Raw genomic sequence first — 57,671 nt, forward strand, 5'->3', positions numbered from 1 at the left:
AGCCAGGTGAAGAGCTCCTCGTAGGTCATCGACCGGGCGGGGTCGATGCGCCGGACCACGTGCTGCGGGCCGAGGTCGGAGAAGGACTTCAGACCCATCGAGGCCAGCAGCCGCATCGCCGACTTGACCGTGGCCTCCTGGTAGCGCTGCACCCGCGGGCCCTTGTCCGACACCACGACGGCGCGCGCCCGCCGGGGGTCCTGCGTCGCGACCCCGACCGGGCAGGTGTTGGTGTTGCACGTCTGCGCCTGGATGCAGCCGGTCGCCATCATCATCGCCCGCGCCGAGTTGCAGAAGTCCGCGCCCAGGGCGATCCGGCGGACGATGTCGTTGCCGCCGCTGATCTTGCCCGCGCAGCCGATGCGCACCTTGTCCCGCAGTCCGGTGCCGACCAGGGCGTTGTGCACGACGACCAGACCCTCGGTCAGCGGCGTCCCGACGTGGTCCACGAACTCCAGCGGGGCGGCGCCGGTGCCGCCCTCGGCGCCGTCGACGGTGATCCAGTCGGGGGTGATGCCGGTCTGGATCATGGCCTTGCACATCGCCAGCACCTCCACCCGGTCGCCGACGCACATCTTGAACCCGATGGGCTTGCCGTCGGAGAGCTCGCGCAGCCGCCGGACGAACTGCATGAGCTCGATCGGCGTGGAGAAGGCGGAGTGCGCCGCGGGGCTGACGCAGTCCTCCCTCTCCGGCACGTCGCGGGCGCTGGCGATCTCCGCCGTGACCTTGGACCCCGGCAGCACGCCGCCGATGCCCGGCTTGGCACCCTGGCTCAGCTTGATGAGGATTCCCTTGACCTCGGGCTTGGCGGCCTTCTCGGCGAAGGTGTCGGCGTCGAAGCCGCCGTCCTCGGTGCGGCAGCCGAAGTAGCCGGACCCGAACTCCCAGATGATGTCGGCGCCGTGCGCCAGGTGGTACTTGCTCAGGCCGCCCTCACCGGTCTCCTGCGCGAAGCCGCCGTGCCGCGCGCCGTAGTTCATCGCCATGATGGCGTTGCCGGACAGGGCGCCGAAGCTCATCGAGGAGACGTTGAGAAGAGCGATGTCGTAGGGCCGCGTGCAGTCCGGCCCGCCCAGGCGCACCCGCGGAGGGTCCGACATCGGCTCCAGCGGGTTGGCCGTGTGCAGCAGGTGGTCGTAGCCCGCCTGCATGATGTCCCGCTCGGTGCCGAAGGCCTCCTCGCTGGTCAGGCCCTTGGCCCGCTGGTAGATCATCGTCCGGGTGTCCCGGTCGAAGGGGCGCCCGTCGTAGTTCCGCTCGATGAAGTACTGCTGGATCTCCGGACGGATCGCCTCCAGGGCGTAGCGGGCGTGCCCGATGACCGGGTAGTTGCGCAGGATGGAGTGCTTGCGCTGCAGCAGGTCGCGCGCGGCGAGCGCCGCGACGGCCGCCCCGGTGGCGGCCAGCGCCGTGCCCGCCCGACCCAGGGCTCGTCCCTCGCTCATTCCTCACCACGTCCTTCCGGGTCGTCGGTGGCGCCGGGCCACCAGACGAACGTAGGACCTCGGGGGTCGGGCCGCGCGTCGAACCACCGGCATGCGTCGGCGGGGCCGCCGTCCGCTCACGACGAGGTCGGCACCCGCAGCGTCCACCCCTGGTCCAGCAGCCGCCAGGAGCGCCGCGTCACCCGCTCCTGCTCGACCTCGCCGTCGGTGTTGACCCGGAAGGCGTCCTCGTCGGCGACCGCCTCCACGACGATCTCCCGTCCGGAGGTGAGCGTGACGTCCTCCCGCCGGGTATGCCTGCCCTTGCGCAGGTCCAGCGCGAAGCCCACCCGTGCGCGGGGCGAGACGCCGTGGGCCACGAGCACCTCCACCTGGCCGTCGTTCGGCCGAGCGTGTGGGGCGACAGGGGTCCCGCCGCCGACCGAGGTCCCGAGCGCGAGCGTGACCATGAACTCGGGACGGTCGTCGTCCGCGGTGCCCTCCCCGTCGACCGTGACGTGCAGGTGCCACCCCTTGCTGGTGAGGCCCGCCCGCAGCGCACCCCAGGCGTAGGCCGCCTTGCCGAGCACGCCCTTGACGTCACCGGCGTGGGCGGTCGCCTCCGCGGCGACCCCGGCGTGCACGACGTTGACGACCACCGCACCGGTGTCGTCGACCACGAGGCCGCGCTCGAGCGTGCTGCCCGTGAGCGCCACCCGCGCCGCCTCGCGCGCGTCCAGCGGTATGCCCGCACCCCGCGCCAGGTCGTTGCCGGTGCCGAGCGGCACCACCCCCACCGGGCCGATGCGTCCCAGGAGGTCCTGGTCGTGCACTGACTTCAGGAAGCGGTGGATCGACCCGTCGCCGCCAAGGACCACGACGTCGCGGCCCACCGCCGAGGCGACGGCGGCGGCATACTCCTCCTCCGACCCCGGCGTCCGGTGGTCGAGCCGGCGCGAGGAGCAGGACTCCAGCTCGCGGCAGACCTGCGCGACGACGTCCCCCTCGGCGCTGCCCGCGCCGGAGTTGGACAGCACGAGGACGTCGCCGGTCGCGTCGCCCGCCTCGTCGGTCATGCGCGGGGCGCGAGACGTGCGGTGAGCACGGCGTGGGCCGCGGTCACGCCCACGCCCAGCGTCGGCTCGAGCTGCGGCCCGAAGTGGGGCGAGTGGTTGGTGACCGTCGGACCCTCGCCCTCGACCTCCTCGCGGGTCAGGCCACCGAAGAACCAGTAGACGCCGGGGACCTCGATCGCGTCCGGGAGGGCACCGAAGTCCTCGCTGCCCATGACGGCAGGGATCTCGTGGACCTCCTCCTCGCCGAGGGCCCCGCGCAGCACCTCGAGCACCGTGGCCGTCTCGTCCTCGTCGTTGACGAGGAGCGGGAAGGTGTAGATCTCCTCGATCTCCGGCTCCGGCGCGTCCGAGGCCATCGCCTCGGCGAGGATGACCCGGCGCAGCCCGGCGAGCAGGTGGTCGCGGACGTCGGCGTCGAGGTTGCGCATGTTGATCGTGAACTCCGCCGTCGCCGGGATGATGTTCTCCTTGAGCCCGGCATGGATGGTGGCGACGGTGATGACGGCGGCCTTCTGCGCCGCGACCTCACGGCTCTTGAGGCTCTGGATCCGTACGATCATGTGCGCGGCGAGCACCACCGGGTCGATGGTCGACTCGGGCTGCGAGCCGTGCCCGCCCCGGCCCCTGACCGTCACCCTCCAGGCGTCGGAGTAGGTCATCGCCGGGCCGGGTGTGAGGTCGATCGTGCCGGTGACCCCGGGCCACACGTGCTGGCCGTAGATCACCTCGGGTCGCTCCGCGCGGTCCCACAGCCCGTCCGCCAGCATGGCCGCGGCGCCCTGCGCCGTCTCCTCCCCGGGCTGGAAGAGGAAGACCACGGTGCCTGACCACGCGTCCCGGTCCCCCGCCAGGAGGGTCGCCGCGCCGATCGCGGCGGTGACGTGCATGTCGTGACCGCACGCGTGCATCACCGGGACGTCGCTGCCGTCCGGGAGGGTGCCGCGGGCCGTCGAGGCGTAGTCCAGGCCGGTGTCCTCCTCCACCGGGAGGGCGTCGGTGTCGGCCCGGAAGCCGACGACCGGGCCCTCGCCGTTGCGCAGGGTCGCGACCACACCGGTCCCGCCGCAGCGGAAGACCTCGTAGCCCAGGTCGCTCATCCGCTCCTCGATGAGCGAGGCGGTCGCCTCCTCCTGCATCGACAGCTCGGGGTGGCTGTGCAGATGCCGGTAGAGGTCGTGCAGCGACGCGCGCAGGTCGGGGTGCTCGTCCAGGATCGTCGTGGTCTCGGGCATACGGTGAGGGTATGCCGACCACCCACGCGGCCGCCGTCCGGGACCTCGTCACCGCCCGCCTCGACGAGGTGCTCGACGACCTCGCCCTCCTCGTGGCGCTGGAGACGCCGAGCCACCGCCGCGACCTGCTGCAGGCCGCGCTGCCGCGGATCGAGGCCTACCTCGTGCAGCGGCTGGGCGAGCCGGAGCGGCGCGTGCAGCACGACGGAGGGGAGCACGGCGACGTGCTCGACCTGGTCTGGGCGGGCTCGGGGATCGAGGGCGAGGTGGTGTCGCTGGCGCACTACGACACGGTGTGGCCCGAGGGGACCCTCGCCGACTGGCCGCTGCGCCGGGACGGCGACGTGCTCACCGGGCCGGGCGTGCTGGACATGAAGGTGGGCATCGTCCAGACGGTGTGGGCGCTGCTGGCGCTGCGCGAGCTCGGCGCGCCGCACCCGGACCTGCGGCTCGTGCTCACCGCGGACGAGGAGATCGGCTCCCGCGCCGGGCGCCCGCACCTGGAGGCGGCGGCGCGGGACGCGCTCGCCACCCTCATCACCGAGCCGAGCGCCGAGGGGGCGGTGAAGACGCGGCGCAAGGGGATGGTCTTCGCCGACCTCACCGTGCACGGCGTGGAGTCGCACGCGGGCCTGGACCCGGACGCCGGCGCCAGCGCGGTGCACGAGCTCGCCCGGCTGGTGCCCGCGGTCGTCGCGCTCGCCGACCGGGAGAGGCAGACCACGGTCAACGTCGGCACCATCTCAGGCGGGACCGGGCGCAACGTCGTCGCCGGACGGGCCACCTGCGCGGTCGACATCCGCATCCAGGACCCGGCCGAGGAGGACCGGGTCGTCGCCGCGCTGGAGGCGCTGCGGCCCACCGACGAGCGCTGCCGGCTCGAGGTGGCGATCGACCGCAACCGTCCCCCGATGAACCCCGGCGAGCACACCGACCGGCTGCTCGGGCTGGCTCGTGCGGCCGGCGCGGACCTGGGGGTCGAGGTGGACGACGTCGCGGTCGGGGGCGCCAGCGACGGAAACTTCGTCGCGGGCCTGGGGCTGCCGGTGCTCGACGGCCTCGGCGGGATCGGCGCCGGCCCGCACGCCCGGCACGAGCACGTGCTCGTGAGCGGCATACCCCGTCAGACCGCGCTCCTGGCCGGCCTCGTCGAGCAGCTGGGCCGCTGACGCGGGCGGGTACGGCCCCGCCCACGGCCGCCGCCGTCCCCTCGCTGCCCCGCTGCTCTTGCCGCGCACCAGGGGAACCTGTGCACGCCACACCAGCCCCACCCATACCTGTGCACCGTTGCTGGAGCAGGGCTGCAGAAATATCCTCAGCTCCGCCCCAACAAGCGTGCCCAGACTGGGATGCCCCGTACGGACGGGGTCCCTGGTCGGGTCTCGCGGGCCACCCGTCCCACCCCGGTATGCCGATCGGTGACACAGTGGGGACCATGCCTCGCTCCATGGCCACGAACACCGACGTCGACCTGCAGGGCCTGCTGGACTTCGTCCGGGACCGCCACAACCTGGTGCTCATCACCAGCCGCAAGGACGGACGTCCGCAGGCCTCGCCCGTCAGCGGCGGCGTCGACGAGGAGGGCCGGATCGTCATCTCGACCTACCCCGAGCGCGCCAAGACGCACAACGCGCGGCGCGACGCCGACGTGAGCGTGCTCGTGACCTCCGACGAGTTCGACGACGCCTGGGTCCAGGTCGACGGGACCTGCGAGGTGCTGGACGGCGAGGAGGCGATCGAGCCCCTGGTCGACTACTTCCGGAGCATCTCCGGCGAGCACCCGGACTGGGAGGAGTACCGCCAGGCGATGCGGGACCAGGGCAAGTCCCTGCTGCGCATCACCCCGAGCCGGTGGTCCCCGATCGCGACCGGCGGCTTCCCCCCTCGCCTCGCCGACGACTGAGCGGCACGACCGACCTGTCCGGTCGGCACACCTAGCGGCCCAGCCAGGGCGCGGCGGCGTCCCGGTGCGACTGCTGCTTGTCCTGCGCCATCCCGTCCCAGGTGCGCACGGCGAAGTTCGAGCGGCTGTTGGCCTCGAAGACCGAGCGGTGGTCCTCGACGAAGGTCCAGTAGAGCCCGTCCCAGGCCTCCCGCCAGTCCCCCGGCCCGAGGTCCGACATCTTCTTCAGGTAGTTGCTGCCCGAGACGTAGGGCTTGGTGGTGATGGCCTCGCCGGCCGCGAACTGGCTCATGGCATACACGTTGGGCACCATCACCCAGTCGTAGGCGTCCACGAAGAGCGACATGAACCAGCGGTAGACCTCGTCCGGGTGCACCCGCAGCAGGCACAGGGCGTTGCCGAGCACCATGAGCCGCTCGATGTGGTGTGCCCAGCCGCGCTCCAGCACCCGCCGGATGACGAGGTCCACCGGCTCCAGACCGGTCTCGCCGGTCCACCACGACTCGTCCAGCCCCCGCCCGTGCTCCAGCACGTTGCTCGTGCGCATCCGCCGCCCCCACAGCCGGTAGGTCGCCCGCATGTACTCCCGCCACCCGATGAGCTGGCGCACGAAGCCCTCCAGGCTCGGCAGGTCGACGTCGTGCTCGTCCGCCGCGGCGAGCGCACGCTCGAGCACCTGGTCGGGGTCGACGAGGCCGCAGTTGAGCGCCGGGGTGAGCGCCGCGTGGAAGATCACCGGGTGCTCGGCGCTGATCGCGTCCTCGTAGGGACCGAACTGGGTGAACCGCTCGTCGAGGAACCGGCGCAGCGCCGCGTCCGCCTCGCCCGGTGACGTGGCCCAGCAGAACGTCTCCGGGTCGCCCGGGGCGTCGGGGAAGTGCTCCCCCACCCAGTCGATCGCCTCGGTGACCCGGGTATGCCGTCGCGCCGGTCCGAGCGCAGGGTCCGGCACGGGGTGCCCGGCGGGCAGCTTCTTGCGGTTCTCCGGGTCGAAGGACCAGCGGCCGCCCACCGGCTGGTCGCCGTCCATGAGCACGTCCAGCCGCCGGCGCTGCCAGGAGTAGAAGTGCTGCATGCGGGCCCCGCCGGAGGCGAAGTGCTCGCGGATCTGCTCCCGGGTCGTGAGGAAGGCCGGGGTGTCGAGCACGTCCTCCGCGCGCAGCTCGTAGCCGCCCTCACGCAGCTGGTCGCGGCAGTGCCGCCCGAGCCAGTCGTCCGCCACGTCCAGCACGCTCACCCGGCCGGGCGAGAACTTCTCCACGAGCTCCACCAGGCCCCGGCCGCTGGACCGGTCCGGCGAGCTCTCGACGACCTCGACGTCCAGCCCCTGCTCCCGGGCGCGGTCGACGAAGCGGCGGGTCGCCGCCCGGTGCAGCACGAGCTTGTGCGCGTGGAACGGGTACTGCCGGTAGAGCAGGTCGTCCTCGACGACGACGAGCACCGTCCCGTCGGGCACGCGCAGCTGCTCCGCGTGCAGCTGGTGCGGGTAGACCAGCCGCACGTGGGTCCGGCCGCCGCTCACGCCGCCGCCCCCGCCACGCGCGCGACCACCTCGTGCTCGGGGTCCCACCAGCGCAGGCCGCGGACCGTCAGGGTGTCCGGTCGCCGCGCGTCCTCCTCCCGTTCCGCGGCCGCGGCGAGCACCTCCAGCGCCTCCCCGGCCTGCGCGACGGTCAGGAGCGTCGCGAGGGTGACGTGCGGGATCCAGGGCCGCTCGTCCGCGTCGTCCCAGGCGTCGGTGACGCGGGCCTGGGCGACCCGCGCCGCCAGCGGCGCGGCGACGAGGTCCGCGACGCTCAACCTGCGGCCGCCGAGCAGCACCAGGCCGTCGACCGGCAGGGACAGCGGCAGCAGCGGCGCCCAGACCTCGTGCGCGACCCGCAGCACGTCCTTGCCCGGGGCGACGTGCGAGCTCGCGACGGTCAGGTGCGGCCGGTGGGTGCGTCCGTGGTGCCGCGCGAGGGAGGCGATCCCGCCCTGCTCCAGCGCCTGCCAGCGGGCACGCACCCGCACGTCGTCCTCCGCGGTCAGCACCAGCTCCAGGGCGTGCGCCCGGCTCACGCGGCCCGCTCCGGGTCGCGCCCCGCACCGGCCATGGCCCAGCGCACGGTGGAGGTGCTCGCCCGGCCCAGCGGCCGCAGCACCCCGCGCGACAGGGTGGGCGAGGCCGGCAGCCCGAGCTCGGCGCGGGCCCAGTCCGGCAGGAGCGCGACACCACCTGCGGCGATGGCCCAGTAGCCGGGGCGCGAGACGACCGGCAGCGGGGGCTCGACCAGCAGGAAGCGGGCGGCCTCCCGGGCCTGCGTGGTCGCCTCCAGCTCGGGCCGGTATGCCCGCAGCTCCTCCTCCAACGCCCGCGCCGAGCGGGGCGGGTCGAGCACTCCGAGGTGGGCGGCGGACACGCCCGCCTGGGCGACGTAGGTGTCGGCCTCGGCGGGCGTCAGGGGACGCTGCGCGAAGGTCTGGTAGGCGCCGAGGAAGGACCACGCCTCCGCCACGTGGACCCACCGCAGCAGGTGCGGGTCGGAGGCGCGGTAGGGCCGGCCGAAGGCATCCTTGCCGCGGACCCGCTCGTGGATCGACCGCACGTGCCCGATGGTCTCCAGGGCGTGCTCGACGGTCCCGAAGGTCGTGGCCGCCAGGTAGGTGCTGGTGCGCTGCAGCCGGCCCCAGGGGTCGCCCTTGTAGCCCGAGTGCCCGGCGACGCCCGCCATGGCCATGGGGTGCAGCATCTGCAGCAGGAGCGCAGCCACCCCACCGGGGAACATCGCGGCGTCGGCGTGCACCCGCCATACCGGGTCCTCGTCGGTGAACCAGCGTTCCCCCGGCGAGTCCCAGATGCGCGCGGCCCGGTCGGCGGCGTCCTCGCCCGCGACCCGGGCGCGCAGCGCCGACCCCAGGGCGCTCTGCAGCCGGCCGAGAGCCACGGGCACCTCACCCACCTACGACAGACGCTGGACAAACTTGTGACACCCTCACTGTCCCACGGGCCACCGGCCCCGTCCACGCCAGGCTGCCCGACGTCCGGGGCGCGGGTACGGTCGAGTCATGTCTACCCCCACCTTCCCCGGCACCGACCGCACCTTCGCCCCGATCAACCTCGGGGGCAACCCGTTCGGCTGGACCGCCGACGCGGACGCCAGCTTCGCCGTCCTCGACGCCTTCCTCGCGGCGGGCGGCTCCTTCGTCGACACCGCCGACGCCTACTCCGCGTGGGCCGAGGGGCACGAGGGCGGGGAGTCCGAGGACATCATCGGGCGCTGGATGGAGGACCGCGGCAACCGCAACCAGGTGCTCGTCGCCACCAAGGTGGGCAAGAAGCCCGGGCGGGAGGGCCTGGGGCGGGACTCGGTGCTCGCCGCGCTGGACGAGTCGCTGGCCCGGCTGCGGACCGACCACCTCGACCTCTACTACGCGCACGCCGACGACGAGGACGTCGACATCGCCGACCAGGTGGCCACCTTCGACGAGGTCGTCCGCAGCGGCAAGGTGCGGGCGGTCGGCCTGTCGAACTACTCCCCCGACCGGCTGCGCGCCTTCCTCGAGACGGCGAAGGACCAGGGCGCCACCGTGCCGACCGCGATCCAGCCCCGCTACAGCCTCGTCTCGCGCGCCGACTACGAGCGCGACCTCGCCCCGCTCGTCGCGGACTTCGACCTCGCGGTCTTCTGCTACCCCGCCCTCGCCTCCGGCTTCCTCACCGGGAAGTACCGCACCGAGGAGGACTTCGCGGGGAACGCACGGGGTGGCGCCGCCCGCCGGTATGCCGAGGCCGGCGGCCTCGCGGTGGTCGACGTGCTGGTCGACGTGGCAGGGCGGCACGACGTGCAGCCCGCGAGCGTGGCCCTGGCCTGGCTGCTGGCCAAGGGGGTCACCGCACCGATCGCGTCCGCCTCCCGCCCCGAGCAGCTGGAGCCGCTCATGGCCGCGGTCACGCTGCGGCTGACCGAGGACGAGGTGGCCGAGCTGGACGAGGCGTCCTCCGGCTTCTGACCCGGGCGACGCCCACCCGTCCGCGTCGCACCATGGCCCTCCCGGGGGCCGGTCGCTATGCTGATCGGCGTCCGGGTCGGCATACGGGGAGGGACGGTCGCAGGTGGTCGGAGGAGAGCCAGCCGAGCTGAGGCGGTGCGGTCGCGACCTCGCGGCCGTCTCCGGGACCCTCGGGGCCGGGCGGAGCCGTCTGCTCGCCGGTGGAGGTATGCCCGCTCCCGGGCTCGGCCTCGCCTCGCAGGACACCCAGGTGGCCGCGGCCTACGACAGGGTGCTGCGCGCGGTCGAGCTCGCCGCCGGCCACCTGCAGCGGACGCTGCTGCACGACGCCGGCCACCTGGAGCAGGCGGCGGGCGACCTCGAGGCCTCGCCGTCGCCGCGGGAGATCCGACCGGAGCCGGGAGAGGATCGCGGCCCCGTGCTCGGCCGCGCCGAGCCGTACGGGCCGGGGCGCCGGCTGCCCGTCGACCGGGACGAGCTCCGCGACCTGCCCCGCGCCGCGCCCTACCGCACCGGCCCGGCGCTGGTCACCGACGAGCCGGACCGTCCCGACCTGCGCGATCTTCCCCGCGCGGAGCCCTACCGGCGCGGCCCCGCCCTGGACACCGAGGACCCGGGGACCGTCTCGTGATCACCCTCACGAGACCGGACGTGTGGCACCTGCGGGCGCAGACCTCGTGCCTGCAGGAGGCCATCGACGCCTGGCGCGGCCTGCGGGACGCCGGCGGCCACGCCGGCGCCGACAGCGCGGACGTCACGGCGCGGCTGGCCCGGGCCTGGGAGGGCAACCGGGCGGACTCCTACCTCGACTACGCCCCGAGGCTGACCCAGGGGCTGGAGCTCGTGCACGGCATGGCGCAGGCGGTCCTCACCCAGCTGCACGCCCTGCACGACCTCACCGCGTCCACGCAGCGCGACCTCGACGCCTCCTTCTCCCGGGCCAGTGCCGTGGCGGCCTCGGTGCGCCGGCTCGAGGACGTCGAGCAGGTGCGCTTCGAGCTGGACGACGAGGACGACGTCGAGGAGGTCGAGCGGGAGCACGACCGGGCGCGGGACCTCCTCGAGGCGGCCCGCCTCGAGATCGCCGAACGCTCGCGGGCGCTCGAGGCGACGGCGGCCGACGCCGACACCCTCGCCGCCGCCTGGGCCGGCCCGGCGGACGGCATACCGCTCTGGGACACCCCGCTGCGGGGAGCCCTGGGGCCCGGCGTGCGTCCCCTGCCGGAGCGGCCCGGGCCGCGCGGTGTCGAGCACCCGCCGGTCGAGGGCGCCGACGGCGGCCCGACCTACGACCCGCAGGCGCGCTGAGCCGCGACCGGCGGGTCAGACCTCGACGTCGTCGACGGTGGCGAGGTCTGGCAGGTCCTCGAAGATCGCGGGCGGCTCGCGCCACGGCTCGTGCTCGCCCCGCGCCGCCTCCTGGATCGCGGTCAGCACCCGCTCCGGCGTGCACGGGAGGTCGACGTGCCGCACCCCTAGGTGGGCGACCGCGTCGACGACGGCGTTCTGCACCGCCGGCGTCGACCCCACCGTCGCCGCCTCCCCGATCCCCTTGGCGCCCAACGGGTTCCGGTCGGTCGGGGTCGTCGTGAGGCTGGTCTCCAGCTGCACCAGGTCGCCGGCCGTGGGCAGCGTGTAGTCCGCCAGGCTGGCCGTGACCGGGTTTCCCTGCTCGTCGTAGCAGAACTCCTCCCACAGCGCCTGCGAGATCCCCTGCGCGCACCCCCCGTGCTGCTGGCCGCGCACGAGCAGCGGGTTGACCACGGTGCCGCAGTCGTCGACCGCGACGTGCCGCAGCAGCCGGACCGCCCCGGTCTCGACGTCGACCTCCACGACGCTGACGTGCGTGCCGAAGGGGAAGGTAGAGCCGTCCTGGGAGAAGTCGTGGTCCACGCGCAGGCCCTCCCCCTCCTCGTGCGCCCGGCGCGCCACCTCCTCCCAGGTCACCGAGGCACCCGGGACCCCCTTGACCTCGAACCGGCCGTCGGCCAGCTCCACGTCCGCCTCGGCCGTCTCCAGCAGGTCGGCCGCCAGCCGGAGCGCCTGCTCCCGCAGCTCCTGCGCCGCCTCCAGCACCGCGCTGCCGCCCAGCTGCAACGACCTCGCCCCGCCGGTGCCCCCGCCCGTCCGCACCCGGACCGTGTCGGACTGGACGTACTCCACCCGCTCCAGCGGCAGTCCGAGCGCGTCGGCCACGAGCATGGAGAAGGCGGTCGCGTGGCCCTGCCCGTGGGCGGACGTGCCCGCCATGACGAGGACCGAGCCGTCCTCGGCGACCCGGATCCCGGCATACTCCGAGCCGCCGAAACCGGTGATCTCGACGTAGCTGGCGATGCCGATCCCGAGCTGCCAGGACGCGCCCCGCTCCCGCCGGGCCCGCTGCTCGGCCCGCAGGTCCTCGACCCCGGCCGCGTCCAGCGCGGCCTGCAGGGTGGCGGCGTAGTCGCCGGTGTCGTAGCTCGCCCCGAACTTCGTCCCGTGCGGGAAGTCCTGCCCGGCGAGGAAGTTGCGCCGCCGGAACTCCTCGGGCTCCAGGCCCGCGGTCCGCGCCGCGTGGTCCATCACCCGTTCCAGCATGGCCGCGGCCTCCGGCCGGCCGGCGCCGCGGAAGGCACCGGTCGGCGCCGTGTTGGTCAGGACCGAGACCGCGTCGTAGCGCAGGCGAGGGATCCGGTACGCCCCCTCGGACATCGTGCGCGTCGACCCGCTCGCGAAGGAGCCGCCGAAGCCGGCGTACGCCCCGCAGTCGCCGACCATCCGTGCCCGCATCCCGGTGATGAGGCCCTCCTCGTCGAGCCCGACCTCGACGTACTGCACCTGGCCCCGGCTGCTCATCGAGAGCATGGTCTCGCTGCGCGTCTCCACCCACCGGACCGGTCGGCGCAGGAGGCACGCCGCCCGGACGACCGCCGCGTGCTCGGGGATGATCCCCGCCTTGCCGCCGAAGGCCCCGCCCACGTGCGGCGCCCGCACCCGGACCGCGTCGGCGGGCAGCCCGCTCCAGCGCACGAGGAGGCGCTGGGCCAGGTGCGGGTGCTGGGTGGCCAGGGTCACGTCCAGCCCGGTGACGGTCCCGTCGTCGTCGACCACTGGGCGGACGAGGATCCCGTGCCCCTCGATCGGGCTCGTCGCCATCCGGTTGTTCTCCATGCGCAGCCGCGCCACCCGGTGCGCACCGGCGAGCACGTCCGGCTCCCCCTCGGGGTCCTTGACCGCGAGCACGACGTTGGTGCCGAGGCCGGGGAACTGCCTGGGGGCGTCGTCGGCGAGCGCCTGCTCCATGTCGACCACCGCGGGCAGCTCCTCCTCGTCGACGTCGACGAGGTCGCCGGCGTCGACGGCGGCGGCCCGCCCGGTGGCGACGACCAGCGCGACCGGGTCGCCGACGTAGCGCACCCGGTCGGTCGCCAGGGCGGTGCGGGCGACGTCGTCGTGGATCTGCGCGAAGGGCGGCACCGGGTCGTCGCCGAGCTCGGCCGCCGTGAAGACCCCCACGACCCCGGGCGCCTGCGCCGCCGCAGCGGTGTCGATGCCGTGGACCAGCGCGTGCGGCGTCGGGCTGCGCACGAAGTCGGCGTGGAGTACCTCGGGGTCGTCGAGGTCGGCGTCCCCGACGAAGGTGCCCCGGCCGCGCAGCAGGTCGGGGTCCTCGACGCGGCGCACCTCGGTGCCCAGGATGGAGGTCCCTCGGGTGGGTGTCGGCATACCCCCATCCTGCCTCGCGACCGCTGCGGCGGCGACCGGCATGATGGGGGTATGCCTCCCACCTCGCCCGACCTGCTGGACCTGGACTCGCTGCTCACCGAGGACGAGCGCGCGGTGCGCGCCTCCGTGCGCCGGGCCTGCGAGGAGCACGTGCTCCCGCACGTCGCGGGGTGGTACGAGCGCGGCGAGGTGCCGCACGACCAGGTCCGTGAGCTGGCCCGCGAGTTCGGCTCGCTCGGGCTGCTCGGGATGCACCTGGAGGGCTACGGCTGCGCCGGGATGAGCGCGGTCGACTACGGCGTCGCGAGCACCGAGCTGGAGGCCGCCGACTCCGGCGTACGGTCGCTGGTCTCGGTGCAGGGGTCGCTGGCCATGCAGGCGCTGCACGCCTTCGGCAGCGAGGAGCAGAAGCAGGAGTGGCTGCCCCCGATGGCGGCCGGCGAGGCGATCGGCTGCTTCGGGCTCACCGAGCCCGACCACGGCTCGGACCCCGGCTCGATGACCACCCGGGCGGAGCGCGACGGGCAGGACTGGGTGCTCCGTGGCACCAAGACGTGGATCACCAGCGCCCCGCTCGCGGACGTCGCGGTGGTCTGGGCGCGCACCGGGGACGGGGTGCGCGGCTTCGTCGTGCCGACCGCGACCCCGGGCGTCAGCACCCCCACGATCCGGCACAAGATGTCGCTGCGCGCCTCCGTCACCGGGCAGGTCGTGCTCGAGGACGTGCGGCTGCCGGCGGACGCGGTGCTGCCCGGGGTGCGCGGGCTCAAGGGGCCATTGTCCTGCCTGTCGGAGGCGCGCTACGGGATCGTCTGGGGCTCGATGGGTGCCGCCCGCACGGCGCTGGAGACGGCGCTGTCGTATGCCGCGGAGCGCGAGCAGTTCGGGCGCCCGATCAGCGCCTTCCAGCTCACCCAGGCCAAGCTCGCCCGGATGCACCAGGCGTGGGCGACCGGCACCCTGCTCGCGCTGCACCTGGGCCGGCTCAAGGACAGCACCGGCCTGCGGCCCGAGCAGGTGAGCGTGGGCAAGCTCAACAACGTCACCGCCGCGCTGGAGATCTGCAGGACGGCGCGCACCATCCTCGGCGCCAACGGCGTCTCCGGCGAGTACCCGATCATGCGGCACGCCAACAACCTGGAGTCGGTGCTCACCTACGAGGGGACCGAGGAGATGCACACCCTGGTCGTCGGGCAGGCGCTCACCGGCCAGCAGGCCTACCGCTGACCGCCGGCCCCGCGCGGGGCGCCCACGCCCAGGTCCTCGAAGGCCGCCAGCAGCCGGGCCTCCAGCACCGGGGCGAGCGAACGGGCATACGTGTCGGTGATGTGGCTGCCCTGGCGGTAGACGAGCACGCCGCCGACCACCGGCGGGCACCGGTCCTGGCCGGGGCACACCCAGTCGTTCATCGTGACGAAGGTCGAGGTCGGCACCTGCGCCACCGCCCGCAGCAGCGGGCCGGTCCCGCTGCCCTCGTTGTAGTCGATGCGGCACCGGTCCAGGCCGTCGCGGTGGTCGGCGACGCAGGCGTAGACCTGGGTGTCCCCGGGCTGCACGGTGTCGGCCAGCGCGACGACCGGCACCCCCTCCTCGCCGAGCGTCCGCCACCGCTGCGCCATCCCCGCGGCGAGCGCCTCGCCGGACAGCTCGCCATCCTCCCCGACCCCCTGCGACTTCACCGATGAGGTGAGCACGACGTCCGGGGGGTCCTCGCGCAGCTCCTCGCCGACCTGGTCCCCCCACTCCCGGCAGGCCTGCGCTCGGGTCGGGTCGTCGAAGTGCACGAGGGTCGTGCTCCACGGGCAGGCGGAGCGGTAGTAGAGGTCCAGGCGCCAGCCCTGCTCCCGGCCCACCAGGTCGAGGGCACCGACCCACTGGGCGATCTTGGAGTCCCCGACGACGGCCACGTGCAGCCCCCCGTCGGCCTCCCCGTAGGTGCACCGCACCACTTCCTCCCCCGTGCTGTCGCACCCGTCGTCGTAGAGCGGCGGCACGTCCTGGATCGCCTCCAGGGGGTCGGGGGTGATGGAGGCGGCGTCGAGCACGAGGTCGTCGAGCTGCGGCGGCGGCGCCCCCTCGGTGCCTGTGGCGACCGGGGTATGCCGTTGCCCCTCTTCGGCCGCCTCGGACCCGGGCCCGTCGTCGGCGGCACCGAGCTCGGCCCCGGCGCGCCTCCCGACGGAGGCGTCGGCCGTCCCGGACGGCGGCGCACCGGTGCTCGCGGCGTCCCCCCGCAGCGCGCCCGCCCCCTGCGCCGAGGACCCTGCCACCTGGTTGGCGCGGACCTGCCGGTCCACCTCCCGGACCAGCAGGCCCCCCGCGGTGGCGGCCACGACGGTGCAGGCCAGGCCGAGCGCGAGGGCGGCGCGCGGCGCGGAGAGCCGGCCGCGGGCATACCGGACCGGCTGCTCGACGAGGAGGTAGCCGAGCACGGCGGGCACGACGGCGAGCGCGACCACGCCCAGCCCCGCCCACACGCCCAGCTCCCCGAAGCGCGCCTCCACCAGCACGAGCACGGGCCAGTGCCAGAGGTAGAGCGAGTAGGACAGGGCGCCGGTCCACTGCACCACGGGCCACGCGTAGAGGCGTGCGGGGCCGAACCTCGCCGAGGCGCGCACACCGCCGACCAGCATGGCGGCCACCCCGAGCGTCGGCACGAGGGTGGCCCAGCCGGGCCAGGCCGTGCCCGCCCCCAGCAGCACCCCACCGGCGAGCACGGCCACCGGCCCGACCCAGGCCAGCCCGGTGGCGAGCCGCACGGGGACCCGGTGCCACCAGACGGCTCCGAGCGCCACCAGCGCCCCCGCACCCAGCTGCCACAGCCGGGTGGTCGTGACGAAGTAGGCCTGCGGCGGGCTCGTGGCGCTGAGGTGTACGGCCCAGACGAAGGAGGGCAGCACGACCAGCACGGTCAGGAGCACCGCCACGGTGCGGACGACGCGCCACCCCCGGCGCCGGGCGACCCAGAGGGCGAGCAGGACGAGCAGCGGCCAGAGGACGTAGAACTGCTCCTCCACCGCGAGCGACCAGTAGTGCTGGACCGGTGAGGCGACCGAGTCCTCGGCCAGGTAGTCCACCGACCGGTCCGCCAGCCGCCAGTTGACGACGTAGAGCCCGGAGGCGACGACGTCCCAGCCGATCTCGCGCCACCGGACCTGTGGCACCCAGGCGAGCGTCAGCGCCGCGGTGGTGAGCAGCACCAGCGCGGAGGCCGGCAGCAGCCGGCGCGCCCGGCGGGCCCAGAACCGCGCCAGGTCCACCCGACCGGTGCGCGTCGCCTCGCGCAGGAGCAGGCCGGTGATGAGGTAGCCGGAGATGACGAAGAAGACGTCCACCCCGGAGAAGCCGCCCGGCAGCCACGGCACGCCCGCGTGGTAGAGCAGGACGAGCAGCACCGCGACCGCCCGCATCCCCTCGACGTCGGGTCGGTGGCCGGGGGTCGGATGACCACCGCCGGACCTGCTCATCCGGCAGATTATAGGTGGCGGGCGCGGTCGGTCACGCGTGCCAGGAGGCGGCTCACGGCATACCCGAGGCAGAAGAGCACGACCGTGGCCGCGACCGACGCCAGGAGGTACCACGGCTGCTCGAGCCACGGCAGCAGCGGCCGCTCCCGCTGGTAGAAGTAGTTGCCGCCGAAGGCCGCGTTGGCACCCACCGCCACCACGAGATAGACGCCGAACCACAGCAGCGCCCGCCGCATCCCGGGCAGGCTCGGCCGCCAGTCGGTCGTGACCCAGGCCAGGACCGGCATGAGCAGGGTGACGGCGTGGTTGACGAAGAAGCTCAGCCCCAGGATGTTGGTCGGCGGCTGGATGTTCTGCGGGTAGGCGAAGCTGGCCCAGGCCCACAGGCCGAAGAAGAACAGCACGTCCATGACCCGCCGGCTGCCCGTCACCAGGTAGACCAGCCCGAGCAGCGCCGACACCCGCGAGATGTGCAGCGGGAGCGTCTCGGCGGGGTCCCACCCGGTGGTGGCGTAGAACCCGTAGAGCGTGAGCTGCTGGAGCACCACGACGACGGCGAGGGTGCGGTACACCCCGGTCCGGTGCTCCCGCACCCACCCGCGGGCGGCGAGCAGCACGGCGGCGACGAGGAGCAGGGCGAGGACGTAGAGCAGGTGCTCAGGTCCCCCGATGGCGATCCAGGGCGGGTGCGGATCGAGGAAGTCCTCCACGCGGGTCGCGCTCAGACGACGACGACCCGGCTGCCCATGCTCATGAGGCCCTGGGCCCAGATCATCTCCATGGCGGCCACGGAGACCCGGGCGCAGCCGTGCGAGGCCGGGTAGGGCGGGATCGACGTCGAGCCGTGGACGGCGTAGTTGCCGGAGTAGAACATCGGGCGGTACATCTCACCCAGCTCGCCGTCCCGCCAGCCCTTGCTGTGGGTCAGCCACACGGCGAAGTCGCCCATCGGGGTGATGGCGTCGTAGGTGCCGTCGTTGAACTCGTAGGGCTCGCCGTTGCCGGTCGAGGTGTTGAGGGTCATGCTGGTGCCGCCGCCGCGCACCACGAGCAGCAGCTGGCTGGCCAGGTGCACCTCGACGTGGTCACCCCCGTAGACCGGGGCCGGCCGGTAGCCGGTGTCGAGGGCGCCGCGGGTGCCCGGGCCCACGATGCCGTCGCGCACGAGGCCGTGCGCCTTCTGCACGGCCCACACCGCCTGCTGGGTGAGGTGCCCGAAGCCCCCGTCGGGGGCCCCGCACCAGTAGCCCGTCGCGTTGAGCTGCTCCTGCAGCGCCCAGACCGCCTCCCCGCCGCTGCCGCGCTGCAGGATCGCCGGCGGTGCCGGCTCGGGCTCGGGCTCAGGTTCCGGTTCGGGCTCCGGCTCCGGTTCGGGCTCGGGCTCCGGCTCGGGCATCGCGAAGATGCCGCGGTCGTCCTGCAGGCCGCCGACCATGGCCCCCGCCATGAGACCGGCGCCCCCCTTGACCAGAGCACGCCGCGGCAGCGGCTCGGTGAGCACGCGACCGGCGTGCACGAGAAGTCGTCGCGTCCGCATCCTCGATCCCCTTCGTCGATGTCCGTCGACCAGTAGACGTGATCGACCCCTCCCCACGGTGCCAGCACACACCCGATGATGCGCAATCGTGACCTCAGACGTCACTCCCGCCACACACGCGACGGCGGAATATGCTGTCCTGAGTCGTCTCCCCCCACCGCCGTCCAGGAGGTCCATGATGGCCCGTCCCGCACGCTCCAGCATGAGCCTGTCCCGTCGCCGCATGCTCGCCCTCACCGGGGCCGGCGCCCTCGGCGCCTCGCTCGCCGCGTGCGGCGACAACACCGGACGCGGCACCGGCACCGGTGGCGAGGCCGCACCGTCCAGCGGGGGCGGCAGGGCCACCCTCGCGCAGTGGTACCACCAGTACGGCGAGGCCGGCACGCAGGACGCGGTCGAGCGGTATGCCGCGGACTACCCGGACGCGGACGTCACCGTGTCGTGGAAGCCGGGCGACTACGACCAGTCGACCGCCGCGTCGCTGCTCACCGATGCCGGCCCGGACGTCTTCGAGTACGGCAACGGGCCGACGATCGACATGATCAAGGGCGACCAGGTCGCCGACCTCACCGACCTCTTCGGCGACACCCTGGACGACTTCACCCCCTCGCTCGTGGAGCGCATGACCTACGACGGCAAGGTCTGGGCGGTGCCCCAGGTCCTTGACATGCAGGTGCTCGTCTACCGCCGCAGCATGCTCGAGGAGGCCGGCATCGAGCCGCCGCAGCAGATGGCCGACCTCGTGGCCGCGGCCAAGGAGCTGAGCCGGGGCGACGTCAAGGGGCTGTTCCTCGGCAACGACGGCGGTGCCGGCCTGCTCGGCGGGCCCATGCTCTGGGCGGCGGGCCTGGACTACCTCGACGGCGAGCAGGTGGGCTTCCAGGACGCCGGGGCCGCGGAGGCGCTCTCGGTCCTGCGCACGCTGTGGACCGATGAGTCCCTGCTGCTCGGGCAGGCCAAGGACTGGTTCGACCCGGAGGCCCTCACCGCCGGCCGGGCCGCGATGCAGTGGACCGGGCTGTGGACCTTCCCGGCCATCAGCGAGGCCCTCGGCGACGACTTCGGCGCGATCCCCTGGCCCGCGCTCGAGGGGGGCTCCCCCTCGGTGCCCGTCGGCGCCTACGGCTCCTGCGTGTCCACCCGCGCCACCGACGTCGAGGCGGCCCGGGCCTTCGTGCAGTGGCTGTGGATCGACCAGACCGACAAGCAGCTCGACTTCGCCACCGCCTACGGCTTCCACGTCCCCTCCCGCACCAGCCTCATCCCGGAGGCGGAGGTCCTGAGCAGCGGCCCCGCGGCCGACGCGGCGGGCTACGTCACGGAGTACGGCCACGCCCAGACCCCGCTGCTGTGGACGCCGCGCAGCGCCACCGCCTGGAGCGACATGATGAGCCGGATCGTGCGCGACGGCGCCGACCCGCAGGAGGAGCTGGACGCGCTCGTGCCGATCGTGGAGGACGAGCTGGAGCGGGTCACCGCCTGATGCCCACCCGGCGTCGCGGTCGACCCCGCGCCGGCACCGCCCTCTGGTTCTGGGTCTTCGTCGGTCCGTTCTTCGCCGGGCTCGTGCTGTTCATCTACGTCCCGATCGGCTGGAGCGTCTACCTCTCCTTCTTCGAGGCGTACAACACGGTGACGCCCACCGAGTTCGTCGGCCTGGCCAACTACCGCGACATGCTCGGCGACCGCGCGTTCCGCGAGTCGCTGCTGACGTTCGTGGTCTTCGCCGCCTTCATCGTGCCGACGACTTTCGCGCTGTCGCTGCTCACGGCGGTGCTGGTGGCGCGCACCCGGGTGATGCAGGCCTTCTTCCGCTCGGTCTTCTTCCTTCCGGTCGCCTGCTCCTACGTCGTCGCCGCGCTCATCTGGAAGATGTCGATCTTCTCCGGTATGCGCTCGGGCGTCGCCAACGCGGCGCTCGGGCTGGTGGGCGTCGACCCGATCCCGTGGCTGTCGCTGACCGACCCGCCGTGGTACTGGCTGGTCATCGTCTCGGCCCGGCTGTGGCTGCAGGTCGGGTTCTACATGATCCTCTTCCTCGCCGCCCTGCAGCGGATCCCGACGGTGCTCTACGAGGCGGCCGCGATCGACGGCGCCGAGGGGTGGCAGGTCTTCCGCCACATCACCTGGCCGCAGCTGCTGCCCGCCTCCACCGCGGTGCTGCTGCTCCTGCTCATCAACGCCTTCCAGGCCTTCGACGAGTTCTACAACATCCTGTCCAGCTTCGGCAGCTACCCGCCCTACGCCCGACCGCCGCTGGTCTACCTCTACTACACCGCGCTCGGCTCGGGGCAGAACTTCGGCGACGGCAGCGCCGGCGCGGTCATCCTCACCCTCATGATCGCGGTGGTGGCGCTGCTGCAGACCAGGGTGCTGCGCCTGGGCGGGAGGGACTGAGCATGCTCCACGAACGACGCCGGTATGCCGTCTTCCGGTGGGTGCTGCTGCTCGCCGGGACGCTGCTGTTCCTCCTGCCCTTCGCCCTGCTGCTGCGCGGCGCGCTGAGCACCGAGGCGGACCTGTCCTCCGCCCGGTGGCACTGGCTGCCGCCGACCTGGGAGTGGGGCAACCTCGCCGAGGTCTTCGACAACCGGACGGTGCCGATGGGACGGGCGCTGCTCAACAGCACCCTCATCGCCGTGAGCCAGACCGTCGGCGTGCTCGTGCTGTCCGGGATGGCCGGCTACGGGCTGGCCCGGATCCCCTACCGGTGGTCCAACGTCGTCTTCTGGCTCATCACCGTGACCCTGCTCATCCCCGCTGCCGTGACCTTCGTGCCGAGCTTCGTGCTCGTCTCCTCCCTGGGCTGGATCTCGACGCTGCGCGGGCTCATCGTCCCCGGCCTGTTCCAGGCGCTGGCGACCTTCCTCTTCCGGCAGTTCTTCCTCTCCTTCCCGAAGGAGATCGAGGAGGCGGCGGCGCTGGACGGCCTGTCCTGGTGGGGCACCTTCTGGCGGGTCGTCGTGCCCAACTCGACCGGCTTCGCCGCCGCCATCGGCACCATCACCTTCATCGGCAGCTGGAACGCCTTCCTCTGGCCGCTCGTCATCGGACGCACCCCCGACTCGTGGACGGTGCAGGTCGCGCTGTCGACCTACCTCACGGCGCAGACCTCGCAGATCAGCCTGCTCTTCGCGGCCGCCCTCGTGGCGATCCTCCCGCTGCTGCTGATGTTCCTCGTGCTCCAGCGCTGGATCGTCCAGGGCGTGGAGCGCACCGGCATCAGCGACTGACGCGTCCCGACCTCACAGGACGAGACGGCCGTCCGGACCGGCCACGACGGCCCGCAGCGCGGGCTCGGGGCCGGCCTCGACCGGGTGGTCCGCGCCGAGGAGGGCGAGCACCTCGCGGGCCCGTGCGGGCTCGGGGTGGTGCAGGGTGAGATCGAGGAGGTCGAGCTCGGGCAGGTCGTCGTCGGTCGGGTGGGCCTCGCCCCAGTCGATGAGGAAGGGCTGCACGCCGCCCAGGCCGAGCGGCCGCGGGACCGCCAGCCGCCAGGACAGCTCGGTCCCGCCCTGCGTCCGGCGCGAGGCGGGAGCCGGCGCACCGACCTCCAGCCCGGCGTCCCGGCCCAGGGCCAGGGTCCGGTCGAGGTCGTCGGGGCGGACCGCCCAGGCGTGCAGCCGCGGCGCGAAGGTGCCGCCCTCGAGCAGGTGGCCCAGGCCGAGCATCGTCGCCTCCGGGGGCACGGGCTCCTGCTCCGGGTCGGGGGCGAGCAGCTCAAGGTAGGCGCGGCCGACCCCTCCACCACGCAGGACGACCAGCGCGTTGCGCGTGCCCATCCCGGGGTGCGACCCGCCGCGGGCCGCGGTGACACCGGTGGACCCGCGCAGCCGGGAGATCGCCTCGTCCAGGTCGGGCACGGCGTGGACCAGGTGGTCCAGCCGCTGCCGCCCCGCCGGGTCAGCCCCGGGCACAGCGCGCCTCCAGCTCGGCCAGGCCGGGACCGCGGAGCCGGTCGGCGGCGACGGCCCGGCCGGAGGCGACCAGGAGCAGCGCCAGCGCCGGGCCCTCCACCACCGGGCCCGACCCGGACGAGGTCCCGGCGTCGGTGGCGCGCAGGGTGAGGCCGGCCACCCGCTCCCTGCCCCCGCCGAGGCCCACGGCGGTGCGCAGCTGGTGGGCGAGGGCGCGTCCGACCGCCTCCTGGGCATAGGTGTGCTCGATGCCCAGCGGCCGGCGGATGTCCTCGCCGTGGACCACCTCCTCGACCAGGCGGCTCGCCCGTGGGGCGGGCGGGCCCGAGGTCCGCGCGGCGACCTCGCGCAGCCGGGCCAGGGTCTCCTGCGGGGTCCGCCCGCGCTCCCGGGCGACGCCCTCGGCGTTCTGCCGGTCGAAGTCGAAGCGGGCGCGGGCCATGGCCAGGACCAGCCGCGGTGTCGTCGTGCGGGCGTTGTCGACGAGGTGCGCCGCGACGTCGTGGACGGTCCACCCCGGGCACAGGGAGGCCTCGTCCCACCGCTCGTCCTCGAGGGTGGCCAGGTCGTCCACGAGGGCGCGCCGCTCGGTGTGCACGAGGGCCCAGGTGTCGCTCATGGGCCCCAGCCTCTCACCCCTCGAGCAGGCCGCGGATGTCCTGGGCCGTGACGGTGCCGGAGGCGAACTCCCCGGAGTCGACCACGGTGCTGAACAGGCGTCGCTTGCGCTCCTGGAGGGCCACGACCTTCTCCTCGATGGTGCCGCGGGAGACCATCCGGTAGACGTGGACCGTGCGGTGCTGCCCGATGCGGTGGGTGCGGTCCACGGCCTGCGCCTCGGCGGCGGGGTTCCACCAGGGGTCGAGGACGTAGACGTAGTCGGCCTCGGTCAGCGTGAGGCCCACGCCGCCGGCCTTGAGGCTGATGAGGAAGACCGGCGCCTCGCCCTCCCGGAAGGCGGCGATGCGGGACGCACGGTCACGGGTGCGCCCGTCGAGGTAGGCATACGCGATGCCCGCCTCCTCCAGTGCGGTCCGGACCAGCGCGAGGTAGCCGGTGAAGCTGGAGAAGACCAGGGCGCGGTGCCCCTCCGCGGCGATCTCGGTCAGCTGCTCCAGCAGCGCGGAGACCTTGGCCGAGCGGGCGAGCCCGGCGTGCTCGTCGTCGACGAGGGACGGGTCGAGCGCGAGCTGGCGCAGCAGGGTGAGCGCCCGGAAGATCTTGATGCGGTTCTTGTCGAGGTCGGCGAGCAGGCCGAGCACGCGTTGCCGCTCCCGCTGTAGGTGCTGGTCGTAGACCCGTCGGTGCGCCGGGTGAAGGTCGATCGAGAGCGTCTGCTCGACCTTGTCCGGCAGGTCGGCGGCGACCTCGGCCTTGGTCCGGCGCAGCATGAACGGACGGATCCGCTGGCGCAGGCGGTCCAGCTCGACCGGCGCGGCCCCGGACTCGATCGGCTTGCGGTAGCGCTCGGTGAACGTCTCGGGCCGGGAGAACAGCCCGGGGGCGGCCAACGAGGTCATCGACCACAGGTCCATGAGGGTGTTCTCCAGCGGGGTGCCCGTCATCGCGAGGGTCCGCTCAGCGCCGAGCCGCCGCACCGCCTGGTAGGTGGCCGAACGCCGGTTCTTCACCACCTGCGCCTCGTCGAGGACCGCGGCGCTCCACGGCAGGGAGCGGTACTCCTCCGCCTCCAGCCGCAGCAGGGTGTAGGAGGTGATGACGAGGTCGGCCGCGCCGATCGCCGTCGCGAGGTCGGTGCCCCGACGCCGGCGGGTCGCGGTGATCGCCGTGGTGCGCAGGTGCGGGGCGAAGCGCTCGGCCTGCTCGGCCCAGGCACCGACCACGCTGGTCGGTGCCACCACCAGCACCGGACCGCCGGCGAGGTCGCCTCGGTCCTCGGCGCGGACCACCATCGCCAGCGCCTGGAGGGTCTTGCCGAGGCCCATGTCGTCGGCGAGGATCCCGCCGAGCCCCGCGTCCCAGAGGCCGGCCAGCCACCGGTAGCCCTCGAGCTGGTAGGGCCGCAGGGTCGCCTGCAGCGCGGCGGGGGCCTGCACCACGCCGCGGTCACCGGCACCGAGGGCCAGCAGGGCGTCGACGCGCTCGCGCCACCGGCCCTCCTGGTCGTGCACGACCCCGAGCTCGACCAGCTCCTCCCACCAGCCCGCCTGGTAGGGCGAGAGCCGCAGCCGTGACGGGTCCCCCTGGTCGCTGTCGTCCAGCTCCCGGGCCTCCTCGATGAGCCGGCGCAGGGAGCCCAGCTCGGGCTGGTCCAGCCGCATCCACAGACCGGAGTCCAGCAGCAGCTCCTCCTGCCCCCGGGCGAGCGCCTCGAAGAGCTGGTCGAAGGGGATCTCCGTCTCCCCCACCAGGACCTGGACGTGCAGGTCGAACCAGTCGCCCTCGGCCGCCTCGGTGGTGCTCAGGTGCACGACGGGGGCCTCCTCGGCCTCCTCGTAGGTCGCGAGGTCGCCGTGCAGGACGAGGTCGACCTGCTCGGCGTCCTCGAGCCGAGGCAGGACCTCGCCGGCGAAGCGCGCGGTGCCGATGCCGGTGAGCACGGCCCGTGGCCGCAGGGCCGGCTCCCCCGACCGTCCGCGCTCCACCAGACCCGTGGTGCCCTCGAGGAGCGGGAGCACCTCCTCGACCGCGTGCCGCTCCGCCTCCGCGTCCCGGACGGTGTCCTCCGCGCCCGGACCGAGGCCCACGACCGCGACCTCCTCGCTCCCGCCCACCGTGGGCACGGCATACGCGAAGGTCCAGCGCAGGTGCAGGACGTGACCGGCCTCCGGCGTGACCTCCAGCCGCAGCCGGGGCGGGCGGTCGGCCGGGGTCACGACGCTGCCGTCGCTGGAGGTCAGCCGCACCTGGCGGGCCAGCGCCGGGTAGTAGCCGCTGAGGAAGCGGGGGACGTCTTCGGCGGGGACCTCCATCGCGCGCCCGGACTCGACGAGGGCGACGACGACGTCGGGCACCGCCTCGGCCAGCGGCAGCAACGTGAGCGTCCCGGAGCCGTCGACCCGCCCCAGGCCGTGGGCCGGACGGCCGACGAGGAAGAGCTCCTCGCGCCGGTCGACGGAGCCCGAGGACCCCGCCTCGTCCAGGCCCTCGACCCGGGCCCGCACGAGCAGCCCGCCGTCCTCCCGGCGGGTGACGTCCAGCCCGGCGCGCGCGCTCCCCTCCCCGAGCACGACGTCGGTGACGCCCGGGCCCCCCACGAGCGGTATGCCTGCGTCCACGACCTGGCGCAGCACGGGCCAGGCGACCGCACCGACGTCGCCGAGCGGCAGCTCCTTGGCGGAGGAGTAGAAGTAGCCGAAGCCCGAGCTCTTCCCCAGCGCGGCGAGCTGGCCCAGCAGCGCGCGGTGCCGGGGGTCCACCTCCACCCGGGACCAGCGGTTGGTGAGGTCGTCCCACCCGACCCCCTGGCCCACCCAGGGCTTGCTGCGGCCGGGGCGCACCGGCTGCAGCCCCAGCCGGGTGCGCTCGTCCCGCCCGCCCGGTCCCTGGGTGAGCGAGACCTGCAGACCGAGCCGGTGCCGTGGGACGCTCGTCCCCTGGTCCGCCCCGCCCCGCACGAGGGGCGCCAGCGCCGCCTCCCAGCCTGCTCGCGCCGTCCCGCGACCGCGCAGCTGCGCCCGGGCGGCGAGGAGGATCGCCACGGCGTGCTTGCAGTCCTGCCCGACCGGGCAGCTGCACTGCCCGCTCCAGACCATCACCTCGCGGTCGTGGATCCGCACGACGGTCTGGTAGACGTGGCCCCGGTTCCCGGTCACGGTGCCGACCAGGGCCGAGCCATCCGGCCCGGTCACGAGGGTGCGGACGTGGCCGGCGTCGGCGTAGCCCTGGGCGCGGGCGAAGGTCAGCTCGCCCACCTCGCCCCGCAGGTCCTGGTCCTCGACGCGGAGCACCCAGTCCGCGGCGGCCAGGTCGGGGGGCATGGCACCGAGCGTAGGACGAGGCGGCGACAGACCACGCCCCTCGTCCACAGGCGCGGGGCGAGGATCGGGTCAGTGCCCTCGGTGCCCGCGACCGCGCACCGCGCCGAGGACCGCTGCGGCGACCTCGTCGGCCCGGGTCTCGAGCAGCCAGTGCCCGGCCTGCAGCTCGACGAACCGGTAGTCGCCGGACACGTGCGCCTCGGTCCGTTCCGCCGCCGCGCGGCCCAGGAAGGGGTCGCGGGCACCCCAGAGGTATGCCGTGGGCACGCCGACCGCCCCGACCCGGCGCCCGCCCCGGGCGGCCGCGGCGCGGTACCAGTTCACCGGCCCGCGCAGGCTGGCCGCGTCGGGCAGGCGGGCGGCATACCGTTTGCCGTCGGCCGCCGGCAGACCGGTGCGGGCCAGGCCGCCGCGGCGCAGCATCCGCGCCAGGGCGAGCTCGGGGAGCCGGGGCACCTGGAAGCCCGCGATGTACCAGCTGCGGCGGGCCTGGTCGCCGTGCCGCACCGCCCAGGCGAGGGCGGCCGGGTGGGAGGTGGAGAGCACCGTGAGCGTCGAGACCCGCTCCGGGTGCCACGCCGCGAGCGCCCAGGCGACCGCCCCGCCCCAGTCGTGGCCGACGACGTGCGCCCGCGCCAGGTCCTGGTCGTCCAGCCACGCGAGCACGTCCCCCACGAGGGCCTCCAGCCGGTAGGCCGAGACCTGCGTCGGCGCCGCCCCCGGGAGGTAGCCGCGCTGGTGCGGCGCGAGGGTGCGCAGCCCCTCCTGGTGCAGCAGGCCGGCGACGCCGTCCCAGGCGCTCGCGTCCTGCGGGAAGCCGTGGAGCAGCACCACCGGCTCCCCCGCGGGGTCGCCACCGAGCACCGCCTCGAACCGCAGACCGTCGTGGGTGAGGTGCGCGACCCGGCCGCCGTTGCTGTCCATGCCCACCATCATGGCGGGTGGACGGGCCCGTCTGCGTTAGACTGGACCAGCACCCCGCACCGTCTCACCTCGGGGTGCCCGATCTCGCGGCCACCGGCCGCCACGGACGCGCAGGCGACCTGCGCGCCGGGTGGGACACCGTATCCGTCCCGAAAGATCCCCGTGACCTCTTCCTTCGCCGACCTCGGCGTGCCCTCCTCCCTGTCCGACGTCCTGGCGGCGCGCGGCATCACCGTGCCCACCCCCATCCAGGCGGCCACGCTGCCCGACTCCCTCGCCGGACGCGACGTCCTCGGCCGGGGCCGCACCGGCTCCGGCAAGACGTATGCCTTCCTGCTCCCCGTGGTGGCGCGGCTGCTCGCCGACCCCTCCGCCGCACGCCGGCGCGGGCGCCTGCCGCGCGCGCTGATCCTCGCGCCGACGCGCGAGCTCGCCGGGCAGATCGCCTCCTCGCTGGAGCCGCTCGCCGCGCAGGCCGGCCTGACGCACGTGACGATCTTCGGCGGTGTCGGCCAGAACCCGCAGGTGCGCGCCCTGCAGGCCGGCGTCGACGTCGTCGTCGCCTGCCCGGGACGCCTCGAGGACCTCATCGGCCAGGGCCATGCCGACCTGTCCGGCATCGAGGTCACCGTCCTCGACGAGGCCGACCACATGGCCGACCTCGGCTTCCTGCCGGTGGTCAAGCGGCTGCTCGACCGCACGCCGCGACGCGGTCAGCGGATGCTCTTCTCCGCGACCCTCGACTCCGGGGTGGACGTCATCGCCCGGCGCTACCTCCAGGACCCGGTGACGCACCACGCCGACTCCGCGCAGTCCCCGGTGGAGGCGATGGAGCACCACGTGCTGCACATCGACGCCGGGCAGCGGCTGGCCGTCCTCACCGACCTGGGCTCGGCCCCGGGCCGCACCGTCGTCTTCACCCGCACCAAGCACGGCGCCAAGAAGCTGGCCAAGCAGCTCAACGGCGCCGGTGTGCCGACCGTCGAGCTGCACGGCAACCTGGCCCAGAACGCCCGGACGCGCAACCTCGACGCCTTCCACTCCGGGCGGGCCTCCACGCTCGTGGCCACCGACATCGCCGCCCGCGGCATCCACGTCGACGACGTCTCGCTCGTGGTGCACGCCGACCCGCCGGTCGAGCACAAGGCATACCTGCACCGCTCGGGACGCACCGCGCGCGCCGGGGCGGGCGGCACCGTCGTCACCCTCATGACCGACGAGCAGGTGCGCGACGTCCGCTCGCTGACCAAGGCGGCCGGGATCAAGCCCACCACCACCCGCGCCGACGCGGCCCACCCCATCCTCAGCGAGCTCGCGCCGGGCGAGCGGGTCCTCGTCCCCGGCGGCCTGACCGTCGAGGCTCCCGACCAGGGCGGCGGGCGCCAGGGTCAGGGCCGGGCCAAGGGCACCGCCGGTGGTGGCGGCCAGCAGCGCCGTGGCGGCGGCCAGCAGCGTCAGGGCGGCGGGTCCAAGCGTGGCGGCGGCCAGCAGCGCGGCGGCGGCAGCCAGCGTCAGGGCGGCGGCCAGCGCGGCGGCGGTCAGCAGGGCCGGAACGGCGGCGGCCAGCGCGGCGCCGGTCAGGGCCAAGGGCGGCGTCGCCAGGGTGCGGGCCGGCAGCAGACCTCGGGCGGCTCGATCGTCGCCTTCTCGACCTCCAGCGGGGGCGGGCGGCGCCGCTGACGACACCTGCGGGCGGGTGCTGCGCTCGCGTACTGTCTCCGCCATGGCGACAGCCCCCATCACCGTCGGTCCCGCACCCGCGATCGACACCGCGTTCGTCACGGCGTGCGACCTGTTCGAGCGGACCCTCGCCGCGGCGCCGCGGTCGCGCTGGGCAGATCCCACCCCGTGCGCCGCGTGGACCGTGCGTGACCTCGTGGGCCACGTGGTCCAGACGCTGGTCAAGATCCCGGCGCTCGTACGCGACGAGCCCTTCACGCGTGAGGACGAGCCGGTCACCGGTGACCTGGTGTCGGCGCTCGCGGCGGTCGCCGGACCGGCGCGCGAGGCGATGAGCGAGGTCGACCCCACCCGCACGGCGGACACCCCCTGGGGCAGGGGCACGCTCGCGCAGGCGCTGGCCTTCCCCGTCTCGGACCTGGCCGTGCACTCCTGGGACCTCGCGCACGCGACCGGTCAACGGCTGCAGCTCCCGGGGGAGCTCCTGGCACACGTGGTCGCCATGTGCGACGGGGTGCCCGAGGAGGTGCTGCGCGGAGCAGCCGGTTTCGCCGCCCCGGTGCCGGTGCCCGCAGACGCCGACGACACCACGACCCTCATCGCCTGGCTGGGCCGCGACCCGGGCAGCTGAGGGCGACACCCGGCGACGACCTCGGGCGGACGGCGCCGCTGACGGCGCCGCCCGCCCGCTGCCGCCGCTACTGCTGGCGCTCCTCGGCGACCATCACCGAGCTCGCCGCCCAGCGCTCGTAGTGGTCGAGCACGTCGTGGCAGACGTCCTCGGCGTCGTAGCCCATGAGGTCGTAGCCGCCGACGATCGGCTGCGCCACCTGCAGGCGGGTGGTGCGGTCGTGGGCGTCCAGCGAGCGCGTCCCGAAGGCCGGCGCCGGGGAGCGGCGGATCTGCACGGGGTAGCTGAACCCGACCTGGTCGCCCGAGCCGGGCACCTGCAGGGTCGCGGTCTGGACCACGCGGGCGTCCGGGGCGACGTCGCTGAGGACCACCTCGGCCTCGACGCCCTGCTCGGCCAGCGCCTCGCGCACCGACTCCAGCGCGGGCACGACGACGGTGCTCATCCGCTCCTGGGCCTGCTGCACCGAGACCGTGCCGAAGGTCCGGGCGAGGCGCAGCCGCCACGGGACCCCGGACTCCTCGCGTCCGATGAGCGAGGTGGTCAGCGAGCTCTGCAACGCGCCCTCGCGGGTGCGCTCGGACTCCAGCGCGCGGTGCAGCCCGATCATCACGGCGACGATGACGAAGGCGAAGGGCAGGCCCATGATGATCGTCGCGCTCTGCAGCGCGGGTATGCCGCCGACGAGCAGCATCGCGATGGTCAGCACACCGGTGGCGACCGACCACAGGATCCGCAGCCACGGCCGGGCGTCGTCCTCCCCGCTGGGCAGCTCGGAGGAGAGGTTGGCCATGACCAGCGCCCCGGAGTCGGCGGAGGTGACGTAGAAGAGCAGCCCGACGAAGGTCGCCAGCGCCACCACCGCGAGCCCGAGCGGGTACTCCTGCAGCAGGGTGAAGAACCCCAGCTCCGGGGTGTTGACCGCGGCCTCGCCGAAGGCCGCGTCGCCGCTGCGGATCTGCTCCACCGCGCTGTTGCCGAAGATGGACACCCACATGACGATGTAGCTGAACGGGATCGTCATGGTCCCGAGCACGAACTGCCCGATGGTCCGGCCCTTGGAGATCCGGGCCAGGAACATCCCGACGAACGACGCCCAGGCGATCCACCAGGCCCAGAAGAAGAGGGTCCACGCACTCATCCAGTCGGCCGGGTGGTCGAAGGCCATCGTGTCCATGGTCATCCCGGGGAACATCGAGACGAAGTCGCCGACGTTCATCATCATCCCGCGGAGCAGGAAGGCCGTCTCGCCGGTGACGAGCACCCAGCCGGCCAGGCCGATCGCCAGCAGCACGTTGAGCTGGCTGAGCAGCCGGATGCCCTTGTCGACGCCCGTCGTGGCCGAGATCGTGGCCACGAGGATGGCGAGGACGACCAGCCCGATCTGCGCGGGTATGCCCTGGTCGACGCCGAAGAGCACGTCGAGGCCCACGTTGAGCATGACCACGCCGATCCCGAGCGAGGTCGCGACACCGAAGATCGTGCCGATGACCGTGGCGATGTCGACCGCGTCGCCGATCGGGCCCTTCACCCGCTTGCCGATGAGCGGGTAGAGGGTGGAGCGGACGGCGAGCGGCAGGCCCAGGCGGTGCGCGTAGTAGCCCAGGGCGATGCCCATGAGGGCATACATGCCCCAGCCGGTGATGCCGTAGTGGAACAGCGTCCAGACCGTCGCCTCGCGGGCCGCCTCCAGGGTGCCGCCCTCCCCCTGCGGGGGGTAGAGGTACTGCGAGGCGGGCTCGGCGACGGCGTAGAACATCACGTCGGTGCCGATGCCCGCGGCGAAGAGCATCGAGGCCCAGGCGAAGGTCGAGAACTCCGGCCGGTCGTCCTCCTGGCCCAGCCGCACCCGGGAGTGCCGGACGCCGAGGTAGAGGACGAAGATGAGGATCACGGTGGCCAGGGCGATGTAGAACCAGCCGAACCACTGCGAGGTCCAGCCGACCACGACGCCCAGCACCGTGGAGGACTGCTCGGGGGCGATGAGCGCCCAGAGCGCCACCGCCACGACGACCGCACCGGCGACCGCGAGCACGGTCCACTTGGTGCGCGGCTGCGCCGGCGGCGCGAGCGCCTCCGGTGCGGTGTCAGACATCGTGCTCATGAGGTCTCCTTCTCGTGCGGGGCCATGGCGCGCGCCGCGCTCGGCACCTCCGCACGGGTGTCCCACGCCTCGTTGCGGGGATCGCCCGGCGGGTACAGGGGCATACCCTCGCCGGCGCGGAAGACCGGCGGGTGCTCCGGTGCCAGCGGGGTGTTGCCGGCGATGAGGTCGGCCGCCTTCTCGGCGACCATCATCACGGGGGCGTAGATGTTGCCGTTGGTGATCGTGGGGAAGACCGAGGCGTCCACGACGCGCAGACCCTCGGTCCCGTGCACCCGCATCGACCCGGGGTCGACGACCGCCATGTCGTCCACACCCATCTTCGCCGAGCAGGACGGGTGCAGCGCCGTCTCCGCGTCCTGCGCGACCCAGTCGATGATCTCCTGGTCGCTGTCGACAGACGGCCCGGGCGAGATCTCGCCGCCGTCGAAGGCGGCGAAGGCGGGCTGGGACAGGATGTGCCGGGCGGCCCGGATCACCTCGACCCACTCGCGCCGGTCGTTCTCGGTGGACAGGTAGTTGAAGAGGATCGAAGGGTGGTGGAAGGGGTCGGCGTCGGTGATCCGCACCCGTCCGCGCACGTCGGAGTTCATCGGCCCGATGTGCACCTGGAAGCCGTGCTTGCCCTCGGGCGCCGTCCCGTCGTAGCGGACCGCGATCGGCAGGAAGTGGAACATGAGATTGGGGTAGGCCACCTCGTCGTTGGTGCGGATGAAGCCGCCGGCCTCGAAGTGGTTGCTCGCACCCACGCCGCTGTCGAAGAAGAGCCACTGCGCCCCGATCCACGGGGCCTTCCACTTCTTGAGCCAGGGCGCGATGGACACCGGCTGCAGGCTGGTGTGCTGCAGGTAGACCTCGAGGTGGTCCTGCAGGTTCTCCCCGACGCCGGGCAGCTCGACCCGCGGCTCGACACCGGCCGCGCGCAGCACCTCGGGGTCGCCGACCCCGGAGAGCTGCAGCAGCTGCGGGGAGTTGAAGGCACCGCCGCAGAGGATCACCTCACCGGCCTCGACCGACTGGTGCCGGCGTCCCGGGCGCACGACGTCGACGCCGGTGACCCGGTTGCCCGACCACCGCAGCCCGGTGGCCATGGCGAGGGTGGCGACGTCGAGGTTCTTGCGGTCCCGGACCGGTCGCAGGTATGCCCGGGACGCGGACAGGCGGCTGCCCCGGTAGACGTTGCGGTCGAAGGGCGCGAAGCCCTCCTGGCGGTAGCCGTTGACGTCGTCGGTCCGGGAGTAGCCCGCCTGGCCGGTGGCCTCGAAGAACGCCTGGAAGAGCGGGCTGGAGGCCGGGCCGCGCTCCATCTTCAGCGGGCCGGAGCCGCCGCGCCAGGCGTCCGCACCGGCGACACAGGTCTCCATCCGCTTGAAGTAGGGCAGGCAGTGGGCGTAGTCCCAGTCCTGCATCCCCTCGAAGCTCGCCCACTTGTCGTAGTCGCCGGCGTTGCCGCGCTGGAAGATCATGCCGTTGATCGAGGAGGACCCGCCGAGGACCTTGCCGCGGGCGTGCGGCACCTTGCGCCCGCCCATGTGCGGCTCGGGGTCGGTCTCGTAGGCCCAGTCGTAGAGCGGGTTGCCGGAGGGGAACATCAGCGCGGCCGGCATGTGGATGAGCGGGTCCACGAGGAAGTCGGCGCGGCCGGCCTCGAGGACGAGCACGGTGGTGCTCTCGTCGGCCGACAGCCGGTTGGCCAGGGCCGACCCGGCCGAGCCGCCTCCGACGATCACGTAGTCGTAGCGCGCCCTCATGCCTGCTCCTCGGTGTCGGTGCTCTCCTGCTCGTGCCGGTCGAACCAGTCGGCCACGGCCGGTCGGGTGTTGTGCCAGATGTGCTTGGTCTCGAGGTACTCGTGCAGCCCGGCCACGCCGAGCTCGCGCCCGATGCCCGACTGCTTCATCCCGCCCCACTCGGCCTGCGGCACGTAGGGGTGGTAGTCATTGATCCAGATCGTGCCGTGCCGCAGCCGGCCGGCGACCCGCTCGGCCCGGCCGGCGTCCTGCGTCCACACCGCGCCGGCGAGGCCGTAGATGGTGTCGTTGGCGAGCGCGACGGCGGCGTCCTCGGCCGCGTCCCGGTCGGTCCCCGAGAAGGTCTCCACCGTGAGCACCGGCCCGAAGGACTCCTCCTGGACGCAGGACATGTCGCTGGTGCAGCCGTCGAGGATCGTCGGCGGGTAGAAGCAGCCGTCCTCCAGCGCACCGCCGGGGATCTCGCCGCCGCAGCGCACCACGGCGCCCTCGGCGCGCGCCGCCTCGACGTAGGCGGCGACCTTGTCGCGGTGCGCGTCGCTGATGAGCGGCCCGGTCTCGGCGTCCTCGTCGAAGGGTCCTCCCATCCGGATCCGCTCGGCCCGCCGCACCAGCTCGTCGACGACCTCGTCGTGGACGCTCTCCTCGACGATGAGCCGGGCACCCGCGGAGCAGACCTGGCCGGAGTCGAGGAAGATCGCGGTGAGCGCGTTGTCGATGGCGGCGGGGAGGTCGGCGTCGGCGAAGACCACGTTGGGGTTCTTGCCGCCGAGCTCGAGGGCGACCCGCTTCACCGTGGGCGCCGCGGCCGCCATGATCGTGCGGCCGGTCACGACACCCCCGGTGAAGGACACCAGGTCGACGTCGGGGTGCTCGGTCAGGGTCGGGCCGACGTCGGCGCCGGTGCCCGTGAGGAGGTTGCCGACCCCGGCGGGCAGGCCCGCGCGCTCCAGCGCGCCGAGCAGCCAGATCGACGTCTGCGGGGTGAGCTCGCTGGGCTTGAGCACGAAGGTGTTGCCGGCCGCGACCGCGGGTGCCACCTTCCACGAGGTCTGCAGCAGCGGGAAGTTCCACGGCGTGATGAGCGAGCACACGCCGACCGGCTCGTGGACCACCCGGGAGGAGACGCCGGGCATACCCGTGTCCACCACCCGGCCGGCCTCGGACTGCACGAGGTCAGCGAAGTGCCGGAACACGCCGATGATGTCCTGCATGTCGATCCTGCTCTCCGCCAGCCGCTTGCCGGTGTCGAGCGACTCCAGCCGCGCCACGTCCTCCAGCTCGGCCTCGAGCAGGTCGGCGACCCCGCGCACGACCGCGGCCCGCTCCGGGGTCGGGGTCTGCGGCCAGCCGCCGGTGTCGTAGGCGGCACGGGCCGCCGCGATCGCGGCCTCGGCGTCCGAGGCGTCCGCCTCGTCGACCGTCGCGACCACCTGCCGGTCGGCCGGGCAGATGATCTCCCGGGTCCGGCCCGAGGCGGTGCTCCGCCACCGTCCGTCGATGTAGAGCGTGGGCATCGCCTCTCCTTACGTCGTGGACCGTCGGCCTACCTTAGAGCCGGTGGCGCGCCTCGTGGCACGGGTATGCGGTGAGGATCCGTGCGGCTGCACCGATCCTCCTCGGGTGGGGGGCAGGTATGCGGGTGGTCACGCCGGGAGCCGGCCGCACTCATACCCGGAAGGTGTTCCTCTGCGGGGATGCATCACCGCAGAGGAACACCTTCTGCGCAGGAGTCGCGAGGGGTGACTCAGACGTTGCGGCGGTACTGGCCCCCGACCTCGAAGAAGGCCTCGGTGATCTGGCCGAGCGAGCACACGCGGGCGGCGTCCATGAGGACGGCGAAGACGTTGTCGCCGGCCATCGCGGCCTCCTTGAGCCGGGCCAGCGCCTCCTGCGCCTCCTCGCGGTGCTCCTCCTGGTATGCCTGCACCCGGTCCAGCTGCGACTGCTTCTCGTGCTCGGTGGCCCGGGCCAGCTCGACCTCGACCTCCTCGCGCTCGGACTCCGGCCGGCGGAAGGTGTTGACGCCGATGATCGGCAGCGTGCCGTCGTGCTTGCGGTGCTCGTAGAGCAGCGACTCGTCCTGGATCTTGCCGCGCTGGTAGCCGGTCTCCATGGCGCCCAGCACCCCGCCGCGCTCGCTGATCCGGTCGAACTCGGCGAGCACCGCCTCCTCGACGAGGTCGGTGAGCGCCTCGATGATGAACGACCCCTGGTTGGGGTTCTCGTTCATCGCCAGGCCCCACTCCTTGTTGATGATGAGCTGGATCGCCAGCGCCCGGCGCACCGACTCCCCGCTCGGGGTGGTCACCGCCTCGTCGTAGGCGTTGGTGTGCAGCGAGTTGGCGTTGTCGTAGATCGCGATGAGCGCCTGGAGCGTGGTGCGGATGTCGTTGAAGTCCATCTCCTGCGCGTGCAGCGAGCGCCCCGACGTCTGGACGTGGTACTTCAGCTTCTGGCTGCGCTCGTTGGCGCCGTAGCGCTCCCGCATGGCGACCGCCCAGATCCGCCGGGCCACCCGCCCGATGACGGAGTACTCCGCGTCCATCCCGTTGGAGAAGAAGAAGGACAGGTTCGGCGCGAAGGCGTTGATGTCCATCCCGCGGGCGAGGTAGGACTCGACGTAGGTGAAGCCGTTGGCGAGGGTGAAGGCGAGCTGGCTGATGGGGTTCGCCCCGGCCTCGGCGATGTGGTAGCCCGAGATGGACACCGAGTAGAAGTTGCGCACGCCCTGCTCGATGAACCACTCCTGGACGTCGCCCATCATCCGCAGCGAGAACTCGGTGGTGAACAGGCAGGTGTTCTGCCCCTGGTCCTCCTTGAGGATGTCCGCCTGCACCGTCCCGCGGACGTTCTGCAGGGCATACTCCCGCAGCTCCTGCGCCTCGGCGCCGGAGGGCTCGCGCCCCTCCTTCTCCCGGAAGGCGTCGACCTGCTGGTCGATCGCGGTGTTGAGGAAGAAGGCGAGCACGGTCGGCGCCGGGCCGTTGATGGTCATCGAGACCGAGGTCGTCGGGTCCACGAGGTTGAAGCCGTCGTAGAGCGCCTTCATGTCGTCCAGCGTCGCGATCGAGACCCCGGAGGTCCCGACCTTGCCGTAGATGTCCGGGCGCTGCTCCGGGTCGTGGCCGTAGAGCGTCACCGAGTCGAAGGCGGTCGACAGCCGGGTCGCGGGCTGGCCCTCGGAGAGCAGCTTGAAGCGCCGGTTGGTCCGGAACGGGTCGCCCTCGCCCGCGAACATCCGCGCCGGGTCCTCGTTGTCGCGCTTGAAGGCGAAGACACCGGCCGTGTAGGGGAAGAAGCCGGGCAGGTTCTCCCGGCGCCAGAAGCGCACGAGCGCCCCGGCCTCGTCGTAGGTCGGCAGGGCGACGCGGGGTATGCGGTTTCCGGAGAGCGACTCCTTGGTCAGCTGCGTGTGGATCTCGCGGTCCCGGACCGTGACCACCTGCTCCTCGCCGGAGTATGCCTCGACCCGCGCGGGCCAGCCCTCGATCATCTCCTCGACCTCGACCGGCAGCTCCCGGCGCGCCTCGGCCAGGAGGTCGTCGACGCCGTGGTCGGTCCTCCCGGCGGCCGCCAGCTCGTCGTCGACGGCGGCGAGGCGCTCGACGCGGCGGGCGGCGAGGGCATACCGCTCGGTGTCGTCGTGGTAGCCGCGCAGGGTGTCGGCGATCTCGGCGAGGTAGCGCACCCGCTTCGGCGGGACGACCTGCCGGATCATCGAGCTGTGCCGCACGTCGACCGGCGGCAGCGTGCCCTCGCCGACCTCGAGCCCGTCGTCGGCGAGCTGGTCGCGCAGCGCCTGGTAGAGCGCGGTGACCCCGTCGTCGTTGAAGGTCGCCGCCGAGGTGCCGAAGACCGGCATGTCCTCGGGGCGCTGGCCGAAGGCCTCCCGGTTGCGCACCAGCTGGCGGCCGACGTCGCGCAGCGCGTCCATGGCGCCGCGCCGCTCGAACTTGTTGATGGCCACGACGTCGGCGAAGTCGAGCATGTCGATCTTCTCGAGCTGGCTGGCGGCACCGAACTCCGGCGTCATGACGTAGAGCGAGGTGTCGACGTAGGGCACGATGCCGGCGTCTCCCTGGCCGATGCCCGGCGTCTCCACGACGACGAGGTCGAAGCCGGCCGCCTTGAGGATGTCGATCGCCGCCGGGAGCGCCTCGGGCACCTCGGACTCCCCGCGGGTGGCCATGGACCGGAACATGGCCTGGTCCCCTCCGATGGCGCCCATCCGGATCCGGTCGCCGAGCAGCGCGCCGCCGCCCTTGCGCCGGGTCGGGTCGATGGCGATGATCCCGATCCGCAGCCGGTCGCCCTGGTCGATCCGGAAGCGGCGGACCAGCTCGTCGGTGAGCGAGCTCTTGCCCGACCCGCCGGTGCCGGTGATCCCGAGCACCGGCGTGGCGCTCTCCTGCGCCGCCGCGGCATACCGCTCGCGGTCGGCGGCCGGGAGCGAGCCCAGCTCGGCACCCGTGATCGCGCGGGCGACCGCGGTCCGCTCCCCCGCCAGCACGGCCTCGACGTCGGCGGCGCCGACCTCCCACAGATCGGCGTCGGCCTCGGTGATGACCTGGTTGATCATGCCCGGCAGGCCGAGCCGCTGCCCGTCCTCCGGGGAGAAGATCGTCACGCCGGCCTCGCGCAGCCGGGCGATCTCCTCGGCGACGATGACGCCACCACCCCCGCCGACGACCGTGACGTGGCCCGCGCCGGCCTGCCGCAGCTGGTCGACGAGGTACTCGAAGTACTCCACGTGGCCGCCCTGGTAGGAGGAGACGGCGACGGCGCTGGCGTCCTCGTCGAGGACCGCCTCGACGACCTCGGCGACCGAGCGGTTGTGCCCGAGGTGGATCACCTCGGCGCCCTGGCTCTGCATGATCCGCCGCATGATGTTGATCGACGCGTCATGCCCGTCGAAGAGGCTCGCGGCCGTGACGATCCGGACCGGGTTCTCGGGGGTGCGCAGCGCGGGCCTGCCGCCCCCGGCCTCGGTCGCCGTCGCTGCGCTCTGGTCGTTCTTCACCGGTGCTCTCCTCCTCGAGTGCGGGCCTGCCCCTCGATGGTAGTCGACCGCGGCACCGTGCTTGACGCGCCCGTCAACATACGCCTCCCGACCTGCCGGTCTCAGGCCTCATCTCGGAGCGGAGGAGATCGTTACCGTTACGTAACCGTGAATGCTTGATGCCGGGCAGGTAGGGGTGCTGCGATAGAGGACCGTGCCCACGTCCCCACGATCAGGGATGCGGGAAAGTTCTTCAGAAAGGACGCGCGACGATGCGCAGAAGCACTACTCGCCGGCTGGCGATGGCAGCGACCCTCGGCCTGGCGGGGGTCACGTTGGCCGCCTGCGGCGGCGGCGAGGGTTCCGGCGGCGACGACGTCGACGAGGCCCTGTCGTCGGTCGACGTCGCCTGCGAGCCCTACCAGGAGTACGGCGACCTCGAGGGGACGAGCGTGAGCGTCTACACCTCGATCGTCTCCCCCGAGGACCAGTCCCACATCGACGCCTTCATCCCCTTTGAGGACTGCACCGGCGTGACGGTGGAGTACGAGGGCTCCCGCCAGTTCGAGACCCAGCTCCCCGTGCGGCTCGAGTCCGGCAACGCCCCCGACATGGCCTACATCCCCCAGCCCGGTCTCGTCGAGCGCCTCGTCACCGACTTCCCGGACTCGGTCTTCCCGGTCGGTGAGCAGGCCGAGGCCAACGTCGACGAGTACTACAACGAGTCCTGGAAGGGCTACGGCACGGTCGACGGCACCTACTATGCCGCTCCGCTCGGCGCCAACGCCAAGTCCTTCGTGTGGTACTCCCCGGGAGCCTTCGAGGAGAACGGCTACCAGATCCCCGAGACCTGGGACGACCTCATGGCGCTCTCGGAGCAGATCGCCTCGGACCACCCGGACGCCAAGCCCTGGTGCGCTGGCATCGAGTCCGGCAACGCCACCGGCTGGCCGGCCACAGACTGGTTGGAAGACATGATGCTGCGGACCGCCGGGCCGGAGGCCTACGACCAGTGGGTCGAGCACGAGATCCCCTTCAACGACGACCAGGTCGTCGAGGCGCTGGACCAGGCCGGCCAGGTGCTCAAGGACGAGAAGATGGTCAACGGAGGTCTCGGTGGCGTGGAGTCGATCGCCACCGTGCCCTTCGGCGAGGCCGGGCTGCCCATTCTCGACGGGTCGTGCTTCCTGCACCGGCAGGCGTCCTTCTACCAGGCCAACTGGCCGGAGGGTACCAACGTCGCCGAAGACGGCGACGTCTTCGCGTTCTACCTGCCGGGCGACGACCCCGACGAGCAGCCGCTGCTGGGTGGTGGCGAGTTCACGCTGATGTTCGCCGACCGTCCTGAGGTCCAGGCCCTGCAGGCCTACCTCGCGAGCCCCGAGTGGTCCAACGCCAAGGCGAAGGTCTCCGCCCCCGGATGGGTCTCGGCCAACTCCGGCCTCGACCCGGCCAACCTGAAGTCCCCCATCGACCAGCTGGCCTACGAGCTGCTGACCGACGAGGCGACGGAGTTCCGGTTCGACGGCTCCGACCTCATGCCGGCCGCGGTCGGCACCGGGTCCTTCTGGACCGGCATGACCAACTGGATCACCGGCGAGGACACCCAGTCGGTGCTCGACTCCATCGAGAACAGCTGGGACTGACCCGCTGACGGCGCGGGGCGGGCGGTGTCTCACCGCCCGCCCCAACGCCGTCCGCGGCCTCTCGGCCCGCCGGAAAGGACTCATCCATGGAGTTTTTGCTCAACACCGGGACACCGGTGGAGAAGTTCCTCGTCATGGGGATCGCAATCCTGCTGTTCGTCGCAGTGATGGCACTCGTGCTCTTCCTCGCCGACCGCCCTCGGATGCCGCTGTGGATCACGGTGCTGGCGTTCCTGGGCCCGGCCGCCCTGCTGGTCGTCTTCGGGCTGGTCTACCCCGCCATCGTGACGATCATGAACTCGTTCCGCAGCGACAACGGCCAGGACTGGGTCGGTGTCCAGAACTACGCCGACGTCTTCGGCAACTCGGCGCTGCGGATCGTGCTGCTCAACACCTTCCTGTGGGTGATCCTGGTGCCGCTGCTGTCGGCGGCGATCGGGCTGGTGTATGCCGTGCTCGTGGACCGGACCCGCTTCGAGAAGCTCGCCAAGACCCTGGTCTTCCTCCCGATGGCGATCTCGATGGTCGGGGCGAGCATCATCTGGAAGTTCGTCTACGACTTCAAGCCCACCGACCGGCCCCAGACGGGCCTGGCCAATCAGCTGCTGGTCTGGCTCGGCTTCGACAGCCAGCAGTTCCTGCTCACCTGGCCCTGGAACACCTTCTTCCTCATCGCGGTGATGATCTGGATCCAGTCGGGCTTCGCGATGACGATCCTGTCGGCCTCGATCAAGGCGATCCCGGACGACATCATCGAGGCCGCCAAGCTCGACGGCGTCAGCAACTGGCAGATGTTCCGCTCGGTGACCGTCCCGTCCATCCGTCCGGCCGTCGTCGTCGTCATCACCACGATCGCGATGGCGACCCTCAAGGTCTTCGACATCGTCTTCACGATGACCGGCGGCAACTTCGACACCTCGATCGTGGCCAACGAGTTCTACACCCGGAGCTTCGTGCGCGGTGAGGGTGGCATCGGTGCCAGCCTCGCGGTGCTGCTCTTCGTCATGGTCGTCCCGGTCGTGGTCTACAACGTGCGCCAGATGAAGCTGGCGGAGGAGCAGCGATGAGCATCAGCACCGACACCGCCGACGAGGCCGGGACCACCCCGGCCAAGAGCACCGCACCGCGCAAGCTCACCAAGGCCGAGCAGCGTGCGGTCGACGCGAAGACCAAGCTGTCCTCGCCGTGGGCCAGCGTCATCGCGATCGTCATCGCCGTGCTGTGGAGCATCCCGACGCTCGGGCTGTTCGTCACCTCCTTCCGCCCGGAGATCGACATCCGCACCTCGGGATGGTGGACCTTCTTCAGCAACCCGCAGGTGACCTGGGCCAACTACGACGCGGTGCTCTACGGAGGCTCGACGAACTTCATCGATGTCTTCATCAACACCATCGTCATCACGTTGCCCGCCGTCATCATCCCGATCACGCTGGCACTGCTGGCGGCCTACGCCTTCGCGTGGCTGGAGTTCCGGGGCCGCAACGTCCTGTTCGTCGCGGTCTTCGCGCTGCAAATCGTCCCGATCCAGATCACGATGATCCCGCTGCTGACGCAGTACAACAACTGGGGCATCGTCGGGTCGTTCTGGCCGATCTGGCTCTCGCACACGATCTTCGCGCTGCCGCTGGCGATCTTCCTCCTGCACAACTTCATGATGGACATCCCCCGGTCCCTCGTGGAGGCGGCACGCGTCGACGGGGCGGGGCACGTGAAGATCTTCTTCCAGGTGCTGCTGCCCCTGCTCGTGCCGGCGATCGCGGCATTCGGGATCTTCCAGTTCCTCTGGGTCTGGAACGACCTGCTCGTCGGCCTGGTCTTCGGATCGGCGCAGGAGGTGGCGCCGCTGACGGTCCGCCTGGCGGACCTCACCGGCACGCGCGGGACCGCCTGGCACCTGCTGTCGGCCGGTGCCTTCGTCGCCATGGTCGTCCCGGTGACCGTCTTCCTGCTGCTGCAGCGCTACTTCGTCCGTGGTCTGCTGGCCGGCGGCGTGAAGGGCTGAGCGGCCATCACGGTCATCGCCCCCGGGAGGCCCTCCCGGGGGCGATGTTCGTGCTGCCGCGCGGGGCGAGTCCCCGGAACATAGGCTGACCTGCGTGAAAAGCCTTCTCCTCGTCGCGGCTGCGACCCTCGGCGGTCTGCTCCTCGCGCTCGCCGCGTCCGACGGCGGCCAGCGCCTCGGCGGTGGCCTGCCGCTGATGCTCCTGCTGGTGCTCATCGCCTACGTCGTCAACTGGGTCGTCTACGTCCCCTCCTACCGGGCGCAGACCGAGCGCTTCTTCGACCTCACCGGCTCCCTCACCTTCCAGCTGGTGGCCGTGCTCGCCCTCGTCCTCGTCGACGACCGCGACGCGCGCAGCTGGGTGCTCGCGGCGATGGTCCTGGTCTGGGCGCTGCGCCTCGGGATCTTCCTCTTCCGCCGGGTCTCCAAGGCCGGCAAGGACGGCCGCTTCGACGAGCTCAAGAAGGACTGGCGCCGGTTCCTCGTGGTCTGGACGACGCAGGGGCTGTGGGTGACGTTCACCGCGGGCGCCGCCCTGGCCGCGATCACCTCCGGGGACCGGGAGCCGCTGGGCGTCCTCGGGTATGCCGGGATCCTGGTCTGGTTGGCCGGCATCGGCTTCGAGTCGGTCGCCGACGCGCAGAAGTCGGCCTTCAAGGCCGACCCGGCGAACGAGGGCGAGTTCATCCGCACCGGGCTGTGGTCGATCTCGCGGCACCCCAACTACGTCGGCGAGATCCTGCTGTGGACCGGGGTCGCCCTGGTCGCGGTCGCCCCGCTGTCCGGCTGGCAGCACGTCACCCTCGTCTCCCCCGTGCTCATCTACCTGCTGCTGCGCTTCGGCAGCGGCGTCCCGGCGCTCGAGCGGCGCGCCGACGAGCGGTGGGGCGACCGCGAGGACTACCAGGCCTACAAGGCGAGCACCCCGGTCCTCTTCCCGTTCGGGGCACGCTGACGCGACCGGCGCGTCTGGGTAGGTTGCTCCCATGAGCACCAGCGCACCAGGACTCGACCAGGCCCTTGACCGTATGCAGCAGGCCGGCGTCAGCCGGCCGGCGCAGGACACCTTCGCCCGCCACTACGAGAACCTCGCGGCCGGGGCGACCGGGCTCATCGCCGAGGCGGACGTGGAGCCGGCCCTGCCCGCCGCCCATCTCGAGGAGGTGCAGGTCAGCGAGGACGAGGCGCGCAAGGCCCTCGCCGCGACCGCCGTCATCACCCTCAACGGCGGGCTCGGCACCTCGATGGGGCTGGCCGGCCCCAAGTCGCTGCTCCCGGTCCGCGACGACCTGACCTTCCTCGACATCACGGTGCGTCAGGTGCTCGCGCTGCGGGAGCGCTACGACGTCCGCCTGCCGCTGACCTTCATGGACAGCTTCTCCACCCAGGAGGCGACGCTCGAGGTCCTGGGGCGCTACCCCGACCTGGAGGTGGCGGGCATACCGCTGGACTTCCTGCAGAGCCAGGAGCCCAAGCTGCGGGCCGACGACCTCACCCCCGTCACGTGGGAGGCCGACCCGCGGCTGGAGTGGTGCCCGCCCGGCCACGGCGACCTCTACCCCTCGCTGCTGGCGAGCGGGATGCTCGACCGGCTGGTGGAGGAGGGCTTCCGCTACGCCTTCGTCTCCAACGTCGACAACCTGGGGGCCGCCGCCGACGGGCGGGTCGCCGCATGGTTCGCGGCCAGCGGCGCCGGCTTCGCCGCCGAGGTCTGCCGCCGGACCGAGATGGACAAGAAGGGCGGCCACCTCGTCCGGCGCCGCGCGGACGGCCGGCTGGTGCTGCGCGACACCGCGCAGACCGCCGAGGAGGAGATGGTCCACTTCATGGACGGCGACAAGCACCCCTACGTCAACACCAACAACCTCTGGTTCGACCTGGAGCGGCTGCGCGCGATGCTCGCCGAGCGGGACGGGGTCATGGAGCTGCCCCTCATCCGCAACGCCAAGACCGTCGACCCCACCGACAAGGGCTCCACCCCGGTCGTCCAGATCGAGTCGGCGATGGGCAGCGCCGTCGAGCTCTTCGACGACGCCGCCTCGATCGCCGTGACCCGCGACCGCTTCGTGCCGGTCAAGACCACCAACGAGCTCGCCCTGCTCCGCTCGGACGTGTATGCCGTCGACGACACCTCCTTCCGGCTGCGCCGCACCGTGGACCCGGCGCCCGTGGTCGACCTGGACAAGGCGCACTACGGGATGATCGGCGACTTCGACGAGCGCTTCCCGGCCGGCGTGCCCTCGCTGGTGGAGGCGACCCGGCTGGAGGTCGAGGGCGACTGGCACTTCGGCCGCGACGTCCGCGTCGTCGGCTCCGCGGTCCTGGGGCCGGAGGGCGGCACCGTCGAGGACGGGTCGACGCTGGGCAGCGCGTGAGGGCGGTGGTCGACGACCTCGGCGGCGAGGTCCTCCTGCCCGAGGGAGCGGTCTCCCGGGTGGTCTCGCTCGTCCCCTCGCTCACCGAGGCGCTGGCGGCGACCCGCCGCGAGGCCCTGGTCGGGGCCACCGAGTGGTGCACCCACCCGCCGGACCTGCAGGTCCCGCGGGTGCGCGGGACGAAGAACCCGGACCGGGCCGCGGTCGGCGCGCTCGAGCCGGAGCTGGTGGTGTGCGTCCAGGAGGAGAACCGCGAGCTGGACGTGCGGCGGCTGCGGGACGCGGGCATACCGGTCTGGGTCGGGGTCGTGGAGTCGGTCGAGGACGCCCTGCGGGTCCTGCGCACGCTGCTCCTCGACGTGCTCGCCTGGGAGGAGCCCGCGTGGCTCACGGAGGTCGGGCGGCGCTGGGCGGCGACGTCCGAGGCGCCGACCCGGGCGCGGGTCGCGGTCCCGATCTGGCGCGACCCGTGGATGGTCGTCGGCGCCCGGACCTACACGACCGACCTGCTGCGCCGCGCGGGCCTGGACAACGTCTACGCCGGGGACGAGGGGCGCTACCCCAAGGTCGAGGTGGACGAGCTGGACCGCGCGGGCGCCGACGTCGTGCTGCTGCCGGACGAGCCCTACGTCTTCACCGCGCAGGACGGCCCGGAGGCCTTCACGCGCAGCGCCACCCGGCTCGTCAGCGGGCGGCTGCTCACGTGGTACGGCCCCGCGATGGTCGAGGCCGCGGACCTGCTCGCCTCGGTCCGGGCGGACCAACGCGAGGAGGGCACGGACACCTCGTCAGGCGGTGCCGCCCTCGACGAGATGGGTCGGGAGCACGGCTGAGTCCACCTGCCGGCCGGCGAGGAGGTCCCTCAGGAGACGCGTCGCCTCCGTGGCGAGCAGCTCGCTGGGGTTGGCGACCGTCGTGAGGCGCGGCGTGGTCAGCTCGGCTGCCGGTGAGTCGTCGTAGCCGACCACTGCCACGTCCTCCGGCACCCGGTGGCCGCGCGACTGCAGCTCGCCCACCGCGGCGACGGCCATGAGGTCCGAGGCGACGAAGACCCCGTCGAGGTCGGGGTGGGCCGCGAGCAGCCGGCGCATCGCGAGGCGGCCGCTCTCGGAGGAGAAGTCGCCGTGCTCCACGGCGTCGGCGGGCAGCCCGGCGGCCAGCATCGTCTCCCGCCACCCCTCCAGCCGGTCCCGGCTCGCGGCCATGTCCGGCGGCCCGGCGACGGTGCCGATCCGGGTGCACCCGCGGTCCAGCAGCCGCTGCGCGGCGACCCGTCCGCCGCTCACGTTGTCGAGGTCGACGTAGGGCAGCCCCTGCGCCGGCACCGGCGGTCTCCCGATGATCACGGTGGGCAGGCCGATGTCGCTCAGCACCCCCGTGATCTGGTCGTCGAGGTGGGCGCTGAGCACGATCGCCCCGTCGGTGTGCCCGCCCCGCAGCCAGCGCTCGAGCCGCTCGGTGTCCCGGCCCGCCCGGCCGAGCACGAGCACCATCTGCAGCGGCGAGTCGTCCAGACCGGCGCCGATCCCCCGCAGCATGCCCATGATGACCGGGTCGGCGAAGACCCGCTGCTCGGTCTCGGGCACGACGACCGCCACCGAGTCGGGCTCGCGCACGACGAGGGAGCGGGCGGCCCGGTTGGGGCGGTAGCCGAGCTCGGCCACGGCCGTGACGACGGCGTCCCGGGCCTGCGGCCGCACCCGCGGGTCGGCGTTGACCACCCGCGAGGCGGTGGCGCGCGAGACCCCGGCGCGGGCCGCGACGTCCTCCAGCGTCGGGGGCCGCGACCTGCCGTTCGTCGGCTCGGCGAGCTCGTCCCGGACCAGCCGGTCCTGGTCGGTGGGCGCACCCATGGACGCTCCTCTCCTCAGCCGATCGACCCCGATCCTGCCACGTCGGCATACCATCGGGCGCTCGCCTTGGGGGTCCGCCGCTGCGTGTCGTAGTCGACCCGGACGATGCCGAAGCGCTTGGTGTAGCCGAAGGCCCACTCGTAGTTGTCGAGCAGCGACCAGACGAAGTAGCCGCGGACGTCCGCGCCGTCCTCGATCGCGGCGTGGACGGCCCGCAGGTGCCCGTCGAGGTAGGCGATCCGGTCCTGGTCGTCGACGAAGCCGTCCGCGTCGGGGACGTCGGGCATGGCCGCACCGTTCTCGGTGACGTAGAGGCGGGTGCCGGCCGGCCCGGTGTAGTCCCGCTGCAGCCGGAGCAGCAGCTCGTGCAGCGCCGCCGGCCGGATCTCCCAGCCCATGTCGCTGACGGGCAGGCCGCGCCGCACCGTCACGACGTGCTCGGAGCCGACGTTCGGCGAGGGGCCGTCGTAGGTGCGCGCCTGGAGCGCGGCCCGCGCGGCGTCCTGCGGCTCGGCGCCCGTGACCATGGTGCTGGTGTAGAAGTTCACCCCGAGGACGTCGATCGGGGTCGAGATCTCCTCGAGGTCGCCGTCGCGCACGAGGTCCTGCGGCCACAGCTCGCCCAGGTCCTCGATGACGTCCTGGGGGTAGGCGCCCCGGGTGATCGGCTCGACGAAGAAGCGGTTGGCGAGCCCGTCGAGGCGACGGACGGCGTCCCGGTCGGCCGCCGAGTCGGGGTCCTGCGGCTGCATCTCGGTGAAGTTGAGGGTGAGCCCGAGCTCGAGGTCCGGGTCGCGCTCGCGCAGGGCGGAGACGGCCCGCCCGTGGGAGAGCAGGAGGTGGTGCGCCGCCCGCAGCGCCGCCGACGGCTCGGTGCGTCCCGGTGCGTGCACGCCCGCGGCATACCCCAGGAAGGCCGAGCACCACGGCTCGTTCAGGGTCGTGAGCTGGCGGACGCGGTCGCCCAGCCGGTCGTGCACGGCGAGCGCGTAGTCGACGAAGCGGTCGACCACGCCGCGGTCGGGCCAGCCTCCCTGCTCCTCGAGCGCCTGCGGCAGGTCCCAGTGGTAGAGCGTGACCCAGGGCCGGATGCCGGCCCCGAGCAGCTCGTCCACCAGCCGCGAGTAGAAGTCGAGGCCCTGCTGGTTGACGGTGCGGCCGTCGGGGCAGACCCGCGCCCAGGACACCGAGAAGCGGTAGGCCCCGAGGTCGAGCGAGCGCATGAGCGCGACGTCCTCCGGCATCCGGTGGTAGTGGTCGCAGGCGACCGCCCCGGTATGCCCCTCGACGACCTTGCCGGCGGTCGCCGAGAACGGGCCCCAGATGCAGTCGCCCCGGCCGTCCTCGTGGACCGCGCCCTCGATCTGGTAGGCGGCGGTGGCCGACCCGAAGAGGAAGTCGCGGGGGAAGGTGAGGGTACTGGTCATTGCTTGACGGCTCCTTGCATGATGCCGGACACCAGCTGGCGCCCTGCGACGACGAAGAGGATGAGCAGCGGGACGGTCGCCAGCACGGCACCGGCCAGCACCAGCGAGTAGTCCACGAAGTGGGCCGCCTGGAGCTGCTGCAGGGCGACGGGCAGGGTCGGGTTGGCCGGGCCCAGCACGATGAAGGGCCAGAAGAAGTTGGTCCACGTCGCGACGAAGGTGAACAGGCCGAGCATCGCGGCGGCCGGCCGGGAGGCGGGCACCCCGACGTGCCAGAAGGTGCCGAACATGCTGGCCCCGTCGACCCGCGCGGCCTCGATGAGCTCGGTCGGCACCGCCTGGCGGAGGTACTGCGTCATCCAGAAGACGCCGAAGGCGGTGACCAGGCCGGGCACGATGACCGCGGTCAGCTCGCCGGTCCAGCCCAGCTCGGCCATGACCTGGTAGAGCGGCACCACCCCGAGCTGGGTCGGCACCGCCATCGTGGCGATGACGAAGACGAGCAGCGGCCCCGAGCCGCGGAAGCGCAGCTTGGCGAAGGCATACCCGGCCAGCGTGGAGAAGAAGACCACCGAGGCCGAGACCGTCGTCGAGACGATGATCGAGTTGACCGTGGCCCGCCAGAACTCGACGGTGTCGAAGACCGTCGCGGCGTTCTGCAGGAAGTTGCCGCCGGGCAGCAGCGGGAAGGGGGTCCGCGACAGCACCGTGGAGTCGTGGCTGGCGATGAGGTAGGACCACCACAGCGGGAACATCCCGCCGAGCACCACGGCGGCGAGCAGGCCGTAGACCACCCAGCCCGGTCGCTGCCCCCGGTCCCGGCGGGCGCGTGAGCCCGCGCGGCGCTGCCCCCGCGTCGTGGTCGGCGTTGGCACGGGCGTGGTGGTCATCGGCTCTCCTCGCTGGCGATGCGGCGGCTGATGGCGAAGTTGACCAGCCCGACGGCGACGATGAGGGCGAAGAGCAGGACGGCCACCGCCGAGGCGCGTCCGAAGTCGGCACGGGTCCACCCCAGCTCGTAGAGGTAGAGCGTGAGAGTCTGCCACTGCCCGTCGGACCCGCCCCGGCCGAACTGGTCGTACATCTTCGGCTCGTCGAAGATCTGGAGCCCGCCGATGGTCGAGGTGATGATGACGAAGATCATCGTCGGGCGCAGCATGGGGATGGTGATCGAGACGAAGCGGCGCAGCCCACTGGCCCCGTCGATGGCGGCCGCCTCGTAGAGGTCCCGCGGGATGGCCTGCATCGCCGCCAGCAGGATGAGCGCGTTGTAGCCGGTCCAGCGGAAGTTGACCATGCTGGCGATGGCGACGTGGCTGGCCAGCCGGTCCGAGTGCCAGCGCACCGGCTCCATCCCGACACCCTCCAGCAGGGTGTTGATGAGACCGAAGCGGTCGGCGAAGAGGTTGGAGAAGATGAGGGCGACCGCCACCGGGGCGACGACGTAGGGCAGCAGGACACCCATCCGCCAGAACGTCGCCGCGCGCAGCTTGTGGTCCAGCAGCCCGGCGATGGCGAGGGCGGCGAGCACCTGGGGCACCGAGGACAGCACGAAGATGCTGAGCGTGTTGACCAGGGCGGTCCAGAAGTCCTGGCCGGTGAGGACGTCGACGAAGTTCTGCGCCCCGACGAAGGCGCCCTGGCCCATGATCTGGTCCCAGTCGTGCAGGGCCACCCAGCCGGTGTAGACCAGCGGGAACAGCCCGACGACGAAGAAGAGGACGAAGAAGGGCGCGATGTAGACGTACGGCGAGGCCGCCTGGTCCAGCCGCCCCAGGCGACCCTCGCGCGGCGCCCCGCCGCCCCGGCGACCGGTGACCTGTTCGGGTGCCGGCGCCGGGGCGGAGGTGGGGGTGGTGACGCTCATCTCAGCGCAGGTCGCCCACGGCCGCGGCGAACTTGTCCCAGCTGCTCGCGGGGTCGTCGGTCTGGTCGACGTCGACACGGCTGATGGCGTCCTGCATGGCCGTGTTGATCTCGAAGTACTTCGGACCCTTGAAGGGCATCACCGTGACCGCCTCGGCCCGCTCGGCGAAGATCTGACCGGTGGGGGCGTCGTTGAAGAAGGCGTTGCTCGACTCCGCCAGGGTGTCCGAGTCCAGGGCCTCCGTCTGGCTGGGGAAGGTGCCCTTGGCCTCGAAGGCCTTGATCTGCTGCTCGGGAGCGGTCAGCCAGGCGGCCAGCGCCTTGGCCTCCTCGGGGTGGTCACCCTGGGCGGGGACGGTGAGGTAGGAACCGCCCCAGTTGCCACCGCCGCCGGGGAAGACGTTGGCCACGTCCCAGCCCTCGATGTCGGCGGCGTTGCCCTCGACGACGCCGAGCATCCAGGCCGGGCAGAGCATCGTCGCGAACTCGTCGCCCTGGAAGGCGGAGGACCAGTCGGCGCTCCACTGGCCGAGGGCGGCGGACAGGCCGTCGTCGACGGAGGCGGAGAGCACCTGGTCGTAGAGCTCGCGGACCTCGGGGTTGTCCACGGCGATGATCTCCCCGTCGGGCGTCTCGTAGGGCTGCTCGACCTGGTTGATCATCCCCTGCCACAGCGCCCCGGCCGAGTCGTACCACGCGATGTCGGTCTCGGCCACGAAGTCCCGGCCGACCTCGAAGTAGGTGTCCCAGTCGCCCTGGAGCAGCTCGGCGACCTCCTCGCGGTCGGTCGGCAGGCCGGCCTGCTCGAAGAGGTCGGCCCGGTAGCACAGCGCCTCCGGGCCGATGTCCGTGCCGTAGCCGAGCAGCATGCCGTCCTCGAGGGTCACCGCCTCGGTCTTCCAGTCCAGCCAGCGGCCCTCCAGGTCCGGCGAGCTGAGGTCGACGAACTTGTCGGGGTACTGCTGGAACTCGGTCACCCAGTCGACCTCGATCGCCTCGATGTCCGCCGCCCCGGAGTCCGCCCCGAGGCTGTTGCGCAGCGCCGCCCGGGCGTTGTCGGCCGTGTCGGCCTTGACGTGCTGCACCGTGATCCCGGGGTTGAGCTCCTCGTACTCGCCGAGGAGCTCCTCGTAGCCGAACTCGTTGAAGGTCGCGACGGACAGCGTGATGTCGCCGCCCTCGCCACCGCTGCCTGCGCTGTCGTCTCCCTCGCCACTGCCTCCGCCACACGCGCCGAGCGCCAACGTGGCGGCGGCGGTGGTGGCGAGCAGCATCCTGCGTCGCGTGCTGTGCATGCCAACTCCTTTGGTGGTCCACGCTCGTTGTGAGAGCGCTCTCACGAAGAGTGCACGGCACCCCGGAGAGGTGTCAAGGGGTTGTGATCGGATCGAGACCAGGCGACGTCCGAGGACGCGGTCGCCGCGGGTGTCAGGCCGGGCCGGGGGCCTCGGCGGGCGCGGGGGCAGCCTGCGCGTCGCTCGCCCGCAGCCTTCCCTTGACGATCTTGCCGCCCGCGTTGCGCGGCAGCGCCTCGTTCACCGTCAGGTCGCGTGGGTGCTTGAAACCGGCCAGCGAGCCCCGCAGGAACTCCTGCAGCTGCCCGAGGTCGAGCCGCTCCGCACCCGGCCGCAGGGAGACCACCGCCACGGGCACCTCGCCCCAGCGCTCGTCGGGGCGGCCGAAGACGGCCACCTCCATGACGGCGGGATGGCTGGCGATGGCGTTCTCCACCTCGGCGCAGTAGACGTTCTCGCCGCCGCTGATGATCATGTCCTTCGCCCGGTCCACCACCCAGACGAAACCTTCCTCGTCCTGCCGGACCAGGCCCCCGGAGTGGAACCACCCGCCGTGGAAGGCCGCTGCGGTCTCCTCGGGCTTGTTCCAGTAGCCCTGCATCACCGTGGGTCCGCGGTAGACGATCTCGCCGACCTCACCCACGGGCACGTCGTTCATGTCCGGGTCGACGACGCGGTACTGGATGGTCGGGATGGGCCGCCCCACGGAGCCCAGCTTGCGCAACGAGTCCTCCCCCCGGAGCACGCAGGTGATGGGCGAGGTCTCGGTCTGCCCGAAGACGGCCACGTTGAGCGCGTCCGGGAAGGTCTCCCCCATGGCGCGCAGCAGGGCGTCGCTGGCAGGGGCGGCACCCCAGCTGATGATCCGCAGCCGCAGGTCCCGCTCGGCGATCCCGGGGTTGGGCGCACAGCAGCTGCCACTGCTGCGGCACGTTGAAGACGATCGTCGCGCCCCCCTGCTCGTAGGCGTCGAGCACCGCCGCGGGGTCGAAGGCACCCAGCGGGTGGATGACCGTGGTGACGCCCAGCGTGAGGTTCGCCACGATCGAGCCGAGGCCGGCGATGTGGAAGAAGGGCGCGGTGAGGAAGCCGACGTCGGACTCGTCGACCATGTTCATGGCCCGGATGCAGGTGAGCGCCTGCACCTGCATGTTGCGGTGGCTCAGCATCGCCCCCTTGGGTCGTCCCGTCGTGCCGGAGGTGTACATGAGCAGCGCGGTCGTCTCCTCCGGCACGTCCGGCGGGTCGATCGGCTCCCCCGCCGCGACCACCTGCTCGTAGTCCTCCAGCGCCAGGGCGGCGACCACCTCCTCCGGGGGCCGGCCCGACGCAGATCCGCACCTCAAGGCTGTCCGGCAGCTCGTGCACCGCCGCCAGCGCGGGCGCGAGGGGCCCGTCCACGAGGATCGCCCGTGGCGCGGAGTCCTGCAGGATGTAGGCCAGCTCCGGCGGGGCCAGCCGGAAGTTGAGCGGCACCGCCATCGCCCCGAGGGCGTTGACCGCCACGACGGCCTCGACGAACTGCGGATGGTTCAGGGTGAGCAGCGCGACCCGGTCCCCGGGCCCGACGCCACGTTCGCGCAGGGCGCCCGCGAGCGCGAACGACCGGTCGGCGAGCTGGCTCCAGGTGGTCGTCCTCCCAGCGCGGGGGCGTCCGGGATCCGCGCGGCATGGGTCGCCACGTGCGCCATCCAGTGGTTGCGGAACGACCAGGCGGGAGCCTGCGTCTGGGTGCTCGTCATCGAAGGTGACCTTCCGTGCGTCGCTGCCTCGGACCGTGCCCAGTATGGCGCAACGGCACGCCGAAGGGAAGGTTTTGTGAATGGCTATTCGCATCAGAAGTGATGGTGTATTCACAGCGCGCCGTGGCCAGGTGGCTCGTGGCGCCGCGCGCGGTGGTTGACTGGCTGCGGACAGCACCGCCAGGAGGTCGAGGTCACCGTGTCCATGCCGACGAGCACCACCACGCGACCGCGCGACCGGCGGGACCGGATCCTGCGCGCCGCGGGACGCGCGTTCAGCGAACGCGGCTACCACGCGGTGGCCATGGAGGACATCGCCGCGGCCGAGGGGATCACCGCGTCGGCCCTCTACCGGCACTTCCCGCACAAGTACGCGCTCTTCCTCGAGTGCGCCACCCGGCTGGCGGACGGGCTGCTGGAGGCGCTGCACGACCTGCCCGAGGGGACCGACCTCGAGGGGGTCCTCGGCGCCGTCACCCGCGCCACCCTCCCGGAACGCTCCTCCGGCGGGATCTACCGGTGGGAGGCGAGATACCTCCTCCCGGCCGACCGGGCCCGGCTGCGGGAGGTCTTCACCCAGGTCGTCGACGCCGTGGCGCAGCAGGTCCGGCGCCACCGCCTGGAGCACCTGCCGCGGGACGTGGGCACCGCGGCGGAACACCGGGTCCTGGCCGCCGCGGCGCTCGGCGTCGTCGGGAGCGTGACGACCCACCGGACGACGCTGGCCGCCGGCAGGATGGAACCGCTGCTGCGGGGCGCCGCGCTGCGGGTGGCCGGCGGGCCGACGGTGGACGCCCTCACCGGGACGGTCACCGCCCCGGTCGGGGAGCCGGGCACGTCAGCGGCGACGGACCGCCGCACCCAGATCCTCGACGCGGCGATCCCTCTCTTCTACCGCCACGGGTTCGCCGAGGTGTCGATGGGACAGATCGCCCGCACCGTGGGGCTGGCCCCCTCCGCGCTCTACCGCCACTACGCCGGCAAGGCCGACATCCTGCTGGCCGCCTGCCTCCGGGCCGCCGACGTGCTGGAGCGCAGCGTGGACCTTGACGGGCTCACGCCCGGGGCCGCGTCGTTGGAGGCGCTGGCGCGCGGCTACGTCGACTACTCCTTCGGTCACGTCGCGCTCACGGCGGTCGCCGCCGCGGAGTCGGGAGGCCTTGCCACCGCCGACCGTCGGCGGCTGCACGCGGTCCAGCGCGAGCACCTGGGGATGTGGGAGACCCACCTGCGGCTCGCGCGGCCCGGCCTGGACGCGCCCGAGGCGAGGGTCCTGGTCCACGCGGCCCTGGGCACCGTGGCCGAGGGGGGCCGCGCGCTGCGCTGGCGGGACACCCCCGACCGCCGTCGGCAGCTGACCTCGCTGACGCTGCGTTCCCTCAGCGACTGAGGGCGGATCCTCGCTGCTGGTCGACGCCGGAGCCGTCCGGGTCGGCACCGAGCGCGGCCCGGAGCACGTCCTCGGCCTGTCGGACGACACGGCGGACGACGTCCCCGGCGGCGGGGACGTCGTGGATGAGGCCCTGCGCCATCCCCACCGACCAGATCCCCGCCTCGGTGTCGCCCTGCTCGAAGACGGTGCGGCCGCGGGACCCCGCGACGAGCTCGCGCACGTCGGCGAACTCCCCGCCCTCGTCGAGGAGACGGACGACCTCACGGCTCACCTCGTTGGCGGCGACCCGGGCGGTGTTGCGCAGCGGCCGGAAGATGAGCACCGTGTCGAGCTCGCCCTGCTCGACGATGGCCGCCTTGACCTCGTCGGCGACCGGGGACTCGACGGTGCACATGAAGCGCGTGCCCATGTTGACCCCGTGCGCCCCCAGCACGAGCGCCGCGGCCAGACCGCGACCGTCGGCGAAGCCTCCCGAGGCGATGAACGGGATGTCGAGCGCGTCGGCGGCAGCCGGGACGAGCACCAGGCCGGGGACGTCGTCCTCCCCCGGGTGCCCGGCGCACTCGAAACCGTCGATGCTGACCGCGTCCACGCCGATCCGCTGGGCCTTGAGCGCGTGGCGGACGCTGGTGCACTTGTGCAGCACCGTCAGCCCGGCACCCTTGAGCAGGTCCATGAAGGGCTCCGGGTTGGCCCCGGCCGTCTCGATCACCTCGACCCCGGAGTCGGCGATGGCCCGGACGTAGTCCGCGTAGGGCGGCGGGTCGATCGTCGGCAGGATCGTGAGGTTCACCCCCAGCGGCTTGCCCGTGAGCCGCCTGGCCCGCTCCACCTCGGCCACGAGGTCCGCGGGGGTGGGCTGGGTGAGGGCGGTGATGATCCCGAGCCCGCCGGCCTCGGAGACGGCCGCGGCCAGCTCGGCGCGGCCGACCCACATCATGCCGCCCTGGACCACGGGGTGTTCGATGCCGAGCAGCTCGGTGATGGGGGTGCGCATGTCCAGACCCTCTCAGACGTAGCGTCCGCCGGAGGCGGCCAGCTCGACCAGCGAGGCCGGCGGCTCGAAGTGGGTGCCGTAGGCGGCGGCGAGCTCTCGCGCGCGCTCCACGAAGCCGGCGGGCCCACCCTCGTACTGGTTGACGTACTGCAGCACACCTCCGGTCCAGGGCGGGAACCCGATGCCCTGCAGCGACCCGACGTTGGCGTCGGGGACCGAGGTGAGGACCCCGTCGTCGAAGCACCGCACCGTGTCGATGGCCTCGGCGAAGAGCATCCGCTCCTGCAGGTCCCGCAGCGGGATGTCGGTGGAGCCGGAGTCGAAGCGCTCCCGCAGCCCGGACCAGAGGCCGGTGCGCCGACCCTGCTCGTCGTAGTCGTAGAAGCCTGCGCCACTGGAGCGGCCCGCGCGGCCGTCCTTCTCGATGAGGGCGTCCACGACGGCCTCGGCGCCGTGCGGGGTCCACGTCCCACCCTCGGCCTCGACCGCGGCGCGGGTCTCCTGCCGGATCGTGCGGGGCAGGGTGAGCGTGAGCTCGTCCATGAGCTGCAGCGGCCCGGTGGGGTAGCCCGCCTGGACCGCGGCGTGCTCGACCAGCGCCGGCTCGACGCCCTCGCCCACGGCCGCGACCCCCTCGTTGATGAAGGCGCTGATGACGCGGGAGGTGAAGAAGCCCCGCTGGTCGTTGACCACGATCGGGGTCTTGCCGATCTGCCGGACCACGTCGAAGGTCTTCGCCAGCACCTCGTCGCTGGTCCGCTCCCCACGGATGATCTCGACCAGCGGCATCTTGTCCACGGGCGAGAAGAAGTGGATGCCGATGAAGTCCTCCGGGCGGTCCACCCCCTGCGCCAGGGTGGTGATGGGCAGGGTCGAGGTGTTGCTGCCCAGCACCGCGTCCGGTCGGACGACCCCGGCGACCTCGGCGAAGACCCGCTGCTTGACCTCGACCGACTCGAAGACCGCCTCGATGACGACGTCCACCCCCGTGAGGTCGGCGGCGTCCTCGGTCGGGGTGATGAGCGCGAGGAGCTGCTCAGAGGCCTGCGCGGTCGTCCGCCCGCGCTCCTGCGCGCGTGCCTCGAGCCGCTCGGCATACCCCTTGCCCCGGCGCGCGGCCTCGAGCGACACGTCCTTGAGGACCACCTCGATCCCGGCGCGGGCGCAGACGTAGGCGATGGCGGCGCCCATCATCCCGGCCCCGAGCACCCCGACCTTGCTCGCCCGGTAAGGGGGGTAGCCCTCCGGCCGGGACGCGCCGGCGTTGATCTTCTGCAGGTCGAAGAAGGTGTTGATCATGTTCTTGGCGACCTGCCCGCTCATGAGCGAGACGAGGTAGCGCGTCTCCACCAGGCTCGCGGCGTCGAACCCGAGCAGGCTGCCCTCGACCGCGGCCGCGAGCGCCGCGCGGGGCGCCGGCATCGGGGCGCCCCTGGTCTGCTTGCGCGGGTTCGCGGCATAGGCGGGCAGCATCGCGGCGATCCTGGGGTGGTGCGCGTCACCACCGGGGATGCGGAAGCCCGGGGCGTCCCACGGCTGCACGGCCTCCGGGTGCTCCCGGACCCAGGCCTTGGCCGCCGGCACCAGGTCCTCCGGTGCGTCCACGAGCTCGTCGGCCACGCCCTTGTCCAGCGCGTCGGCCGGACGGTGACGGGTCCCGGGCAGGATCCAGTCCATGAGGGCCGGCTGGAGCCCGAGCATCCGGACCAGCCGGGTGATCCCGCCCCCACCCGGCAGCAGACCGAGGGTGACCTCGGGGACCCCCAGCCGCACCTTCGGCGCGTCCAGGACGACGCGGTGGTGCGCGGCGAGCGCCACCTCGAGCCCGCCGCCGAGGGCGGTCCCGTCGACGGCGGCCACGACCGGTCGGCCCAGCGTCTCCAGGCGTCGCATGAGGGACTTCACGTGGTCGATGTGCGCGGTGTTCTCCGCCGCCGTCTCGGGCGAGCCCTGCTGCAGCAGGTGCAGGTCCCCGCCGGCGAAGAAGGACGACTTGGCACTGGTGAGGACGACCCCGGTGACCGTGTCGAGCCGGGCCTCCAGCGCCTCGACCGCGGCGCCGTAGGCCGCGACCCAGGTGTCGTTCATCGTGTTGACGTCCTGGTCGGGGTCGTCCATCGTCAGGGTGACGATGCCCTCCTCGTCCTGCTCCCAGTGCATACCGTGGATCTGGGTGTGGCTCATGCCTGTCTCCTCCGTCGTCCCGGCGCTCAGACGCGCTCGATGATGGTGGCGATGCCCATGCCGCCGCCCACGCAGAGCGTGGCCAGGCCGCGGCGCAGGTCGCGTCGCTCCAGCTCGTCCAGCAGGGTGCCCAGGATGATGGCGCCGGTGGCGCCGAGCGGGCGCCCCATGGCGATGGCGCCACCGTTGACGTTGACCTTGTCGTGGGGCACCCCCGTCTCGCGCATCCAGTGCAGGACGACCGAGGCGAAGGCCTCGTTGAGCTCGAACAGGTCGATGTCGGACAGCTGCAGGCCGGCCCGCCGCAGCACCTTCCGGGTGGCTGGCTCGGGCCCGGTGAGCATGATCGTCGGCTCGCTGCCGACGACCGCCGAGGCCACGATGCGGGCGCGCGGGCGCAGCCCGGCGGCGCGGCCCGCCTCCTGGCTGCCCACGAGGACCAGCCCGGCGCCGTCGACGATGCCGGAGGAGTTGCCCGCGGTGTGCACGTGGTCGACGCGCTCGACCTGCGGGTAGCGCTGGACCGCGACCGCGTCGAAGCCGCCCTCGTCGCCGATCCGGGCGAAGGCCGGCTTCAGCTCGCCCAGCGTGGGCATCGTCG

45 protein-coding genes and 2 pseudogenes (2 of these 47 only partly in view) are annotated in these 57,671 nt (G+C 72.8%); 18 read left to right on the plus strand and 29 right to left on the minus strand.

Going from position 1 to position 57,671, the window contains the following annotated elements; genetic code table 11:
* The 3 genes from SGUI_RS03800 to SGUI_RS03810 all read right to left on the minus strand — a co-directional run.
* Positions 1-1,448, minus strand: the 5' portion of a protein-coding gene (locus tag SGUI_RS03800) for an FMN-binding glutamate synthase family protein (RefSeq protein WP_083190476.1). Its footprint begins 172 nt before the window's first position; the window shows 1,448 of its 1,620 coding nt (coding positions 1-1,448); the start codon lies at positions 1,446-1,448; its stop codon lies off the left edge, out of view.
* A 116-nt stretch (positions 1,449-1,564) separates the two neighbouring features.
* Positions 1,565-2,503, minus strand: coding sequence for a diacylglycerol/lipid kinase family protein (locus SGUI_RS03805; RefSeq protein ID WP_066636516.1), 939 nt, complete (start codon positions 2,501-2,503; stop codon positions 1,565-1,567).
* Positions 2,500-3,735, minus strand: coding sequence for an amidohydrolase (locus tag SGUI_RS03810; RefSeq protein ID WP_066636519.1), 1,236 nt, complete (start codon positions 3,733-3,735; stop codon positions 2,500-2,502). Before SGUI_RS03810 ends, SGUI_RS03805 begins: the two co-directional genes overlap by 4 nt.
* A gap of 11 nt (positions 3,736-3,746) precedes the next feature.
* Here SGUI_RS03810 and SGUI_RS03815 point away from each other — a divergent pair, with 11 nt between their 5' ends.
* Positions 3,747-4,904: a M20/M25/M40 family metallo-hydrolase gene (locus tag SGUI_RS03815; protein ID WP_066636522.1), complete on the plus strand. Its 1,158-nt coding sequence runs from the start codon at positions 3,747-3,749 to the stop codon at positions 4,902-4,904.
* A gap of 266 nt (positions 4,905-5,170) precedes the next feature.
* On the plus strand, positions 5,171-5,638 hold the full coding sequence (locus tag SGUI_RS03820; protein WP_066642701.1) for a PPOX class F420-dependent oxidoreductase: 468 nt from the start codon (positions 5,171-5,173) through the stop codon (positions 5,636-5,638).
* Between the two features lie 31 nt (positions 5,639-5,669).
* Here the strand turns inward: SGUI_RS03820 and SGUI_RS03825 are convergent, their stop codons facing one another.
* From SGUI_RS03825 to SGUI_RS03835, 3 genes are read right to left on the minus strand one after another with little or no spacing between them, the layout of a single operon-like run.
* Positions 5,670-7,160 (minus strand): cryptochrome/photolyase family protein, encoded by a 1,491-nt coding sequence (locus tag SGUI_RS03825; protein WP_066636528.1) that lies wholly within the window; start codon positions 7,158-7,160, stop codon positions 5,670-5,672.
* Positions 7,157-7,699: a 2'-5' RNA ligase family protein gene (locus SGUI_RS03830; RefSeq protein ID WP_066636531.1), complete on the minus strand. Its 543-nt coding sequence runs from the start codon at positions 7,697-7,699 to the stop codon at positions 7,157-7,159. Before SGUI_RS03830 ends, SGUI_RS03825 begins: the two co-directional genes overlap by 4 nt.
* Entirely contained in the window at positions 7,696-8,571 is an 876-nt protein-coding gene (locus SGUI_RS03835) for an oxygenase MpaB family protein (protein ID WP_191090941.1), read from the minus strand. The genes SGUI_RS03830 and SGUI_RS03835 overlap by 4 nt, the downstream gene beginning before the upstream one ends.
* A gap of 115 nt (positions 8,572-8,686) precedes the next feature.
* Between SGUI_RS03835 and SGUI_RS03840 the strand changes: the two genes are divergently transcribed.
* From SGUI_RS03840 to SGUI_RS03850, 3 genes are all read left to right on the plus strand, one after another.
* A complete protein-coding gene (locus tag SGUI_RS03840) occupies positions 8,687-9,631 on the plus strand; it encodes an aldo/keto reductase (RefSeq protein WP_066636532.1) in 945 nt (314 codons plus the stop codon).
* A 103-nt stretch (positions 9,632-9,734) separates the two neighbouring features.
* Entirely contained in the window at positions 9,735-10,262 is a 528-nt protein-coding gene (locus SGUI_RS03845; RefSeq protein WP_157621729.1) for a hypothetical protein, read from the plus strand.
* Positions 10,259-10,939, plus strand: coding sequence for a hypothetical protein (locus SGUI_RS03850; RefSeq protein ID WP_066636537.1), 681 nt, complete (start codon positions 10,259-10,261; stop codon positions 10,937-10,939). Before SGUI_RS03845 ends, SGUI_RS03850 begins: the two co-directional genes overlap by 4 nt.
* A 15-nt stretch (positions 10,940-10,954) precedes the next feature.
* Here the strand turns inward: SGUI_RS03850 and SGUI_RS03855 are convergent, their stop codons facing one another.
* Positions 10,955-13,336 carry a xanthine dehydrogenase family protein molybdopterin-binding subunit gene (locus tag SGUI_RS03855; protein WP_066636539.1) on the minus strand — a complete coding sequence of 794 codons (2,382 nt, stop codon included), beginning with the start codon at positions 13,334-13,336 and terminating at the stop codon, positions 10,955-10,957.
* Between the two features lie 51 nt (positions 13,337-13,387).
* Between SGUI_RS03855 and SGUI_RS03860 the strand changes: the two genes are divergently transcribed.
* Entirely contained in the window at positions 13,388-14,563 is a 1,176-nt protein-coding gene (locus tag SGUI_RS03860; protein WP_066636544.1) for an acyl-CoA dehydrogenase family protein, read from the plus strand.
* Here the strand turns inward: SGUI_RS03860 and SGUI_RS03865 are convergent.
* The 3 genes from SGUI_RS03865 to SGUI_RS03875 are packed head-to-tail and all read right to left on the minus strand — an operon-like array spanning position 14,554 to position 18,340.
* Positions 14,554-16,803 (minus strand): acyltransferase family protein, encoded by a 2,250-nt coding sequence (locus tag SGUI_RS03865; RefSeq protein ID WP_083190477.1) that lies wholly within the window; start codon positions 16,801-16,803, stop codon positions 14,554-14,556. The genes SGUI_RS03860 and SGUI_RS03865 overlap by 10 nt on opposite strands.
* A gap of 8 nt (positions 16,804-16,811) precedes the next feature.
* Positions 16,812-17,513, minus strand: a complete 702-nt coding sequence (locus SGUI_RS03870; RefSeq protein WP_066636548.1) for a YwaF family protein — start codon at positions 17,511-17,513, stop codon at positions 16,812-16,814.
* Positions 17,514-17,524: 11 nt separating this feature from the next.
* Positions 17,525-18,340 (minus strand): L,D-transpeptidase family protein, encoded by an 816-nt coding sequence (locus tag SGUI_RS03875; protein WP_237141445.1) that lies wholly within the window; start codon positions 18,338-18,340, stop codon positions 17,525-17,527.
* 202 nt (positions 18,341-18,542) lie between these two features.
* Between SGUI_RS03875 and SGUI_RS03880 the strand changes: the two genes are divergently transcribed.
* Genes SGUI_RS03880 through SGUI_RS03890 form a run of 3 tightly spaced genes read left to right on the plus strand, consistent with a single transcriptional unit; the run spans position 18,543 to position 21,573 of the window.
* Entirely contained in the window at positions 18,543-19,823 is a 1,281-nt protein-coding gene (locus SGUI_RS03880; RefSeq protein ID WP_066636550.1) for an ABC transporter substrate-binding protein, read from the plus strand.
* Positions 19,823-20,737, plus strand: a complete 915-nt coding sequence (locus SGUI_RS03885; RefSeq protein WP_066636551.1) for a carbohydrate ABC transporter permease — start codon at positions 19,823-19,825, stop codon at positions 20,735-20,737. The genes SGUI_RS03880 and SGUI_RS03885 overlap by 1 nt, the downstream gene beginning before the upstream one ends.
* Positions 20,738-20,739: 2 nt before the next feature.
* Positions 20,740-21,573 (plus strand): carbohydrate ABC transporter permease, encoded by an 834-nt coding sequence (locus SGUI_RS03890; protein WP_066636553.1) that lies wholly within the window; start codon positions 20,740-20,742, stop codon positions 21,571-21,573.
* A gap of 12 nt (positions 21,574-21,585) precedes the next feature.
* On the opposite strand, the gene SGUI_RS03895 is transcribed toward SGUI_RS03890, so the two are convergent.
* The 4 genes from SGUI_RS03895 to SGUI_RS03910 form a co-directional block, all read right to left on the minus strand.
* On the minus strand, positions 21,586-22,257 hold the full coding sequence (locus SGUI_RS03895; RefSeq protein ID WP_083190478.1) for a VOC family protein: 672 nt from the start codon (positions 22,255-22,257) through the stop codon (positions 21,586-21,588).
* Positions 22,244-22,876: a maleylpyruvate isomerase family mycothiol-dependent enzyme gene (locus tag SGUI_RS03900; protein WP_066636555.1), complete on the minus strand. Its 633-nt coding sequence runs from the start codon at positions 22,874-22,876 to the stop codon at positions 22,244-22,246. Before SGUI_RS03900 ends, SGUI_RS03895 begins: the two co-directional genes overlap by 14 nt.
* 13 nt (positions 22,877-22,889) lie before the next feature.
* Positions 22,890-26,198, minus strand: a complete 3,309-nt coding sequence (locus SGUI_RS03905; RefSeq protein WP_066636557.1) for a DEAD/DEAH box helicase — start codon at positions 26,196-26,198, stop codon at positions 22,890-22,892.
* 69 nt (positions 26,199-26,267) lie between these two features.
* On the minus strand, positions 26,268-27,122 hold the full coding sequence (locus tag SGUI_RS03910; protein ID WP_237141446.1) for an alpha/beta fold hydrolase: 855 nt from the start codon (positions 27,120-27,122) through the stop codon (positions 26,268-26,270).
* A gap of 162 nt (positions 27,123-27,284) precedes the next feature.
* On the opposite strand from SGUI_RS03910, the gene SGUI_RS03915 reads away from it, so the two are divergent.
* Together SGUI_RS03915 and SGUI_RS03920 are read left to right on the plus strand one after the other, a co-directional pair.
* Positions 27,285-28,802 carry a DEAD/DEAH box helicase gene (locus tag SGUI_RS03915; protein ID WP_066636563.1) on the plus strand — a complete coding sequence of 506 codons (1,518 nt, stop codon included), beginning with the start codon at positions 27,285-27,287 and terminating at the stop codon, positions 28,800-28,802.
* A 43-nt stretch (positions 28,803-28,845) separates the two neighbouring features.
* Complete coding sequence (locus SGUI_RS03920) at positions 28,846-29,433, plus strand: TIGR03086 family metal-binding protein (RefSeq protein ID WP_083190479.1); 588 nt, start codon at positions 28,846-28,848, stop codon at positions 29,431-29,433.
* A gap of 67 nt (positions 29,434-29,500) precedes the next feature.
* Here SGUI_RS03920 and betT read toward each other — a convergent pair whose 3' ends face one another.
* The 4 genes from betT to icmF form a co-directional block, all read right to left on the minus strand.
* Entirely contained in the window at positions 29,501-31,537 is a 2,037-nt protein-coding gene (betT, locus tag SGUI_RS03925) for a choline BCCT transporter BetT (RefSeq protein ID WP_066636567.1), read from the minus strand.
* Positions 31,534-33,288, minus strand: a complete 1,755-nt coding sequence (betA, locus tag SGUI_RS03930) for a choline dehydrogenase (protein WP_066636572.1) — start codon at positions 33,286-33,288, stop codon at positions 31,534-31,536. The genes betT and betA overlap by 4 nt, the downstream gene beginning before the upstream one ends.
* Positions 33,285-34,805 (minus strand): aldehyde dehydrogenase family protein, encoded by a 1,521-nt coding sequence (locus SGUI_RS03935; protein ID WP_066636575.1) that lies wholly within the window; start codon positions 34,803-34,805, stop codon positions 33,285-33,287. The genes betA and SGUI_RS03935 overlap by 4 nt, the downstream gene beginning before the upstream one ends.
* A 230-nt stretch (positions 34,806-35,035) precedes the next feature.
* A complete protein-coding gene (gene icmF, locus SGUI_RS03940) occupies positions 35,036-38,311 on the minus strand; it encodes a fused isobutyryl-CoA mutase/GTPase IcmF (protein ID WP_418314009.1) in 3,276 nt (1,091 codons plus the stop codon).
* Between the two features lie 281 nt (positions 38,312-38,592).
* Here icmF and SGUI_RS03945 point away from each other — a divergent pair, with 281 nt between their 5' ends.
* From SGUI_RS03945 to SGUI_RS03970, 6 genes are all read left to right on the plus strand, one after another.
* Complete coding sequence (locus SGUI_RS03945) at positions 38,593-39,936, plus strand: ABC transporter substrate-binding protein (protein WP_237141447.1); 1,344 nt, start codon at positions 38,593-38,595, stop codon at positions 39,934-39,936.
* Positions 39,937-40,022: 86 nt separating this feature from the next.
* Positions 40,023-41,003, plus strand: coding sequence for a carbohydrate ABC transporter permease (locus SGUI_RS03950; protein ID WP_066636584.1), 981 nt, complete (start codon positions 40,023-40,025; stop codon positions 41,001-41,003).
* Positions 41,000-41,938 (plus strand): carbohydrate ABC transporter permease, encoded by a 939-nt coding sequence (locus tag SGUI_RS03955; RefSeq protein ID WP_066636585.1) that lies wholly within the window; start codon positions 41,000-41,002, stop codon positions 41,936-41,938. Before SGUI_RS03950 ends, SGUI_RS03955 begins: the two co-directional genes overlap by 4 nt.
* Positions 41,939-42,032: 94 nt before the next feature.
* Positions 42,033-42,893 (plus strand): DUF1295 domain-containing protein, encoded by an 861-nt coding sequence (locus SGUI_RS03960; protein ID WP_066636586.1) that lies wholly within the window; start codon positions 42,033-42,035, stop codon positions 42,891-42,893.
* A gap of 31 nt (positions 42,894-42,924) precedes the next feature.
* Positions 42,925-44,313, plus strand: coding sequence for a UTP--glucose-1-phosphate uridylyltransferase (locus SGUI_RS03965; RefSeq protein WP_066636588.1), 1,389 nt, complete (start codon positions 42,925-42,927; stop codon positions 44,311-44,313).
* The gene (locus tag SGUI_RS03970; protein WP_066636590.1) at positions 44,310-45,146 is read left to right on the plus strand and encodes a helical backbone metal receptor; all 837 of its coding nucleotides are present in this window, start codon (positions 44,310-44,312) and stop codon (positions 45,144-45,146) included. The genes SGUI_RS03965 and SGUI_RS03970 overlap by 4 nt, the downstream gene beginning before the upstream one ends.
* On the opposite strand, the gene SGUI_RS03975 is transcribed toward SGUI_RS03970, so the two are convergent.
* The 8 genes and pseudogenes from SGUI_RS03975 to SGUI_RS18380 all read right to left on the minus strand — a co-directional run.
* Positions 45,102-46,166, minus strand: a complete 1,065-nt coding sequence (locus tag SGUI_RS03975) for a LacI family DNA-binding transcriptional regulator (protein WP_083190481.1) — start codon at positions 46,164-46,166, stop codon at positions 45,102-45,104. The genes SGUI_RS03970 and SGUI_RS03975 overlap by 45 nt on opposite strands.
* 14 nt (positions 46,167-46,180) lie before the next feature.
* Entirely contained in the window at positions 46,181-47,593 is a 1,413-nt protein-coding gene (locus SGUI_RS03980; protein ID WP_066636592.1) for a GH1 family beta-glucosidase, read from the minus strand.
* Positions 47,590-48,483: a carbohydrate ABC transporter permease gene (locus SGUI_RS03985; protein WP_066636593.1), complete on the minus strand. Its 894-nt coding sequence runs from the start codon at positions 48,481-48,483 to the stop codon at positions 47,590-47,592. The genes SGUI_RS03980 and SGUI_RS03985 overlap by 4 nt, the downstream gene beginning before the upstream one ends.
* Positions 48,480-49,460 (minus strand): carbohydrate ABC transporter permease, encoded by a 981-nt coding sequence (locus tag SGUI_RS03990; protein ID WP_066636598.1) that lies wholly within the window; start codon positions 49,458-49,460, stop codon positions 48,480-48,482. The genes SGUI_RS03985 and SGUI_RS03990 overlap by 4 nt, the downstream gene beginning before the upstream one ends.
* Position 49,461: 1 nt before the next feature.
* Complete coding sequence (locus SGUI_RS03995; RefSeq protein ID WP_066636599.1) at positions 49,462-50,754, minus strand: ABC transporter substrate-binding protein; 1,293 nt, start codon at positions 50,752-50,754, stop codon at positions 49,462-49,464.
* 133 nt (positions 50,755-50,887) lie between these two features.
* Positions 50,888-51,412: an AMP-binding enzyme gene (locus SGUI_RS18345; RefSeq protein ID WP_335675533.1), complete on the minus strand. Its 525-nt coding sequence runs from the start codon at positions 51,410-51,412 to the stop codon at positions 50,888-50,890.
* Positions 51,401-52,061 (minus strand): annotated as a pseudogene (locus tag SGUI_RS18190) (AMP-binding protein); the annotation flags it as partial. The pseudogene SGUI_RS18190 and the gene SGUI_RS18345, both read right to left, overlap by 12 nt.
* A gap of 82 nt (positions 52,062-52,143) precedes the next feature.
* Positions 52,144-52,590: pseudogene (locus SGUI_RS18380) on the minus strand (AMP-binding protein); the annotation flags it as partial.
* Positions 52,591-52,701: 111 nt separating this feature from the next.
* Between SGUI_RS18380 and SGUI_RS04005 the strand changes: the two are divergent.
* Entirely contained in the window at positions 52,702-53,886 is a 1,185-nt protein-coding gene (locus tag SGUI_RS04005) for a TetR/AcrR family transcriptional regulator (RefSeq protein WP_066636600.1), read from the plus strand.
* Here the strand turns inward: SGUI_RS04005 and SGUI_RS04010 are convergent.
* The 3 genes in view from SGUI_RS04010 to SGUI_RS04020 are tightly spaced (at most 26 nt apart) and all read right to left on the minus strand, a layout consistent with a single transcriptional unit that may run on beyond the window.
* A complete protein-coding gene (locus tag SGUI_RS04010; RefSeq protein ID WP_066636602.1) occupies positions 53,876-54,886 on the minus strand; it encodes an NAD(P)H-dependent flavin oxidoreductase in 1,011 nt (336 codons plus the stop codon). The two genes, SGUI_RS04005 and SGUI_RS04010, sit on opposite strands and share 11 nt — an antisense overlap.
* A 12-nt stretch (positions 54,887-54,898) precedes the next feature.
* Positions 54,899-57,070 carry a 3-hydroxyacyl-CoA dehydrogenase NAD-binding domain-containing protein gene (locus SGUI_RS04015; protein WP_066636604.1) on the minus strand — a complete coding sequence of 724 codons (2,172 nt, stop codon included), beginning with the start codon at positions 57,068-57,070 and terminating at the stop codon, positions 54,899-54,901.
* Positions 57,071-57,096: 26 nt separating this feature from the next.
* Positions 57,097-57,671, minus strand: the 3' end of a protein-coding gene (locus tag SGUI_RS04020) for an acetyl-CoA C-acetyltransferase (RefSeq protein ID WP_066636606.1). It continues 634 nt past the right edge of the window; only the last 575 of its 1,209 coding nucleotides appear in the window; its start codon lies beyond the right edge, outside the window — the gene reads right to left on this strand; it ends in the stop codon at positions 57,097-57,099.

Source organism: Serinicoccus hydrothermalis, assembly GCF_001685415.1.
In the GTDB taxonomy this organism is placed as follows: Bacteria; Actinomycetota; Actinomycetes; order Actinomycetales; family Dermatophilaceae; genus Ornithinicoccus; species Ornithinicoccus hydrothermalis.

Bases quoted from the DNA above. Each gene is read 5' to 3' on its own strand.
- SGUI_RS03805 (WP_066636516.1), bottom strand. From the start codon at position 2,503: ATGACCGACGAGGCGGGCGACGCGACCGGCGACGTCCTCGTGCTGTCC.
- SGUI_RS03810 (WP_066636519.1), bottom strand. From the start codon at position 3,735: ATGCCCGAGACCACGACGATCCTGGACGAGCACCCCGACCTGCGCGCG.
- SGUI_RS03815 (WP_066636522.1), top strand. From the start codon at position 3,747: ATGCCGACCACCCACGCGGCCGCCGTCCGGGACCTCGTCACCGCCCGC.
- SGUI_RS03820 (WP_066642701.1), top strand. From the start codon at position 5,171: ATGCCTCGCTCCATGGCCACGAACACCGACGTCGACCTGCAGGGCCTG.
- SGUI_RS03840 (WP_066636532.1), top strand. From the start codon at position 8,687: ATGTCTACCCCCACCTTCCCCGGCACCGACCGCACCTTCGCCCCGATC.
- SGUI_RS03855 (WP_066636539.1), bottom strand. From the start codon at position 13,336: ATGCCGACACCCACCCGAGGGACCTCCATCCTGGGCACCGAGGTGCGC.
- SGUI_RS03860 (WP_066636544.1), top strand. From the start codon at position 13,388: ATGCCTCCCACCTCGCCCGACCTGCTGGACCTGGACTCGCTGCTCACC.
- SGUI_RS03865 (WP_083190477.1), bottom strand. From the start codon at position 16,803: ATGAGCAGGTCCGGCGGTGGTCATCCGACCCCCGGCCACCGACCCGAC.
- SGUI_RS03875 (WP_237141445.1), bottom strand. From the start codon at position 18,340: ATGCGGACGCGACGACTTCTCGTGCACGCCGGTCGCGTGCTCACCGAG.
- SGUI_RS03880 (WP_066636550.1), top strand. From the start codon at position 18,543: ATGAGCCTGTCCCGTCGCCGCATGCTCGCCCTCACCGGGGCCGGCGCC.
- SGUI_RS03885 (WP_066636551.1), top strand. From the start codon at position 19,823: ATGCCCACCCGGCGTCGCGGTCGACCCCGCGCCGGCACCGCCCTCTGG.
- SGUI_RS03890 (WP_066636553.1), top strand. From the start codon at position 20,740: ATGCTCCACGAACGACGCCGGTATGCCGTCTTCCGGTGGGTGCTGCTG.
- SGUI_RS03900 (WP_066636555.1), bottom strand. From the start codon at position 22,876: ATGAGCGACACCTGGGCCCTCGTGCACACCGAGCGGCGCGCCCTCGTG.
- SGUI_RS03905 (WP_066636557.1), bottom strand. From the start codon at position 26,198: ATGCCCCCCGACCTGGCCGCCGCGGACTGGGTGCTCCGCGTCGAGGAC.
- SGUI_RS03910 (WP_237141446.1), bottom strand. From the start codon at position 27,122: ATGGACAGCAACGGCGGCCGGGTCGCGCACCTCACCCACGACGGTCTG.
- SGUI_RS03920 (WP_083190479.1), top strand. From the start codon at position 28,846: ATGGCGACAGCCCCCATCACCGTCGGTCCCGCACCCGCGATCGACACC.
- betT (WP_066636567.1), bottom strand. From the start codon at position 31,537: ATGAGCACGATGTCTGACACCGCACCGGAGGCGCTCGCGCCGCCGGCG.
- betA (WP_066636572.1), bottom strand. From the start codon at position 33,288: ATGAGGGCGCGCTACGACTACGTGATCGTCGGAGGCGGCTCGGCCGGG.
- SGUI_RS03935 (WP_066636575.1), bottom strand. From the start codon at position 34,805: ATGCCCACGCTCTACATCGACGGACGGTGGCGGAGCACCGCCTCGGGC.
- SGUI_RS03945 (WP_237141447.1), top strand. From the start codon at position 38,593: ATGGCAGCGACCCTCGGCCTGGCGGGGGTCACGTTGGCCGCCTGCGGC.
- SGUI_RS03950 (WP_066636584.1), top strand. From the start codon at position 40,023: ATGGAGTTTTTGCTCAACACCGGGACACCGGTGGAGAAGTTCCTCGTC.
- SGUI_RS03955 (WP_066636585.1), top strand. From the start codon at position 41,000: ATGAGCATCAGCACCGACACCGCCGACGAGGCCGGGACCACCCCGGCC.
- SGUI_RS03965 (WP_066636588.1), top strand. From the start codon at position 42,925: ATGAGCACCAGCGCACCAGGACTCGACCAGGCCCTTGACCGTATGCAG.
- SGUI_RS03975 (WP_083190481.1), bottom strand. From the start codon at position 46,166: ATGGGTGCGCCCACCGACCAGGACCGGCTGGTCCGGGACGAGCTCGCC.
- SGUI_RS03980 (WP_066636592.1), bottom strand. From the start codon at position 47,593: ATGACCAGTACCCTCACCTTCCCCCGCGACTTCCTCTTCGGGTCGGCC.
- SGUI_RS03985 (WP_066636593.1), bottom strand. From the start codon at position 48,483: ATGACCACCACGCCCGTGCCAACGCCGACCACGACGCGGGGGCAGCGC.
- SGUI_RS03990 (WP_066636598.1), bottom strand. From the start codon at position 49,460: ATGAGCGTCACCACCCCCACCTCCGCCCCGGCGCCGGCACCCGAACAG.
- SGUI_RS03995 (WP_066636599.1), bottom strand. From the start codon at position 50,754: ATGCACAGCACGCGACGCAGGATGCTGCTCGCCACCACCGCCGCCGCC.
- SGUI_RS18345 (WP_335675533.1), bottom strand. From the start codon at position 51,412: ATGAACGACGTGCCCGTGGGTGAGGTCGGCGAGATCGTCTACCGCGGA.
- SGUI_RS04005 (WP_066636600.1), top strand. From the start codon at position 52,702: ATGCCGACGAGCACCACCACGCGACCGCGCGACCGGCGGGACCGGATC.
- SGUI_RS04010 (WP_066636602.1), bottom strand. From the start codon at position 54,886: ATGCGCACCCCCATCACCGAGCTGCTCGGCATCGAACACCCCGTGGTC.
- SGUI_RS04015 (WP_066636604.1), bottom strand. From the start codon at position 57,070: ATGAGCCACACCCAGATCCACGGTATGCACTGGGAGCAGGACGAGGAG.